Raw genomic sequence first — 53975 nt, forward strand, 5'->3', positions numbered from 1 at the left:
CCGGGTGTCGCTTCGCTCACCCGGGCGACAAGCTACAAGCGCGGCGAAGGCGGCGCTACTCCGCCGGCATTCGCGTTTCGATCAGGCGCACCCAGTACGACGCGCCGTGGCCCAAAATGTTGTCGTTGAAGACATAGGCCGGGTGATGGCATTCGTTGCCATCGCCCATGCCGACCAGGATCATCGCGCCGGGGCGCGCTTCCAGCATGAACGAAAAATCCTCGGCGCCCATCATCGGGACGAACTTGTCGTTGACGCGATCGGTGCCGACGATGTCGCGGGCGACGTCGGCGGCGATGCCGGCCTCGCGGGCATGATTCATCGTCACCGGATACATCCGCGTGTACTTCGTCTCGGCCGAGCCGCCATAGGCGCGGGCGACGCTGTCGGCGACTTCGCCGATGCGACGCTCGACGAGATCGCGCACCTCGGGATCGAGCGTGCGCACGGTGCCAGCCAGTTCTGCGGTTTCGGGGATGATGTTGAAGGCCGTGCCGGCGTGGAATTGCGTGACCGAGATCACCGCCGACTTCAGCGGATCGACGTTGCGCGCGACGATCGATTGCAGCGCATTCACGATCTGCGAGCCGATCAGCACGCTGTCGACCGACTTGTGCGGACCGGCGCCGGCGTGGCCGCCCTTGCCGCGGACGGTGATCTGGATGTTGTCGGAGGAGGCGAGCATCGCGCCGGGGGTGGTTGCGAAATGCCCTTCGGGCAGGCCCGGCATGTTGTGCATGCCGTAGACCTCCTGGATGTTCCAGCGTGTCATCAGGCCGTCCTCGACCATGGCCTTGCCGCCGCCGCCACCTTCTTCGGCGGGCTGGAAGATCATGATCGCGGTCCCGTCGAAATTGCGCGTCTCCGCGAGATATTTGGCGGCTCCCAGCAGCATGGCGGTGTGGCCGTCATGCCCGCATGCATGCATCTTGCCGGGGACCTTGGAGGCATAAGGCACGCCCGACGTCTCCACGATAGGCAGCGCGTCCATGTCGGCGCGCAGGCCGATGGTCTTGCCGGCGGCGGACTTGCGGCCGCGGATCACGCCGACCACGCCGGTACGGCCGATGCCCGTCACCACCTCGTCGCAGCCGAACTCGCGAAGCTTGTCCGCGACGATGCCGGCGGTGCGGTGGACTTCGTAGAGTAACTCGGGGTTCTCGTGGAAGTCATGGCGCCAGGCGGCCATTTCGTCGGAGAGGGCGGCGATGCGGTTGACGATGGGCATGGGGGATCCGTTTCTTGTCTTGCTGTAGCCCGGATGAGCGAAGCGATATCCGGGGTCTTTGTGAGCGAAATCCCGGGTGTCGCTGCGCTCACCCGGGCTACGGAAGAGGCGTTCAGCGCTCCCCGAACACGCGCTTGAAGATCGTGTCGACGTGCTTGAGGTGATAGCCGAGGTCGAACTGCTCCTCGATCTCGGCGTCGGAGAGATATGTCTTCACTTCAGCGTCCTTCTTCAGGAGCTGGAGGAAGTCGCCTTCGCCGCGCCAGACCGGCATGGCGTTGCGCTGCACGAGCTTGTAGGCATCCTCGCGGCTGGCGCCCTTTTGAGTTAGCGCCAGCAGCACGCGCTGCGAATGCACGAGGCCGCCGAGGCGGTCGAGGTTCTTCTGCATGTTGGCGGGGTATACCAGCAGCTTGTCGATCAGCCCGGCGAGACGCACCAGCGCGAAGTCGAGCGTCACGGTGGCGTCGGGGCCCATCATGCGCTCGGCGGAGGAGTGCGAGATGTCGCGCTCGTGCCAGAGCACGACGTTCTCAAGCGCCGGCGTCACATAAGCCCGCACCATGCGCGACAGTCCGGTGAGGTTTTCCGAGAGCACCGGATTGCGCTTGTGCGGCATCGCGGACGACCCCTTCTGGCCCTCCGAGAAGAACTCTTCGGCCTCCAGCACCTCGGTGCGCTGCATGTGCCGGATCTCGACTGCGATACGCTCGACCGAGGAGGCGATCACGCCGAGGGTCGAGAAGTACATTGCATGGCGGTCGCGCGGGATCACCTGCGTCGAGATCGGCTCGGGCACGAGGCCCATGGCCTTGGCGACGCGCTCTTCGACGCGCGGATCGATCTGCGCGAACGTGCCCACGGCGCCGGAGATGGCGCAGGTTGCGACCTCCTTGCGCGCCGCGATCAGGCGCTCCTTGGCGCGCGTGAATTCGGCATAGGCGTAGGCGAGCTTGAGACCGAAGGTCACGGGCTCGGCATGGATGCCGTGGCTGCGCCCGATGGTCGGCGTCATCTTGTGCTCGAAGGCGCGCTTCTTCAGCGCGGCGAGCACCTTGTCGAGATCGGCGAGCAAGAGGTCGGCGGCGCGGGTGAGCTGCACGTTGAGGCAGGTGTCGAGCACGTCGGAGGAGGTCATGCCCTGGTGGACGAAGCGCGCTTCAGGGCCGACGATCTCGGCGAGGTGGGTGAGGAAGGCGATGACGTCGTGCTTGGTCTCGCGCTCGATCTCGTCGATGCGGGCAACGTCGAACGTGGCGTCCTTGGCCTTGGTCCAGACCGTCCTGGCGGCCTCCTTGGGGATGGTTCCGAGCTCGGCGAGCGCGTCCGCCGCATGCGCCTCGATCTCGAACCAGATCTTGAACCGGGTCTGCGGCTCCCAGATCGCGGCCATTTCCGGGCGGGTGTAGCGGGGGATCATCTGACGGCTCCAGCAAGGTAGGCGGGCGGCCCAAGGGGGCTGTGCCGGCCAAAATGTTTTTTACGCCGTGATTTAGCAGAGCGGGGAGGGCGAAACAAACAGCGCGGGCAAGGTAGCGGGGGATGAATTGGACCGAGCGGCGGCTATCGACCAGGCTGGGCCGGCAGGCCAGGGCAGGGCTAGGCCGGGTGGGGCGCAGAAATCAGCGGTCAATCACGGATCATTGACTGACAGATATTGAAATCTGTCAGCGAGACGGGTATATCCGTCTCCGGACGCTCCGATTGGGCGTCCCGCGACAAGCCCCGGGGAGCCCGACATCCGAAACAAGCTCGGATCGGAGGGTGATTGAAGAACGGGTACCGCGGACGAATGGAGACTTACGACAATGACGACCGAAATCCTCAATTTGACCGGCGTGATTGGGCATTGGCTCAATTTGCTGGTGGCGCGCCAGATCGCGGCGCAGGCTGCAAAACTGCCTCATTAAGGCATAGGCTTTCCGAACGACCGGCAAGGGCGCTTCGGAAGCAGCCCTACTGCCGGGTAACTGAGCCCCAGACGGGAACATGGTGCTGGCATGAATGAAGCAGTTGTCTTGACGCCGGAGCGGATCCTCGAAGTCACCGAGGACGTGCTCAGGCGTTACGGGCTCGCCAAGGCCACCGTGGTCGACGTTGCCCGTGCGCTCGATGTGAGCCACGGCAGCGTCTATCGCCATTTCCCGAGCAAGGCATCGCTGCGCGAGGCCGTTGCCAAACGCTGGCTGGACCGCATCGACGCGCCGTTGCTGGCGATCACAAAGGAGCAGGGGCCGGCGCCTGACAGGCTCGATCGCTGGCTGCGTACGTTGTTCGCCGCCAAGCGTTCGCGTGTGCTCGACGACCCCGAAATGTTCGACACTTATCTGACCCTGGCGCGCGAGGCGTGCGCGGCCGTCAAATGCCACAAGGACACCATGATCGATCAGATCGCGGCGATTCTGGCCGACGGCGTGAAGCAGGGCGTATTTGAAGTAAGCGACCCGAAGATCACCGCGCGCGCCATCTTCGATGCTACCGTCCGCTTCCACCATCCGGCCCATGCCGACGAATGGAAGGACGCCGATCTGCCTGCGCGCGTCGACGCAGCGCTAGTGCTGCTGCTTCGCGGGTTGAAGGCGGCATAAGGGGCGAGATCGCCGCACCTGTAGCAGCGTACCAGTCAGCCTCGCGCCTTCTGAAGATGGGCGCCGTTGTGAGCCGGTGGCGAGGACGTCGAGCGTCGCCGTGCGTGGATGTTCGGCTCGGATGATGGGACGACCGGCGGACTATCCGGATATGCATTGACCGCGATTTCGACCGCGTCCTTCGACCGCTTGCGCATGCGGTAGAACGTCAGCTCCTGATCGAGCATGGGGCAGCGGAAGTGGACGACGGCGGTGTCCGGCAGGCGGCAAAGCTCGTCGATGAGTTCGCCAACTGTAATGATCGGGGGATGGTCGACTGCTTTGTGGTGACCACTGCTCATGACCTCTACTCCTTCACTGCCGTACTAACCGGCGCCGGATCGGCTCCGTTCCAATCAGGTTCAGTAGGCTGAGGAGCAGGGACGAGGCAGTGCGGCAGCTTTGCTGCTAGATCCTCGTCAGCCCGCTCGTCGCGGCGAGCCGCACGAGTTGCGCATCGGTGCGCGCCCCGGTCTTCGATTTGATCAGATAGTGGTAGTTCTGAACCGTCTTCACACTGAGATTGAGATGCGCGGCGATCTGCTCGGTCGTGGCACCGCCGGCGAACTGGCGCAGGATCTCGATCTCGCGCTCGCCCAGTTGATCGAGCGCCGAGCCTGCCGGCGAGAGACTGTCCTCAGCCAGAATATGCGCGATGTCGTCGCTCATGGCGCGCTCGCCGCGCGCCACGCTGCGGATGGCGCGCACCACGGCGGACGGCTCGCTGCTCTTGGTGACGAAGCCGCTGGCGCCGGCGCCGAAGGCGGCCTTCACCAGCACGGCCTCGTTGTGCATGGTGAAGACGAGAATGCGCGCCCGCGGACTGCGCGCGCGGATGTTGCGGATCGCCTCCAGGCCGCTCGCGCCCGGCATCGAGATGTCGAGCACGACGACGTCGGGATCATGCGCCTTGAAGGCGCCGTAGGCGTCCGCCGCATTGTCGGCTTCCGCCACGACATGCAGATCGCCCTGGCTCTCGAGCACGCGCCGGTAGCCTTGCCGCACGATCGGGTGGTCGTCGACTAGTAGAACCGAAATCCCTGTTGCCGCAATCTCGCTCATCCCGGCCTCACGCGGCGAGCGGGATGGTGGCGGCGACGCTGAGGCCGCGGGTCGCAGGCAGGATCGACAGCGATCCACCGGCTGCCGTGACGCGTTCGCGGATGCCGGTGAGGCCGAAGCCGGCCGATTGCGCGACGCGTTCCGCGTCGCCGCCGCCGTCGTCCTCGACCCGGATCAGGAGCGTGTCATCATCGCCGGCCTGCCGTTCGACCCGCAACGAAATCTCGCGGGCCGCGCTGTGGCGGAGCGCGTTGGTCAGGCATTCCTGGGCCACGCGATAGGCGGTGGTGGCCGCCGGGCCGCTGATGTCGGTGAGGTCGCCTCTGAGGTCGAGCTGGATCGTCGGCCGCGCCGCGCTCTGCGAGCGCCAGCTGTCGACCAGATTGACGAGGCTCGCCTCGAGCCCAAGCTCCTCGGGCAGGGGATTGCGTAGCCGCTTCAGCGCATCGCGGAGCGAGGCCATCAGATGGTGGGTGGCCTGCGAGATCATTCGCGCATCCTGCGCGATGCCCCTATTCCTGTCGTCCTTCGCACTCGCGGTCTCGATGGTGTTGGCGAAGGCGAGGATGGCGGAGAGGTTCTGTCCGAACTCGTCGTGCAGCTCGCGGGCGAGCGCGCGCCGCTCGTCGTCGCGGATCTCGATCAGGCGCCGAGTCAATGCGGCGCGTTGCTCGGTCGCTTCCTCCAGCCGGCCGCCGAGCGCATCGACGGCATTGCCGATCATCGCAAGCTCCATCGAACGGAAACGTGGCAGCTTGGTACGGTACTGGCCGCGCGCCATGCGCTGCAGCGCGGTGACGATGGTGCGCGCCGGCGCCAAAGTGTGCGCGATCGCGAGCGACGCCAGCAGTGCGATCGCCGCCGCCATCAGCAGCGCCACGTCGACGACGTTGAGAATGTACTCCCAGGCGAGCGAGATTGCGGCGGCGGCGTCCGGTGTCGCGACCACCGTGCCGGCAGATGCAGCACGCGGGCTGACCGGCCGCACCACTTCGGCGTGCCTGCCGAGGAAGGTCGGCACGATCGCTGCAAACCAGCGCGGTGGTGTCTTGCCGAGCCCCTCGCTCTGGCCACAAAGGGGCTTTTCGAACGCCGTCGACGGCTGGAACTCGACGCAGACGCCGGGCGAGATCAGCTTCACCGTCTCCAGCGAACGCCAGTCTGGAACCGGCAAGAGATGCTCCCGCGCTCTGCTGCTCCGCAACAAGAGTTCACGCCAGTATAACGCCTGGAGCGCCTGCGCGACCCGCTGCGCCGAGGCAGCAGTCGCCCGATCGACGCTGCGATAGGCATCGAACGTGGCCCACACGGTTGCGGCTCCAAGGCAGAGCACGACGATGAGCAGCAGACGGGCGACGAGCTGAAGCACGAGGCGCATGCGACCACCCCCAACGTTTGGTAAGCTCAGCCTAACAACGTCGCTGCGCCTTGCCAATTGCAGGGTGCGCCAGGATTGCGGCTCGGGCAAATTTCCCAAGCCGGATTGGGCATGGCTCTTTGGACCAGGCGCGGCGGCTTTGATCTAATCGGTGGGGCGTTGCAGGCCTCTGCCTGCTATCCAGGAGCGGTGCAGCATGAGTTCGATCACGATTGGACCGACCGCGGGGACCGCGCCCGACCCCTCCGAGCGCAGTGCGCTCCTGTTCTGGATGATCTTCACCGGGCTCTCGATCTTCGCCGTCGTGCTGCTGTGGCGCTTCGGCCTCATCCATCTGATGCTGACCTCAGACCGGACCTACATTTCCAGCGTGATCGCGCTGCTTTATATCCTCACCTGCGGCCATTGCTTCCTGCGCACGCGGGCGATTGCGCGTGAAGGCGCAGCGGCGCGGCACTGCCGCGCGGTGCTGGCGGCGCCGGACGGCAGCAAGGCGCTGGATGCGAGTGCGGCGGTGCTGCCGCGCGGCCTCGTGCGCGACCACATCCAGAGCCTGGTGACGAAAGCCGCGGCGCAGGATTACCGCCCGGTCGACCAGACGCTGCTGTTGCGAAATCTCGCCGATCGCTTGCGCGGCTCCAACGGCTTCGGTGCTTTCGTCTCGGACACGCTGATGAAGCTCGGCCTGCTCGGCACCATCATCGGCTTCATCATCATGCTGGCGCCGATCGCGGGGCTGGATGCCGCCGACAAGGTCGCGATGCGCTCCTCGATGGGCTTGATGAGCGACGGCATGGCGGTCGCGATGTACACGACGCTCGCCGGCCTCGTCGGCTCGATCCTGGTCCGCATCCAGTACTACATGCTGGACGCCGCGACACAGCGGGTTTTCTCGGACGCGGTGGTGCTGACGGAGACCTATGTGACACCAGTGCTGGAGCGCAAGGGTTCCGGTGCGCCGCCATGATGGATGATCTCGGTCTTTATCCGCGCGAGGAGCCGTTCGATCCGCTCGGCGTGATGCTGTTCAAGGCGCTCCAGGTGATCGCGTTCCTGTTCTTTCTGGCGCTGCTCGCCGTCTCGCCGGACGCCAAGGAAGGCAAGATCGACTCCAAGGCGGAGTTCATCATCACGATGGACTGGCCGGACAAACATCCGGACGATCTCGACCTCTTCGTGCAGGATCCGGCCGGCAACATCGCCTGGTATCGCCACCGCGAGGCCGGCTTCCTCACGCTCGACCGCGACGACCGCGGCGGAGCGAATGATTTCATCATCGTCAACGGCAAGAAGATCGCCTCGCCCATCCGCGAGGAGATCGTCACCGTGCGCGGCATCGTAGCCGGCGAATACACCGTCAACGTCTCGCATTTCCAGGCCACCACGGGCGAGCCCGTGACGGCCAGTGTGAAGGTGCAGAAGCTCAATCCGACCGCGCAGGTGATCTTCGACAACAAGTTCGTGCTCGACCATACCGGCGACGAGAAGACCGCGGTGCGGTTCCGGCTCGATGCGGAGGGCAAGGTCATCAATGTCGACCAGCGGCCGAAATCGTTGATGGAGACGTTCCGCAACGTGCGCGCCAACGGAGCCGATATCGATCCCAAGACCGGCGTGAGGATGCGCCGTGAGTAGTCTGCAAACGGTCATCCTCAGCCTCTCGGTCGCCTACGCCGTGATCGGCGCGCTGCTGCTGGTGGTGCTGGTCTATGCCCGGCTGCACTGGTCTTTGAAGGCTGTCGCCGTGGTCGTAACCAGCGCCTTCTATGTCGTCAGCTTCACGGAGATGCGCGGGCTGCTGGGCTGGGCCAGCTCCGACCGGATGCCGACCGCCTTCAAGCTGCTCCAGGCCCGCATCGTCGAGCCGCATTCGCTGGAGGGCGATTCCGGCTCGATCTATCTGTGGGTCGAGGCGCTGGACGAGGACAATCGCCCAAGCGGCATCCCCCGGGCCTTCCGGGTGCCTTACGACGACAGGCTGGCCGACAAGACCCATGCGGCGCAGAACGAGATCGCGGCCGGCCATCCTCAAGGCGGGCGCGCCGCGGATTTCGGCGGCGGCGACGGCAGCCTGATCGACATGGTCCGGGAATATGTGACGCCAAAGACGATCCTCGAGACCAGCGGCGGCGATTCTTCGACCGGCGAATTCAATGCACCGCCGGCCGGTGCGCAGGGCGCCGTGTTCACCCCGCTGCCGCCGCCCCGGATGCCGCCCAAGGACGAGCAATAGGCTCTTCACCCTCGCGGCAGAGGCGCGCTGGAAAACGGCCTCGCGCTGGCGCATTGTCTTGACGTCCCTCAATTTGGCCTCATCGGCCTTCGATAGGATCGGAGGGTGGAGGGTGCGTGCTGCTAGCTGTCTTCTCGGATATCCATGGCAACCGGCAGGCGTTCGAGGCTTGCTTGAAGATCGCGCGTGCGAAGGGCGCCGAGCGCTTCGTCCTGCTCGGCGATTTCGTCGGCTATGGCGCCGATCCGGAGTGGGTTGTGGACACCGCAATGGAGCTCGTTGGGCAGGGCGCCATCGCCGTGCGCGGCAACCACGATCAGGCGGTCAATTCCTCGGCCGAGACCATGAATGCGGAGGCGCAGGTCGCGATCGAATGGACCCGCGGACGGCTGGACACCGCGCAGCGGCGCTTCCTTGCTGAATTGCCCATGATGGTGGAGGACGATGGCCGTCTGTTCGTGCATTCGGAGGCCTCCAGCCCGCAGCGCTGGCATTATGTCCGGTCGACGGCAGAGGCCGCCAAGAGCCTGATCGCGACACACGCCCATGTCACCTTTTGCGGCCACATTCACAGGCCTGCGCTCTATTCGATGTCGGTGACGGCGAAGATGACGAGCTTCGTGCCGAAGACCGACATTTCCGTGCAGCTCCTGCGCGGACGGCAATGGCTGGCCGTGCTCGGCTCGGTCGGCCAGCCCCGCGACGGTGATCCGTCCGCGTCCTTCGTGCTGTTCGACACGGTCTCCTGCCAGATCACCTATTGCCGCGCGCCCTATGACGTCGCGACCGCGGCAGGAAGGATCCGCGATAACGGCCTGCCCCATTGGCTTGCCGACCGTCTGTCGCAGGGGCGCTGAAGGTGATGCCAAAACCTCTGGTCAAATCGGGCGCGGAGATCGACGGCTTCACCATCGGCGAATGCGTCCATGCCGGCGGCATGGCGACGCTGTGGACCGTCACCCATCCCGGTGTCGACGTGCCGCTGCTGATGAAGATCCCGCGGGTGTCGGAGGGTGAGGATCCCGCCGCGATCGTCTCCTTCGAGATGGAGATGATGATCCTGCCGCGGCTTGCGGGGCCGCACGTGCCGGCTTGCTTCGGCACCGGCGATTTCGCCCATCAAGCCTATGTCGTGATCGAGCGCATCCCGGGCACGACGCTCTACAAGCGGCTGCCGGACCTGCCCCTGTCTTATGAGGAGGCGCGACTGCTCGTGGCGAAGATCGCGACAGGGCTGGCCGATTTGCACCGGCAGAACGTGATCCACCACGACATCAAGCCGAGCAGCATCATGTTTCGCGACAGTGGCGAGGCGGTCCTGATCGATTATGGCCTGTCGCACCACGACCACCTGCCTGATCTGCTGCAGGAGGAGTTTCGCCTGCCTTACGGGACCGCCCCTTACATGGCGCCGGAACGGCTGTTGGGCGTGCGCGACGATCAGCGCAGCGACTTGTTCTCGCTCGGCGTGCTGCTCTATTTCTTCACGACGGGCGAGCGTCCGTTCGGAGAGGGTGAGACGTTGCGCGCGATGCGGCGCCGGCTATGGCGCGATCCCTATCCGCCGCGCTCATTGCGCGCCGACTATCCGCCCTGGCTCCAAGAGGTGGTGCTGCGCTGCCTCGAGATCGAGCCGGTGTGGCGCTATCCGACGGCGTCCCAGCTTGCCTTCGATCTCACCCATCCGGACCAGGTCAAGCTCACCACGCGCTCTGAGCGCGTGAAGCGCGATTCCCTCGGCATCGCCTGGCGCCGCCGCTTCAACCAGGGTGTCATGGCGCCACGCGCGAAATCGGATGTCGCAGCCCAGATCGACTCCAGCCCGATCCTTGCCCTGGCGCTGGACACCGTGGAAGGCGCGCCGGAACTGAACGAGGCGCTGCGTGTCACGACCGAGCGCATTCTCGCCACGCTGCCGTCGGCGCGGCTCGCCTGTCTCAACGTCCTCAAGCTCAATCGCATCGCGATCGACCGGACGCTCGACGAGCAGGGCTCCAACAAACATATCGACCGCCTGGTCGCACTCCGGCATTGGGCGACGCCGCTCAAGCTGGACGAAAGCCGGCTGTCGGTGCATGTGCTGGAGGCCGTCGATCCCGCCGCCGCGATCCTCGAGTTCGCCGAGGTCAATCACGTCGACCACGTCATCATCGGAGCACGCCAGAGCTCATTCAGGCGCACGCTGCTCGGCAGTGTGTCGGCCAAGGTGGCCTCTGAGGCGAGTTGCACCGTCACCGTGGTGCGGCCGCCGCGGATGGCGGGGGACGTCGGCGCGTCAGATGCCGGCGAGATGGCCGGTTAGTCCGCCCTGGCGTCGTGGGGCGTCCTGGGCGGTGGATCAGGCTGCGTGGGCGGCGCGCTTGCGGCGGATGGGCCAGGAGAATTGCGGGCCGGGTTCGCCGTGATCGGCGCTGCCGCCGAAATACTGGATGATCTCGCGGCAGGGCTCACAATTGAACAGGTTACGCGACGCGGACGCCTTGGTCATTTCCTTCAGGCAGTTCGGGCAATGCGGTTTCATCAGTCTCAAGTCCAATCCAGAATCTTCAATGCGGGTTCGGCGGCCGGAGCGGGGAGTCCAGGTCCGCCGATCCACCTCCCGGATCGTCCCGCATCTCGCCTTCGGCAAGCTCGAGCCGACCGAAGAAATCCTCGAGGCTCGGATGTGGACGACGCGGGATACGGCACCTGCGCTTCGGCTGACGCTTCACTAGCGCGAATTGCACGGTGTCAGATCCGATTGCGACGGACGCTGCGCGACGAACGCGCCGGGACCTGCACCGGTCCGGCCGACGGGCCGAACAGAACAAACGCACTGAAACCAAGCCACAACGCCACGCCAGTCCAGACCAGGGTCGTCGTCATGATGTGCTCCCGTGAAAAACAGGCAGGAATCACTAGCAGTGATTTGCGCGAATCAGGGAAGTCCGGAGGAGTACGGAATGAGGTTGCAATTTTTCAGCGATTGCGCGCCGCGGCGCCCGGAGGCGCTCCCGTCTTTCGCGTGCGAGATCGCCGGACTTTTCCGGCGCGTGCGCCCTCGAGGATATCCCGGATGCGCGAAGGGTTTCGAACACAGCGAAACCCGTAGCGGCCGGTGTAGTCGGTATCGGGCGAACGGGTCGATCGTCCCGACGCGAAGTTGAGGTGACCGGCGCCGCCGCCGATGTCGAGGATTTCGAACGCTGTGTCCATCGCCCGGAACGGCGTCTGGCTGACTGTCCGTCTGCCCCAGGCCGTTCGCAGGATCAGCGCGCGGCGATCGGTGATCACATAGAGCGCCTGCAGGTCATGCAGCAGCATCATCAGTGGAGCCGCAACCATAGCGACCCCAAGCAGCATGAGAGGTTGGGCCGCCTGGTCGATCCAATCGTTCCTGACGGCGACGGCGGTCAGCAGCAGCCAGGGGAATCCGATCCACCACAGAAACCGCCACATGATCATCCGGGCGACGCCGTCGGGCTGGCCCTGCCAGACCACCTGCTCGCCGTCCTGCAAGGTCTCGGCGAGCAGGCGCCGCAAGCCTGCCAGGAAGGGAGTGGCACGGGTCTCATCCATTCCCATTGGTCGCCGCGGCCGCGAGGCCGGTTCGGCGCTCGAATAGGTCAGATGGCCTCGCCGCGCGCGCCTGCGGCGGCGTTGCGGATTGCTGCGATGTTGGTCTTGTAGGCCTCCTGCGTGCCGCCCCTGAACACCGACGTACCGGCGACGAAGGCGTTGGCACCGGCTGCCGCGAGGGCGCCGGCCACGTCGGGACCCACGCCGCCATCGACTTCGATGTCGATCGGGCGTCCGGCCGTCATCGCGCGGATGTCACGGATCTTGTTGATCGCGGACGGGATGAAAGCCTGGCCGCCGAAGCCGGGGTTGACCGACATCACCAGCACGAGGTCGACGAGGTCGAGCACATAATCGAGCGCGCTGATCGGGGTGCCCGGATTGAGCGAGACGCCCGCCTTCTTGCCGAGGCCGCGGATGGCCTGGAGCGAACGGTGCAGATGGGGGCCTGCCTCCGCGTGCACGGTGATGTGGTCGCAGCCGGCTTTCGCGAAGGCCTCGAGGTAGGGGTCGCAGGGCGAGATCATCAGATGCGCGTCGAAGATCTTCTTCGTGTGCGGGCGCATCGCCTTGATGACGTCGGGGCCGTAGGAGATGTTGGGAACGAAGTGGCCGTCCATCACGTCGAGATGGATCCAGTCGGCGCCGGCGGCGTCCACCGCGCGCACCTCCTCGCCGAGCCTAGAGAAATCCGAGGCCAGGATCGAGGGCGCGATGGCCAGGGGGCGAGGGGCGAAGGCTTGGGTCATGGCGCGTTTTCCCGGGGCGGACCGACGACGGATGGCCTCGCCTAACATGGGCCCCCGTGGCGGGCAATGCAGGAGGGACGGGCTTTCTGTGGGCGGAAATTTCTGCCGCCGGCGGCATGAATTGCCGATGTTCCGCCGGCCTGCAAAGTCTGGTGGATACGGATTTCATTGAGCTTTTCGCAATGGCACGTCGCTTGCTGATCTCACCTGACAGAACATTGGCCGCGGCGTGCCGCATCGGTTGGAGTTGTGCAATGTTGTTTGCCCTTGGCGCCGTCTCGAGTGCGCTCGGCGCGATCCAGTCGCTGACGAACTCGAAATCGTCGTCGGCGACGCAGAAGACGGGATCTTCCCAAGGCGCAACCAATCCGTTCGCAATCGACAGCAACAGCAACACGACCAGCGGCGCGACCTCGTCGGTCAATTCGGGCAGATATCCGCAGATTTCGCCGGAGACCATGAACGCGCTGTTCGCGGCGCAGAGCCGGTCGGCGGACACGAGCGGCGCGACCAGCTCATCCTCGACGGCGTCGGCGTCTTCGGCATCGAAGAGTCGCGAGGCTGCGTTGAAGGACCTGTTCTCGCAAATCGACGGAGACGGTGACGGGAAGATCACCAAGTCCGAATTCGAGGACGCGCTCGGGGCGGGCGGCACCAATCTTGCCAAGGCCGACGAGGTGTTCTCGAAAATGGACGCGAATGCGGACGGCGACATCAATCTCGGAGAGATGACGAAGGCGCTGAGGGGCGGTCACGGCCATCACGCGCAGGGTGCCGGCGGCTCGGGCGGCGGTTCGGAGTCCTCGTCGCAATCCAGCGGCGGCTCGACGTCGACCACGACGACCAATGCCGATGACTCGACCACCACCACCGTCACCTATGCCGACGGCTTCAAGATGTCGACCACGGTGCCTGGTGCCTCCAGCAGTTCGAACGCCAACGGCGGCGGCAATTCACCTTATGACTGGTTCGGGCAGATGATGCAGCGTCAGGCGCAGGCTTCCGCGGGCTCGGCGGCTTCATCGATGTCGATGAGCGTGTGAGCGCGCCCCGAGGCTAACCCGCACACTCGTGCGTGATGTCACGACAGACATAACGGTCGCGGATCTCGCGATTGAAGAACGTCCCCTTTGAGCGCGCTTGACTGAATGCAGCGGCGACCTCGGGCGGAACGTCCTCGTAGACGTAGAGCCGGCCGCTGACGAAAGTCACCTTCAGCTCTCGCGTGCCTGGTGCATATCGAACGAAGCGGATCACGGACGACGGCATGGCGGAACACCTCGGCCCGCCGGGACAACGCCGTGTCCGCCGTTTCGTTTCTCGCCTAGCCGAACTTGTCCTTCCATGCCGGCATTGCACCGGGGAACGGTAGCGCGGCCGCATTGTAGACGCCGCTTGCGATCGCGCGTGCGACCACGTTGGCGGCGACCATGCCGAGCTCGGTGAGCTCCACCAGCGGCTCGATCGGCTTCTCGCAGGTGGCCGCGGCAAACAGAACGTCGCCGTCGAGTGGAGCGTGCACCGGATAGATCGCGCGGGCGAAGCCGGTATGCGCAATCATCGCCAGCCGCTTGGCCTGTGGTTTGGTCAGCACCGCATCCGTCACGACGGCGCCGATCGTGGTATTCTCGCGCGAACTCGCCGCAGGACCGCCCTTGATGCGCATGAGCAGCATGTCCTCGGTGAACTTCTCAGGCAGGCCCCGTCCACCGAACTCGCCGTCCACCTCGAACGGCGCCGCCCAGAACCACGGACCGCTGCCGACGGTGACGCTGCCGACGGCGTTGACGGCGACGATCGCTGCGACCTTGATTCCGCTCGGCGTCACGGCCGCCGCCGAGCCGAGGCCGCCCTTGAACGTCGCTGTGGTGGCGCCATAGCCGGCGCCGGCGCTGCCGAGCGCGAAGTCCGCGCTGGTGGCAGCGGCCGCCGCGGCGTAGCCGAGGTCGCGATAGGGCGAGAAGCGTCCCCAGGCCTTGTTGCCTCCGTTGAGCAGGTCGAACAGAATCGCCCCCGGCACGATCGGGATCAGCGCTTCGCGAATCCGGTGGCCGCGGCCCTGCTCGGCGAGCCAGGCCTGCACGCCGCCGCCGGCATCGAGGCCGAAGGCGGAGCCGCCCGACAGCGCGATGGCGTCGATCCGCTCGACGGTGTTCGCAAGGTCGAGCAGTGCATCCTCGCGCGTGCCGGGGCCGCCGCCGCGAACGTCGATCGCGGCGACCGCGGGAGAATCGAAGACGACCACGGTCGCGCCGGAACCGACTTTCGCGTCTTCGGCATGGCCGACCCGGACGCCTGCGATATCGGTGAGAAGGTTTTTCAAGATGGCCTCGTCATTGAAGCAATTCGCGATCTGCGATAGCGCAACGATGCCGCGGGCTCAACTGGCCAGCGCGGTCCTCAGCATCTTGGCAAGCTCGGACTTGCGGTAGGGCTTGGCCAGCAGCAGCACGCCGGAATCAAGCCGGCCGTGATGGACGATGGCGTTCTCGGTGTAACCCGAGGTGAACAACGTCTTCAGGCCGGGGCGGCGCCGGGCCGCCTCGTCAGCCAGCTGGCGGCCGTTCATGTTGCCGGGCATGATGATGTCGGTGAAAAGCAGGTCGATCTCCTTGTCGCTGTCGACGATGGCGAGGGCTTCGGTCGCGTTGGCGGCTTCGAGCGCGGCATAGCCGAGGCTCTTGACCTGCGTCACCACATACTGCCGCACCAGTGCGTCGTCCTCGACGATCAGGATCCTCTCGTTGCCGCCGGCGATGGGCGCATTCTGCAGCGCCTCGAACTCGGTCTCCTGGACGCCGGTGGAGCGCGGCAGGTAGATCTTCACGCTCGTGCCGTGGCCTTCCTCGCTGTAGATCTTGATGTGGCCGCCGGACTGCTTGACGAAGCCGAACACCATGCTCAGGCCGAGGCCGGTGCCCTTGCCGACCTCCTTGGTGGTGAAGAAGGGATCGAACACGCGGTCGATCAGCTCCGCCGGGATCCCGCTGCCGGTGTCGCTGATTGCAATCATCACGTAATTGCCGGCGACGACGTCGGGATTCATGCTGGCATAGCCGTCGTCGAGGAAGACGTTGCGTGTCTCCAGCACCAGCGTGCCGCCGCCGGGCATGGCATCGCGCGCGTTCAATGCGAGATTGAGGATCGCAGTGGACAGCTGGCCGGGGTCGACCAGCGTCGGCCAGGCATCCTCGGTGAGCTGCGGCATGATGGTGATCTGCTCGCCCAGCGTCGGATGCAGCAGCTTGGCGGCTTCGAGCGCAAGGGCATTGACGTCGATCTCGCGCGGCTGGAGCGGCTGCTTGCGGGCGAAGGCCAGCAGATGCCTGGTCAGCTGCGCGCCGCGCTCGGCGGCGTCGTCGATCAGCTTGGTGATGGCGGCAAGCTCGGGTCGATCCGCGACCGCGTCGCTGAGAATGCCGATCGTGCCGGTGATGACCGTCAGCACGTTGTTGAAGTCGTGGGCGACGCCGCCGGTCAGCTGGCCGATGGAGTCCATCTTCTGGACGTGCCTGAGCTGGGCCTCGGCGGCCTGCTTCTCGGTGAGGTCGCGGCCGATGAAGAAATGCCGCTTCACCGGCTCGGACCATGTGCCCATCCAGTTCAGCGTGACCTCGTGACCGTCGTAGTGATAGTAGCGCGCCTCGAAGCTTCGCTTGAGCGCACCGCGGCGCGCCGCGCGCATCTCCTCCCGCGTCTTCTCGAGGTCGTCGGGATGAATGAACTCGGTCGCGCTGTGCCCGATCAGGTCTTCGGGGCTGAAGCCGAGGATGTCCTTCACGCTCGGGCTGACCTGGACGAAATTGCCGAAGCCGTCGGTGATCAGGATCAGGTCCTGCGAGGCTTCGAAGATGCGCCGGCGTTCCTCGGTCTCGCGGTGAAGCTTCTCCCGCGCCTGCTTCTCCTCGGTGATGTCATGCGCGATCTTGGACGCACCGATGATTTCTCCGTTGTCGGCTTTCAGCGGAGATACGTTCAGGACGACGTCGAGCGCGCGGCCGTCCTTTCGAATTCGAATGGTCTCGTGCTGGGCGATCGTCTCGTTGCCGGCAATCCGGTTGAGGATGCTCCGTACGTCGGCCTTGCGGTCCGGCGGCACGATGATGTCGATCGGCTTGCCGATCGCCTCGGCGGGGGAATAGCCGAACAGATGTTCGGCGGCCTTGTTCCAGCCGGTGATGATGCCGTCGAGCGTCTTGGTGATGATGGCATCGTTGGAGGACTCGACCACCGCGCTGTAGAGGGCGAGACGCTTGACGTAATAGTCGCGCTCCGAAGCCGATTGCTCGCGCAGCCTACCGACGAGGCCGACCGTGCGGGTCTGGAGGCGGACATTCTCCACCAGGAGCACCGCCAAAACGAATGTCGCTGCGCCGAGACCGTAGAGCCGACCGGCATAGAAGCCGAGATCGAAGCGGGCGACGTTGACGATTGCCGACAGGGCGATGTCGAACAGCCAGGCAAACATCACGACCATGAGCCAGACGTCGAGGACCGAGTGCGGCCTGCGAAACCAGAGCGAGACCAGCGCGGCGAAGCTCAGCGACCACACGAAGGATACGACGCCCATCATGGTCGGCGTGTAATGGCCGTCGCGCAGCAGCACCGGCAAAAGATCGTGCTGGGCGGTGACGATCCAGGTGAAGGCGGCAATGGCGGCGATCACGCCGAGCACGCTGGCGCAGATCGCGCCGCGCGTCGTGATCCGGATCCTGGCACCGCCGTCGGCATCCTTCAGCCAGGCATAGCCCAGCACGCAAAGCGGGAAGCCGGCGTGCCAGATCATGTAGAGCCAGACCGTGGTCTGCCGGCCCGCGCCGAACAGCCCGGTGGGTGCGAACAGCCCCGGAAAGGTGAGGGCATGGACCAGCGCTGCCGCGGCAGTGAACAGATAACCTGTGGCGAGCCACAGCAGCGCACGGGTTCGCAGCACCGCAAATTGCGTCATCAGCAGCACCGCCGTGACGATGTCGCTGACGGCGAGCGCCGACTGATAGCTCGCGACGAAGGCCGGGACGGGCGCGAGCGGGATACCTGCAAAAGGCACCGCGATGGCGAACAGGACCGAGGAGACGCCGACGATCGCTAGTGCCGCGGCGCGATCGGTCGAGGTGGCCGGCAAGGTGGAAAGAAAGGCGCTTCGGTCGATCAATGCAGGCACGTCCACCTCTCGGGGGTCGGTCTTGAGCAGGTCGGCTTTGAGCATCTCCGCTGGTCTCATTCTGCCGGCCGCCCGTTCATGGTAGCGGGTTCTCGGCGCACATCGCGAACGGAACCCGTTCGACTCAACCGAAGGTTACAGCTTACTTAATTTCTGCGGGAACACGGAATAGGGCTCGGGTAAGGTGCGCTTTACTAGGCGGTGTCATAATGCCCTCCGCTCCGGCGGGTTCCAGCTTTGAATTGGGCGATTTGACAGCGATATCGAAAGTTCTCCCCATGCCTCGCGTTCTCATCATCGACGATCAGAAGGACGTCCGCGCGATGGTCGCAATCGTGCTTCGGGTCAATCATTTCGATGTCGTCGAGGCCGAGAGCGGAGCAGCCGGGCTGAAAGCCTTCGCTGATGGCCATTTTGACGTGGCGATCGTCGACATCTTCCTCGGCGACACTAGTGGCGTCGACGTCATCTCGTCCTTGCGCGAGCGCGCGCCCGCGCTTCCGGTCATTGCCGTGTCCGGGATGACGACCTTCGATTTCATGGAACAATCGCCCCACCTCGCCAACGTGGTCTGCCTGCAAAAGCCGTTTCGGCCGAACGATCTCCTGCAAGCATTGCGGAAGGGCCAGTCGGCGGCTGGCGACGAACTGCCCGCTGCCGTCTGAGCCCGCCGCTAGAAAAAAACGCCCCGGCGTAAGCCGGGGCGTGGCGGTGGTCGGATGGTGATGGCCAAAGGCCCTGCCAAGCGGACTTAGGTGCCGTTGCCGGTGATCTCGGCGTAGCCGCCCTTGGCGTCCCATTTGTAGACGACGTAGTCGATCTGCTTGATGTCGCCCTTGGAGTCATATTCGATCGGGCCGATCACGGTGTCCCATTTGCCGGCCTTTATCGCCTCCATGACCTTCTTGGCGTCGGTGGTGCCGGCCTTCTTGGCCGCCTGCGACCAGACCTGCATCGCCGCATAGGTGTAGAGGGTGTAGCCCTCCGGGTCGATGTTCTTGGCCTTGAATGCCTCGACGATCTTCTTCGCCGTCGGCTTGTTGCGCGGGTCGGGGCCGAAGGTGAACAGTGTGCCTTCGCCGGCAGGGCCGGTGATGGAGGCGTACTCCTTGTCGGCGAGCGCGTCGCCGGCCATCAACACGGTCTTGAGGCCCTGGTCCCGCATCTGGCGCAGGATCAGGCCGCTCTCCTGATGATAGCCGCCGACGTAGACAAGGTCGATGTTGTCGCGCTTCAGGCGCGAGACGATCGCGTTGAAGTCCTTGTCGCCCTTGTTGTAGGACTCGTACATCTTCTCGGTGACGCCGGCCTTGTTGAGCGCCTTCTTGGTCTCGTCGGCAAGACCCTTGCCGTAGGTGGTCTTGTCGTTGAGAATGGCGATGTTCTTGCCCTTGTAGTTCTTGGCGATGTACTGCGCCGCAATCAGGCCCTGCTGATCGTCACGGCCGCAGACGCGAGCCACGTTCCAGAGCTTGCGCTCGGTGAACAGCGGGTTGGTCGAGGCCGGCGTGATCTGGAGCACGTTGCCGTCGGCATAGGCTTCCGAAGCCGGGATCGACGATGACGAGCAATAGTGCCCGGCCACGAACGGGATTTTCGCGCCGGCGATCTTCTCGGCGATCGAGCGCGCCTGCTTCGGGTCGCAAGCGTCGTCCTCGACGGAGAGCGCGAGCTTCTTGCCGTTGACGCCGCCGGCGGCATTGATATCGGTCACGGCCATCTCGGCGCCGTTCTTCATCTGGCGGCCGAAGGCGGACTCGCCGCCGGTCATCGGGCCAGCGACTGCGACGGTGACATCCTGCGCGAATGCCGCGCCCGACAGCGCGAGCGATGCGCCGAATGCCAGACCGATGAGCTTCAGTGATTTCATGAGATACCTCGCGGGTGGTCGCCTGTGGAAGTTGCCGGGAATGCCCGGTTCAAACCGGCGCCATTCTTGAATGAATTCGTGGAGAAGTCACCGGCAAAATACGGGCATATGCGGAGATATCTCGCCGCATTCGGCCGCACTTGCCGGCACAGGCTGGGTCAGCCGTGGCGGCCGCCTTCCAGATAGGCGGCGCGAATCTCGGGGCGCTGCAACAATTCGGTGCCGGTCCCGGCCAACGTGATCAGGCCATTGACCATGACATAACCGCGATGAGCGAGCTTGAGCGCATGGTTGGCGTTCTGCTCGACGATCAGAACGGTCAGGCCGTCCTGGCGGTTGAGGGTGCGGATAGCGTCGAAAATCTGGCGTGCGATCAGCGGCGCCAGCCCGAGCGAGGGCTCGTCGAGCAGGAGCAGGCGGGGCCGGCTCATCAGCGCGCGGCCGATTGCCAGCATCTGCTGCTCGCCGCCGGACAGGGTTCCGCCGCGCTGGGCATAGCGTTCCTTCAGGCGCGGAAACAGCGTGAACACGCGTTGCAGCGTCGCCTCGCGTTCGGCGTCGGTGCATTCGGTGGCGTCCGCCCCCATCTGCAGGTTCTCCGCCACGCTCATACGCGGGAAGATGCGGCGACCCTCCGGCGATTGCGCGATGCGCAAATGCGCGATCTCGTGGGTAGGCACGCCGGTGATGTCGCGGCCTTCGTACAGGATCTGGCCGGCGCGGGCGCGCGGCTTGCCGAAGATCGTCATCATCAGCGTTGATTTGCCGGCGCCGTTGGCTCCGATCAGGGCCACGATCTCGCCGGCATTGATCTCGACGTCGACGCCCTTCAGCGCCTCGATCTTGCCATAGGCGGCGCGAAGACCGCGGATCGCAAGCAGGGGTGATGTCACGACCCGCTCTCCATCACGGCCACAGCCTCGTCCTCGTCGGCGCCGAGATAGGCGGCGATCACCTTGGGATCGTCGCGGACCTCGCGCGGCGTGCCTTCGGCGATCTTGACGCCATGGTCCATCACCACGATGTGGTCGGAGATCTCCATCACCACCGACATGTCGTGCTCGATCAGCAGGATCGAGGTGCCGAGCTCGTCGCGGATCGAGAGCAGGAGTTCGCTCAAGGCCGCGCTCTCGCGCGCATTGAGGCCGGCAGCCGGTTCGTCCAGGCACAACAGGGCGGGCTCGGTGCACATTGCGCGGGCGATTTCCAGCCGGCGCTGATCGCCATAGGCGAAATTGCCGGCGGCGTCATCGGCGCGGTCGAGCAGATTGACCCGTTTGAGCCAGTCGGTGGCGAGATCGATCGCACGCTTTTCGGCGTCGCGGTAGGCAGGAACGCCAAGGAGACCGAGAAGGGTGAATCCGGAAGCGCGCATCAGCGCGTTGTGCTGCGCCACCATCAGGTTTTCCAGCGCGGTCATGCCGGGAAACAGGCGGATGTTCTGGAACGTGCGCGCGACCTTGGCCTGCTTGGCGATGCGGAAATCGTTGAGCCGCTCCAGTGCGAATGCCCCGCCGTCGTCGTGCACGAGACGGATGCTGCCGCCGCTCGGCTTGTAGAAGCCGGTGATGCAGTTGAACACCGTGGTCTTGCCGGCGCCGTTGGGCCCGATCAGCGCAGTGATCTTCTTCCGCTCCGCCGAAAATGACAGGTCCTGCACGGCGACGATGCCGCCGAAGCGCATGGTGAGCCGATCTACGCTCAGAATCTTGTCGGCGCTCATCCGTGCCCTTCCTTGACGAGATCGGAGGAGATCGCCTTCGCCTTGGTAAGATACACGGTGGGTGCGCGATGGCCGATCAGGCCGCGCGGCCGCCAGATCATGATCAGCACCATCGACATGCCGAACACGAGCATGCGGTAGGTCTCGAGGCCGCGGAACAGCTCGAAGCCGCCGATCATGGCGAGCGCTGCGAGCGCGACGCCGAGCTGGGAGCCCATGCCGCCGAGCACGACGATGGCGAGCACCAGCGCCGATTCCTGGAAGGTGAAGGATTCCGGGCTGATGAAGCCCTGGCGCGTGGCGAAGAACGCGCCGGCGAAGCCACCGAACATGGCGCCCGTCGCGAACGCCGTGAGCTTGGTGGTCGTGGTGTTGATGCCGAGCGCGCGGCAGGCAACCTCGTCCTCGCGCAAGGCTTCCCAGGCCCGGCCGATCGGCAGGCGGCGCAGCCGGATCGTCACCCAGTTGGTGAGGAGCGCCAGCGCCAGGATCAGGTAGAACAGGAAGATGATGCGGTGGGTCGCCGAATACTCGATGCCGAGCCTGGCGGCGAGCCCTTCGTCGCTGTTGTCGAGCGGGATGCCGAAGAAGGAGGGGCGCGGAATGCCGGAGACGCCGTTGGGGCCGCCGGTGAGCTCCTGCCAGTTGATGATGACGAGGCGGATGATCTCGCCGAAGGCGAGTGTAACGATGGCGAGGTAATCGCCGCGCAGACGCAGCACGGGAAAGCCGAGAAGGACGCCCCAGAACGCGGCGAGGATGCCGGCGAGCGGCAGGCAGATCCAGAACGACCAGCCGAAATTGGTCGCGAGCAGCCCGTAGGAATAGGCGCCGACCGCATAAAAGGCGACGTAGCCGAGATCGAGCAGTCCGGCGAGGCCGACCACGACGTTCAGGCCCCAGCCCAGCATGACATAGGTGAGCACGAGGATCGCGAGGTCGAGGATGTAGCGTTGGTTATAGAAGATGACAGGCACCAGCAGCGTGAAGATCAGGAGCGCCGGCGCGAGGTAGCGGCCGATGAAGGAGATGCTGCTCTGCACCGCGGGCGGCACCAGCTTCTCGGAGCCGGTCGGACCGATCCACTGCCGCAGCAGCTCGATCACGATCGAGCCGCCGAACACCACGGCGACGAGGGAGGCGAGCTCCCCGAAGCGCGTCCAGTAGGTGAGCTGGCCGTCGGAGCCCGCCTCGGTGCGGACGCCGACCATCAGCGAGAACAGCACCAACGCGATCAGCGCGTTGATCACGGCCGTTTTCAGGAGGGCTGGGATGCCCGTTGCGAATTTAGCGGTCTCGGTCGGGGGAGCTGTCACGCGCCGGTCCGTCAGACTTTTTCGACTTCGGGGCGACCGAGCAGGCCGGTCGGCATGAAGATCAGCACGACGATCAGGATCGAGAACGCAGCTACGTCCTTGTACTCGACCGAGAAATAGGCCGACCAGAACGTCTCGATCAGGCCGATCGCGAGCCCGCCGAGCATGGCGCCGGGCAACGATCCGATGCCGCCGAGCACGGCCGCGGTGAAGGCCTTGATGCCGGCGACGAAACCCATGAAGAAATCGACCAGGCCGTAATAGAGCAGGTACATCAGGCCCGCGACAGCGGCGAGCGCGGCGCCGATCACGAAGGTCATGGAGATGGTGCGGTCGACGTCGACGCCGAGCAGCGCCGCCATGGTCTGGTCTTGCTCGCAGGCGCGCATGTCGCGTCCGAGCCGCGTGCGCGACACCAGCCAGGTGAAGATCGCGAGCAGCACGATGGTGGTGACGACCACCATGATCTGGATGTTGGAGAGCTGGATGACGAAGCCGTCCTGGCTCTCATGCAGCGTGTAGCCGCCGGTGATGAAGGGCGGGATCGGCTTGACGCGGGCGCCTTGCGCCACCTGCGAGTAATTGGTCAGCACAAAGGACATGCCGATGGCCGACAGCATCGGGGCGAGGCGGAAGGAATGGCGCAGCGGCCGGTAGGCGATGCGTTCGATGGTCCAGCCGTAGAGCGCGGTGATCGCCATCGAGACCAGGAGCACGACGAGCAGGATCACGGGGATTGCGGTCAGGCCGGTCGAGATCAGGATCAGGAAGGTGATCAGCGCGATGAAGCCGCCAATCATGAAGACGTCGCCGTGGGCGAAGTTGATCATGCCGACGATGCCGTAGACCATCGTATAGCCAATCGCGATCAGGCCGTAGATCGAGCCCAGGACGAGACCGTTGATGAGTTGCTGGGCGAAATAATCCATGGCTGCCGTTACCAAACCTGACGCGGCTCAAAGGGAGCTCTTCGAGAGAGTTCTCAAGTTTCTTCTCGGGCCCCGGCAGCCCTTGAGCATTCTTGGTTTTGTAACAGGAGGGAACTGGCGGCCGCAACTGGCCAAGCCTCGACACAAAGGCTTGTACAGAGATCATTTCTGCTCGGGTTCCCCGCTGTGGAAGGAACCGGGTTCCCGGCAACCAAGGTGGATGCTGGGCGTTGTTTCTTTTCTGTCGTTCAACAAGGGAGTTTCCCGAATGACGAAGCAGCAGAACCAGAATCCGGGTCAGCAGAATCAGAACCCCGGGCAGCAGCAGGACGGCGGCCAGAAACCCGGCCAGCAGCAGCAGAACGACCCGATGCGCCAGGGCGAACGTCCCGGCCGGCAACAGGGCGGCCAGCACGGTCAGGAGTAGCGAGTTTCGGTATCCGTGAGTGAGGAAAAGCCCCGCCGACAGGCGGGGCTTTTCCCTTGGGGCGCCCCGCCGGGCAGTTAAGGTAAACAAAGGGTTTAAATTGCCGCCACCGTCGGATGCGAGTTAGCTCCGCGAAGTCGCCGTCTTCGTCGAAGGCGTCGGCAAACCAAGCGGGAAGCGGCATGTTCAGGAATTGGCGGATTGGTTCGGTCAACGGCGCGCTGCTGGCGGCCTATTTCATTCCGGCCTGGGCACTTGTCGCCTTCAACATCGTGGTCTCGCCGGTGCGCGGTCTCTATGAGCGACCGAGCGTGGCAGTGGCGCTGTTTCTCAGCGACCATCTCGAGATGGCGGGGATGAGCACGGTGCGGGCTGCCTGGTTGCTGGCCCTGGGCCGCATGACCGTGGTGGCGTTCTTTGCGATCTACCTTGTGCTTCTGTGCATCCCCCGCGTCCGCAGGAGCAGCGGCAGCGACGAAGCGCTCGGCATTGCGCTGGCGATCGGCAGCCTGATCTCGTTTGCCAGCATGGTGATGGCCTCGAAGGTCGGCGAGTTGGCCGCGCTCCGGCTGCATGCCACCGAGCTCCTGCTCTTGCTCGGCGCCGCCATCGTGCTGGTGATCGAGAAGCCGGCGGCAGCGCCGAAGACCGTCGGGGCCGCGGCGCCGCCAAGCCTTCAGCCGCCAAGCCTTGAGCCGCTAGGACTTGAGCAGGCCGAGCTCCTGCACAATCGCTGAGGCTTCCTTCACGGCGTGGTTCGCGGCAGGCACGCCGCAATAGATCGCCTGCTGAAGCAGGATTTCCTTGATGTCGTCGGGCGTGAAGCCACCCTCGGCGAGCGCCGCTCGGACGTGCAGGCGGAATTCGTCCCACTGCCCGAGGGCGACCATGGTGCCGATGACGAGCACCCGCCGCGTGCGCTCGTCGAAATGCGGCCGCGTCCAGATCTCGCCCCAGGCGTAGCGCGTGATCATGTCCTGGAAGTCGGTGTTGAAGGCGTTGCGGTTCGCGATCGACTTGTCGACCCAGGCATTGCCCAGCACCTTGCGGCGCACGTTCATGCCGGCATCGCGGCGCTTCTGGTCGTCCATGTGTTTTCCTCCGAATGAGTCATTCCGGGGCGCCTCGAAGAGGCGAACCCGGAATCTCGAGGTTGCGAACGCCGATCGAGATTCCGGGTTCGATGCTGCGCATCGCCCCGGAATGACGAAGGTCGTTGCTAACGCTGCGTCAAAAAGCCGACCACCGCGTCGGTGAATGCGTGCGGCTGCTCGACATTGGAAATGTGCGCGGCGTCGATGATGGTCATGCTCGCGCCGGGAATGTTCGAGCGGATCAAGTCGGCCGCCGAGATCGGCGTCGCCATGTCGTGACGGCCGGCGATCACCAGCGTCGGGCTCTTGATTTTGGGAAGTAGCTCGCGCTGGTCGAGGGTCGACAGCGCCTCGCAGCAGGCAAGATAACCCTCGACCGGCGAGGCGAGCAGCATCGATTTCATCTTCGCGGTGATCGCGGGCTCCCGCTCGCGGAAATCCTGGGTGAGCCAGCCCGCGATCACGGCATCGGCGACGGCGGCGATGCCGCCATCCTTCACCGCCTTGATGCGGTTATGCCAGTTTGTTGGATCGGGATAATAGCAGGACGTATTAGCAAGGATGAGCTTGCCGAACCTCTCAGGCGCGTTGGCGCCCAGCCATTGTCCGACCATGCCGCCCATCGACAGACCGCACCAATGCACCTTCTCGATGTTGAGATCGTCGAGGATCGCCAGCACGTCGCGGCCAAACCGCTCCATCGAGTAAGGACCCGGGGGAACGTTGGACTTGCCGTGGCCGCGGCGGTCGTAGCGGATGACGCGGAACACCTGCGTCAGCGCCTTCATCTGCGGCTCCCACATCTGAAGCGTGCAGCCGAGCGAGTTGGACAGCATCAAGGTGGGCCCGCCGTCGCGACCCTCGACGGAGACGTTGAGCAGGCAACCGTCGGCATCGATCATGGGCATGCGGCGTCTCCGTATCTATTCGCGCTCAAGGCTGTCGAGCAGGCGGTCGATCAAGGCCTGCGAGGCCCCTTGATAAGCCATCGGCTCGAACAATGCCGCAATTTTCTCCGGCGTAAGGTGCGCGGTCACCTGCGAATCGGCCGACAGTACCTCTCGCAGATGCGTCTTCTCGGCGACCGCGCGCTTGCTCGCAGCTTCGATGAGATGATGCGCATGGCTCTTGCCGATCTTTTCGGCCAGCGCGAATGTGACCGCTTCGGCCATGATCAGCCCCTGCGTGGCATCGAGATTGCTGCGCATGCGCGCGGCATCGACGTCGAGGCCTTCGGCGATGTCGACGATGGCGGCCAGCGCCCCCGAGGTGACCAGCATCAGTTGCGGCAGCGTCGGCCATTCCGCGTGCCAGGGTCCGGCGCTGCGTTCGTGGTCCTGCACCTGCGCGGCGAAAATCGTGGCGGCGAGCTGCGGGGTCATGGTGGCGGCGCCCAGCGCGCTCGCGGCGGCGACCGGATTGCGCTTGTGCGGCATGGTCGAGGAGCCGCCGCGGCCTTCGCCGGCGGGCTCGAACGCTTCGGCAACGTCGGTCTGCATCATCAGCGAGACATCCCGCGCGATCTTGCCGCAGCTGCCGGCGAGAATTGCGAAGCAGGATGCAGCCTCGGCGATGCGGTCGCGATGGGTATGCCACGGCGCCTCGGGCAGCGGCAGATCGAGCTCCTGCGCCAGCCGCTCGGCTACCGCGAGCCCCTTGTCGCCGAGCGCTGCGAGCGTGCCGGCGGCACCTCCGAATTGCAGGGCAAGGCCCTCGCGGGACAGCCGCCGCAGGCGGCCGCGGGAGCGGGCAAGGCTTGCGGCATATTCGGCGGCCTTCAGCCCGAACGGCATCGGCAGCGCATGCTGGAGCCAGGTCCGCGCCACCATCGCGGTGTTGCGATGGTTGCGCGCCAGTGCGGCAAAGCCCTTGATGGCGCGACTGAGGTCGACGTCCAATGCATCGATGGCGGCGCGCAGCGTCAGCATCGTCGCGGTGTCGATGACGTCCTGGCTGGTCGCGCCCCAATGCACGTAGCGCGCGGCCTCCGCGTCCGCCTTGCCGACATGGGCGGTCAGCGCCTTGACCAGGGGAATCGCGAGATTGCCCGATCGCGTCGCGGCCTCGGCCAGTGCGGCGATGTCGAAGGAATCGGCCCTGCACGCGGCCTCGATTGGGCCGACGGCGGATGCCGGAATCACAGCCGTGGCGGCCTCGGCGCGTGCCAAGGCTGCCTCGAAATCGAGCATGTTCTGCAGGGTAGACCGATCGTCGCAGACCGCGCGCATGGCAGCGCTCGACATCATCGGCGCGAGCAGGGGGGAGAGGGAGGTGCTCATGTTGCGCGCGACCTAATCATCACGGCCCGGCTGTGCCAATCCCCAACCGCCCGCACAGGTCTTTTTGCAGTTGCGAATATGCATTGCACGTGACCGGACCACGCCCTTTCCTTTGCCGCGTGCCTGCGTTACTTGATCGGCACTATAGTTAGGCGATCCGGGAGGCACCTCATGGCCATGACGATGAACGGCGAAGTCCAGCTCGCGGCGCCGCGCGAGGCCGTGTGGGCCAAGCTCAACGACCCCGAGGTGCTGAAGGCCTGCATCCCCGGCTGCGAGGAGCTGGAGAAGACCGACGATGGCGGCTTTCGCGCAACCGCTAAAATGAAGGTCGGCCCTGTCTCGGCGCGCTTCAAGGGTAAAGTCACGCTGTCCGATCTCGACCCGCCGAACGGCTACAAGATTTCAGGCGAAGGCGAGGGCGGGGTGGCTGGCTTCGCCAAGGGCGGCGCGGTGGTCAAGCTTGCGGAGAAGGACGGCGGCACGCTGCTCTCCTATGACGTCGAGGCGCAGATCGGCGGCAAGTTGGCGCAGCTCGGCCAGCGCCTCATCAATGGCGCCGCCAAGAAACTGGCCGACGAATTTTTCGCGAACTTCGCCAAGGCGGTACAAGGCTGACACCTATCGCTTTCGGCATGGCGCCTTGCGTCCCGGGCGATGTTGCCCCCGGGCATATTGGCCCATATGATGGGTTGGAATAATTATAAGAACCGCTTCGACGGGACCCGTCGGGGTGCTGATAGAGAGTGCTTATGGCAAAAATCTCCCTCATCGTGAACGGCAATCCAGTCACGGCCAACGTCGATCCCCGCACGCTTCTGGTGCAGTTCCTGCGCGAGAATCAGAAGCTGACGGGCACCCATGTCGGCTGCGACACCTCACAGTGCGGCGCCTGCGTCGTGCATTTAGACGGCAAGGCCGTGAAGTCCTGTACCACGCTCGCGGTGATGGCCGACGGCCATGAGGTCAAGACGATCGAGGGGCTCGCTGCCGATGGCGCGCCGCTGCACCCGATGCAGGAGGCCTTCCGCGAGCACCATGGCCTGCAATGCGGCTTCTGCACGCCCGGCATGATCATGACCGCGATCGACATCGTGCACCGCAGGGGGCACGAACTCGACGATCACACGATTCGCGAGGAGCTCGAAGGCAATCTCTGCCGCTGCACGGGCTACCAGAACATCGTCGCCTCGATCTCCGCCGGCGCGAAGGCGATGGCTAAATCCGACCTCGCGTAACGCGCATCCCGCGATCAGGACATTCAGATGTACGAATTCAAATATCATCGCCCTGGGACCGTTCGCCAGGCGGCCAACCTCCTGGTGAAGAACGAAGACGCCAAGGTGATCGCCGGCGGTCACACGCTGATTCCCGTCATGAAGCAGCGCCTCGCAAGCCCTCCGCATCTGGTCGACCTCTCCCATATCGAGGGGCTCAACGCGATCGAGATGAAGGGCCGCGCGCTGGTGATCGGCGCCACCGCCAAGCACGCCGAGGTCGCGACTTCCGCCATCGTCGGTGAGGCGATCCCGGCGCTCGCGGATCTCGCCAGCCAGATCGGCGATCCGGCCGTGCGTCACAAGGGCACGATCGGCGGCTCGCTCGCCAACAACGATCCGACCGCCGACTATCCCGCCGCGGTGCTTGCGCTCGGGGCCACCATCGTCACCAACAAGCGCCGCCTCAAGGCGGAAGAATTCTTCCAGGGCCTGTTCACGACGGCGCTCGAAGCCGACGAGATCATTACCAAGGTGATGTTTCCGTTGCCGAAAAAGGCAGCCTACATCAAGTTCCGCAACCAGGCTTCTCGCTACGCGCTGGTCGGCGTGTTCGTGGCGCGGCGGCCTTCGGACGTGCGCGTGGCCGTCACCGGCGCCGGCTCCGAAGGCGTCTTCCGCGTCACCGCATTCGAGGAGGCCCTGAAGAAGCGCTTCGCCGCGAAGGCGCTGGAAGGCATCGCGGTGCCTGCCGAAGGTCTCAACAGCGATATCCACGGCAGCGCCGAATACCGCGCGCACCTCATCGGGGTGCTGACGCGGCGTGCCGTCGATGCCGCCAACGCCAAGGCGTGAGGTGACCTCACGCGTCGGCCCCGAACTTGTCCCGATGAGGGCGTAGTAAGACTGGTTTTTTCATGACTTCAACGCCCAACTCGTCCGGTGCTTTGCCGGCATCGGTCGATGCGATGCTCGAACTTCTGACGTCGCGGGGCTATCTCGCCGAGCGGTCGCTGGCGACGGTGACCTACCTCTCCTTGCGCATGGGAAGGCCGCTGTTTCTGGAGGGCGAGGCCGGCGTCGGCAAGACCGAGATCGCAAAAGTGCTCTCGGCGGCGCTGGGGCGGAAGCTGATCCGACTCCAGTGCTATGAAGGCCTCGACGTCTCCTCCGCGGTCTACGAGTGGAACAGCGCCGCGCAGATGATCGCGATCCGGATGGCGGAAGCCGCCGGCGACACCGATCGTGATCAGCTCGCGAGCGACATCTTCGCCGACCGCTACATGATCAAGCGGCCGTTGCTTCAAGCGCTGGAGCCCGACGTCGCCGGCCCGCCGGTCCTCCTCATCGACGAGCTCGACCGCGCCGACGAGGCGTTCGAGGCCTATCTGCTCGAAATCCTCAGCGACTTTCAGGTGACGATCCCCGAATTCGGCACGGTGAAGGCACCGCATCCGCCGATCGTCATCATCACCTCGAACCGCACCCGCGAGATCCATGACGCGCTGAAGCGGCGCTGTCTCTATCACTGGGTCGATTATCCTGCCGCCGAGCGCGAGCTCGCGATCGTCAAGTCGCGCGTGCCCGGTATCTCCGCCAAGCTGTCGCAGCAGGTCGTGCGCTTCGTGCAGGCGCTGCGCAACCAGGACTTCTACAAGTCGCCGGGCGTCGCCGAGACCATCGACTGGGCCACCGCGCTGTCCGAGCTCGACGCCCGGTCGCTGACCCCACAAGTGGTCGGCGACACGCTCGGCGCGCTGCTCAAGTACCAGGACGACATCACCCGGATGCAGGGCGATACCTTGCAGAAGGTGCTGAAGGAAGCGACGAGCGAGAATTAGTTGGGTCGTTCCGAGGCGATGCGTAGCATCGAACCCGGAACCTCGAGATTCCGGGTTCACGCTACGCGTGCCCCGGAATGACGGCAGGGGGCGATACATCATGGCGATCAACCACCTGGCGCCGGAGCAGACCGAGCAATTCGCGGACAACATCGTCGGCTTCGCCCGCGCATTGCGCGCCGCCGGCATGCCGGTCGGGCCGGGCGCCGTCATCGACGCCATGAGCGCGCTGCAAGTGATCGACATCGGCAACCGGTCCGACGTCTTCACCACGCTGGAGGCGATCTTCGTCAAGCGCCACGAGCATGCGCTGATCTTCAAGCAGGCCTTCAACCTGTTCTTCCGCGCCTCGGAAGAATGGAAGCACATGCTGGATTCGGTGCCGCTGCCGGAGCAGGCCAAGAAGAAGCCGCAGGCGGGCGCGCGCCGCGTGCAGGAGGCGATGTCGCAACCGCGCATGACGGAGACGCCGCAGCACCAGGAGCAGGATCTGCGCCTGTCCGTCTCCGACAAGGAGATCCTTCAGAAGAAGGATTTCGCGCAGATGAGCGCGGCCGAGATCAGCGAGGCGCTCCGCGCCGTCGAGCGGATGCACCTGCCGCAGGCCGAGCTTCTGACGCGCCGGCGGCGGCCCGATCCCCGGGGCCTGCGGCTCGACCTGCGCCGCACGCTACGGGCATCGTTACGCACCGGCGGCGACATCATCGACATCCGTCGCCTCGGCCGGATCGAGAAGCCGGCGCCGATCGTCGCGCTGCTCGACATCTCGGGCTCGATGAGTGAGTACACCCGCCTGTTCCTGCATTTCCTGCACGCGATCACGGATGCGCGAAAACGCGTCTCGGTGTTCCTGTTCGGCACGCGCCTCACCAATGTCAGCCGCGCGCTGCGGCAGCGCGATCCCGACGAGGCGCTGGCGAGCTGTTCGGCCTCGGTCGAGGACTGGGCCGGCGGGACCCGGATCTCGGCCTCGCTTCACAACTTCAACAAATTGTGGGCGCGCCGCGTGCTGAGCCAGGGCGCCATCGTGCTCCTGATCTCCGACGGGCTGGAACGGGAGGCCGATTCCAAGCTGGCCTTCGAGATGGACCGGCTGCACCGGTCCTGCCGGCGGCTGATCTGGCTCAACCCGCTCTTGCGGTTCGGCGGCTTCGAGGCCAAGGCGCAGGGCATCAAAATGATGCTGCCGCACGTTGACGAATTCCGCCCGGTACATAATTTGAGTTCGATCCAGGAGCTGATCAACACGCTCTCCGGGCCGCTGCCGCCGCATCACCGCAGCCTGATCCGCTCCGCAGCTTGAGAGGCCAGCCATGCTCGATCGCGACGAGGATATCCTGAAGGCGGCGGAGGATTGGCAGAAGGCCGGCCGTGGCGTCGCGCTCGCCACCGTCGTGGAGACCTGGGGTTCGGCGCCGCGCCCGGCGGGCTCGAGCCTCGTCATCAACGACGAGGGGACCTTTCTGGGCTCGGTGTCCGGCGGCTGCGTCGAGGGTGCCGTGGTGACCGAGGCCATGGATGTGATCCAGAGCGGCAAGCCGCGAATGCTGGAGTTCGGCGTCGCCGACGAGACCGCCTGGAATGTCGGGCTGTCCTGTGGCGGCACCATCCGCGTCTTCGTCGAGAAGGTCGGTTAGCCGTGAAGCTCGAGATCCTACACGAACTCAATGCCGAGCGCGCCGCGCGCCGGCCTGTGATCCTGGTGACCGACACCGAGAGCGGCGAGCAGCGGCTGGTGAAGGCCGGGGATTTCGCCAAGGATCCCTTGCGCACTGAGCTGGAAAAGCAGCTTCGCATGGGCAAGAGCGCCAGTGTCGAGGCCGGCGGCAAGAAGCTGTTTCTCAACGTCTACGCGCCGACGGCAAAGCTCGTCATCGTCGGCGCGGTCCATATCAGCCAGGCGCTGGCGCCGCTGGCGCGCTCGCTCGGCTACGACGTCACAGTGGTCGATCCCCGCACGGCCTTTGCAAGCCCGGAGCGCTTTCCCGACATTCCGCTGATCGCCGAATGGCCGGACACCGCGCTGCCACCGCTCGACGTCGATGCCTATACGGCGTTCGTCGCGGTGACGCACGATCCCAAGATCGACGACCCCGCGCTGCTGCACGCCTTCGAGCGCAACTGTTTCTATATCGGCGCGCTCGGCTCGCGGAAGACGCATGCCAAGCGGGCCGACCGGTTGCGGGCGCAGGGCGCCAAGGAAAGCGACATCGGACGCATCCACGCGCCTATTGGCCTTCCGATCGGCGCGGTCTCGCCGTCCGAGATCGCGGTGGCGATCATGGCCGAGATCACGGCCGTGCTTCGGCTGCCTCCAAAAGAAAAAGAAGAAGCGGCATGAAGTTCGGCCCGGCGAGCCCCAGGGATGCGATCGGTGGAGTAACGGTCCACACCCTGCGGCAGGGCCCGCTGGTGCTGAAGAAAGGCACGACGATCGGCCCCGCCGAGGTCGAGGCGCTGGAGCGTGCCGGCATCGAGGACATCGTGGTGGTGCGCATGGAGGCGGGCGATGTCTCCGAGGATGTCGCCGCCGCCAGCATCGCGCTCACCGTCGGCGGTGAGGGCATTCATGTCGAGCGCGCCTTCACCGGCCGCGCCAATCTGTTTGCGGCCCGCCCAGGCGTTCTGGTGATCGACCGTGCCGCCGTTGACCGCATCAACAATGTCGACGAAGCCATCACCTTCGCGACGCTCACCGCCTACAAGCCGGTGGTCGAGGGCGAGATGGTCGGCACCGTCAAGATCATCCCGTTCGGCGTCGAAGGACGTTTGCGGGATGCCGCCGTTCAGGCCGCCGGCAAGGACGTCCTGAAGGTCGCGCCTTACGTCATCAAGCGCGTCGGCGTGGTCTCGACGCTGCTGCCGGGTCTGTCTTCCAAGGTGATCGACAAGACGCTGCGCGTCACCGCCGAGCGGCTCGCGCCGGCCGGCGCCAGCATCGTCGCCGAGCGGCGTGTCCCACACGAGGAGCAGGCGCTGTCGGCTGCGATCAGGGAAGTGCTGGGCCTCGGTGCCGAACTCGTCATCGTGTTCGGCGCTTCCGCCATCGCCGACCGCCGCGACGTCATCCCGGCGGCCGTCACCGGCATCGGCGGCGACATCGAGCATTTCGGCATGCCGGTCGATCCCGGCAATCTGCTTCTGATCGCCCGTGCCGGCAACGTGCCGGTGCTGGGCGCGCCGGGTTGTGCACGCTCCCCGGTCGAGAACGGATTTGACTGGGTCCTGATGCGGCTGCTTGCCGGCATCAAGGTGACGCGGTCCGAGCTGATGGGCATGGGCGTCGGCGGCCTCCTGATGGAGATCGTGACGCGGCCGCAGCCGCGCGCCACGCCGGAAACCGAGGGCAACCGCCAGGTCGCGGCCATCGTGCTGGCGGCGGGCCGCTCCACCCGCATGGGCGGCCCGAACAAGCTGCTCGCGGAGCTCGACGGCAAGAAGCTGGTGCGGATCGCGACCGAGCAGGCGCTGGCCTCCAAAGCGTCCGAGGTGATCGTCGTCACCGGCCATCAGGCCGAGCTGGTCGAACAGGCCCTGCAAGGCCTGAAGGTGAAGTTCGTCCGCAATCCGGATTTCACAGGCGGCATCGCCAGCTCGGTCAAGGCCGGCATCGCGGCCGTGCCAGAGACGTGCGACGGGGCCGTGGTGTGCCTCGGCGACATGCCGCTGATCGATGCCGGCCTGATCGACCGCCTCATTGACGGCTTTGCGCCGGACCGCGGCAATCTCATCGTCGTACCCGTGAGCGAAGGCCGTCGCGGCAATCCCGTGCTGTGGTCGCGCCGCTTCTTCAAGGAATTGATGACGCTCGACGGCGATGTCGGCGCGCGCCACCTGATTGCCAAGCATACTGAAGCGGTGGCCGAAGTGCCCGTCGACGGCGAGAGCGCCTTCCTCGACATCGACACGCCGCAGGCGCTGGAAGCGGCAAGGGGCGGGTGAAGATTCCCTGGCTTCGTAAGGTGGGCGAAGGCGCGTAGCGTCGTACCCACCATCTTGCCGGATCGTGAGGAAGGTGGGCACGCTTCGCTCTGCCCATCCTACGGCACCTCCCAATCTCCCAGCTTCAACCACCCGTTCACCATCTGGAAACGACCGCCGCTTAGAGTCGCCTTCACCTGCCTTGGGGGGAGGGGCTTTTCCATGACTTCGAACGTCGTCGCGCGCCGTTGCGCGATGTTTTTCTTTGCGCTGTCTGTCTGTGTCGCCGGTGCCCGTTACATCACTGAAGCCCATGCTGCCGGCGCCTTCGCGGTCGGCAGGTGCGGCGCCTATGGTCAGGCCTATGATTACGTCGCCGAACACGAGGCGCGTGCCGCGGCGCAGAAACAGTGCAAGGGCGATTGCACGACCGTCACGATGAAGCGCGCCTGCGCCGCGATGTCGGTCGATCTCTCAAACCCTTGCGGCGCCTATGGCTATGCCGTCAAGCCGAAGATCTCGGCCACGCTCAATGCCGCCACGCGCGAATGCTACAAATATGGCGGCAAGGAATGCGTGATCCGCGCCTGGGCCTGCGACGCCAAGGGTTGATCCTTAGAGCGCTGATTCCTCTTGCTGTCATTCCGGGGCGATGCGTAGCATCGAGCCCGGAATCCATTCGTCCACCTACTCTGTGGGGCGATGGATTCCGGGTTCGCGCCGAAACGGCGCGCCCCGGAATGACAGAGGAAATACATGCAGTTCGACACCAAGATCGCCGTGGTGATCCGTACCGATCTTCAGGCTTGGCAGAAGCTCAACGTTGCGGCCTTTCTCACCAGCGGTATCGCCGCTGCGTTTCCGGAATGCATCGGCAAGCCCTATGAGGACGCCTCGGACACCCAGTATCTCTCGCTGATCGGCCAACCGATCCTGATCTACGGCGCCGATGGACCCGCACTGTCGCGCGCGCTCGACCGTGCCCTGACGCGCAACGTGAAACCGGCGGTCTACACCGAGGACATGTTCAAGACGACGCATGATGCCGCCAATCGCGAGGCGGTGAAGGTGGTGGCGCGCGCGGACCTCAATCTCGTGGGCATCGCCATGCGCGCCGAGCGCAAGGTGATCGACAAGATCGTCGACGGGCTGAAGTTCCATAGCTGACGCTGTTCGCACGTCGCGCCGCGTCGTCATCGCGCCGTCACGATGGCGCGATGGGCTTGCGCAAACTTTGGGCGGTTTGACTCCAATCAAGGGTGAGCGGTCAGGCCTCGCTAGTCTGCTCCGCATATCAATGGAGCAGACACATGCCCACCATGAAAGCCGCAATCGTCAGACAATTCGGCAAGCCGCTGGTGATCGAGGACGTGCCGGTTCCGCAGCCCGGACCCGGCGAGGTCTTGGTCAAGGTCAAGGCCTGCGGCGTCTGCCATACCGACCTGCATGCGGCGTCGGGCGACTGGCCGGTGAGGCCAGTGCCGCCCTTCATCCCGGGCCATGAGGTCGCCGGCATCGTCGCCGCGCTCGGATCCGGCGTGAAAAATCTGAAGGTGGGCGATGCCGTCGGAGTCGCCTGGCTGCATGACGCCTGCATGGCTTGCGAATATTGCGAAACCGGCTGGGAGACGCTCTGCGAGCACCAGCACAACACCGGCTACAGCGTGAACGGTGGCTTCGCAGAATATGTCATCGCCTCGGCCGCCTTTGCGGCCAAGCTGCCGGCGACAATCGACTTCGCTGCGATCGCGCCGATCCTGTGCGCCGGCGTCACCACCTATAAGGGTTTGAAGGAGACCGAGGCCAAGCCCGGCGAGTGGGTCGTGATCTCGGGCGTCGGCGGGCTCGGTCACGTCGCAATCCAGTACGCCAAGGCGATGGGGCTCAAGGTCGCGGCCATCGATATCGCCGAGGACAAGCTCGAGCTCGCACGCGAGACCGGCGCCGACCTCGCCGTCAACGCGCTCGCGGCCGATGCCGTGGACAAGGTCGTGGCGGCAACCGGGGGAGGGGCGCACGGCGTGCTGGTGACGGCGGTGTCGACCGCCGCATTCGCGCAGGCGCTGAAGATGGTGCGCCGCAAGGGCACCGTCAGCCTCGTCGGCCTGCCGCCGGGTGAATTCCCGACACCGATCTTCGACGTCGTGCTCAAGCGCATCACCGTGCGCGGCTCCATCGTCGGCACGAGGCGCGACCTCGACGAAGCCATCGCGTTTGCCACCGACGGCAAGGTCAAGGCCGAGGTGACGAAGGTGCCGCTTGCGCAGATCAACGACGTCTTCGACCGGATGAAGGCCGGCAAGATCGACGGCCGCATGGTGCTGGAGTTTGGCTAGCGCCTCATCCCGGCGGCATGCCTTCGAATGTCGTGAGGCTGGGGTCGAGATGATCCCAGCCGTGCCCGCGTGCGGCGTAAGTGACCACCTGCGGCTTGTAGCGGGCGGGCTCGTCGAGGCTCGCCGCGCGGATTGTGAAAATGTCGGGCATTGCGGAGAAGGTCAGGTAGACCGGTACGCCACATTGCGCGCAGAAACCGCGCGTCTTCACGTTGCCGCTGTCGGCGGTCATGTCCCAATGCTTCGCTTCTCCGGTCAGCGAGACGCTGGCGCGCGCGAAAGTCGCGTACGAGCCGTGGCCGCTGCCGCTCTCCCGCTGGCAATCCCGGCACTGGCAGTGATTGCTGAACAGCGGCTCGCCGGAAATCGAATAGCGGATCGCGCCGCAGGCGCAGCCGCCGGTATAGGGCTTGTCCATCACGCGGCCTCCTTACTTGTCTTCGCCGGCGACGGCGTCGAGCCGCTGCACAACCTTGACCCAGCCGTCACTCATGTTGCGATACGCGGTGTCGTTCTTCGGCGTCACGAAGCCCGAATGCACCACACGCACCCGGGTGCCTGCTTCAACAGGCGTGAGCGACCAGGTGACGATAGTGTCGAGCGCCGAGCCGTAGCCGGTATTGCTCTCGTCGCCCCCTTTCCAGGCATAGACAAAACGCTGGTTCGGCACGACCTCCAGAACGCGGCAATGGATCGTGCCGTCCCAGGCGCCCGCCGGGTTGGTCTTGAACGTGAAGGTGTTGCCTTCGACGGGCTCGAAGCCGGTCGGCGGCATAAGCCAGCGCGCAATCAGCTGGGCGCTGGTCAACGCCTTCCAGATCGTCGCGGTCGCGTGAGGGAAGACTTCGTCGATGACGATGTCTTTGGTTTGGTCTTGGGCTCGAACGTTGGAAGCAGCAGCACTCACGGATCAATCTCCTTCAAGAGGTCACGCAGGTTCTGGAAGCGCTCGCGCCAGAACACGCCGTAATGGTCCATCCAGGTGACCAGGGGCTCGAGCCCTTGCGGCGCGGCGCGGTAGTAGACGTTGCGGCCCTCGGCGCGCTCGGCCACGAGACCGGCCTGCTTGAGGGACTTCAGGTGCTGCGAGATCGCGCCCTGAGTGACGCCGCTGCCGCGCGTGAGCTCGGCGACGCTGATCTCCGTGCTCTCGAAGACACGCTCGAACACCGCGCGGCGGGTCGGGTCGGCGAGGGCGCGCATCACGGCGGTGACGGGGTTTGGGGCGGCTTCAGTCATAAAATCAAATTAGTAGATGCTAATGCATTAGTCAATGCTAATTTATTCCTGCGAGTGCGACTCCTGTCTGCCTTGACAATGACTGACTGGTCAGTCATATATGTTGAATGACCAGGAAGCCGACGAAAGGCGCCTTGCCGCCAGCAACTCACGCCAGTGCGAGGGGCCCTGTGCATGATCGCAACGAAGAGGCGCCTGCCTCGAGCCGTGCCGCGCGTGCGGCGGAGCGGCGCGCCGCGATCGTGGAAGCGGCGATGGAGGAATTCATCGCGCGCGGGTTTGCAGCGACGCGGCTCGACGACATCGCCAAGCGCGCCGGGGTGGCAAAGGGCACGATCTACCTGCACTTCAAGGACAAGGAATCGATGTTCGAGGAGCTGGTGCGCATCGTCATCGTTCCTGTGGTCGCACGGCTGGCTACGCTGCCGCCGCCGGCAGGTTCGGTTCGCGACCTGATCGAGGCTTTCGCAGGCAACTTCCTGAAGGAGGTGATCGGCACGAGGCGCGGCGATCTGGTGCGCCTGATCGTGGCGGAGGGCCCGCGCTTTCCGTCCGTCGCCGACTTCTACTACCGGGAGGTTGTCTCGCGCGGCATCGCCGCCATGCGCACGCTGATCGAACTCGGCATCGCCCACGGCGAGATCCGGCAGAAGGACCTCGCGCGCTATCCGCAGATCCTGGTTGCACCCGCGATGATCGCGGTGATCTGGCAGAGCCTGTTTGCGCGGCACGCGCCGCTGGATGCGCAAGAGATGTTGCGCGTCCATCTCGATTTGATTTTTGGCGAACGGAGGACGACATGACGTCGTCGCAAGCGATTTCTGTATTGGCATTGGTCGCCGTGCTCGCAACCGGGCTTGCCGGATGCAAGGAAAGACGCGATCCCGGCTTCCAGGGCTGGGTCGAGGCCGACATGATCTTCGTCAGCCCCGACGAAGCCGGCCGGGTGACGAAGCTCAACGTCCGCGAAGGCGACGAGGTCAAGGTCGGCGAGCACCTCTATTCCGTCGACGACGATCTTCAGCTTGCCGATCTCAACCAGAACAAGGCGACACTCGCGAACGCGCAGCAGACCTATGACCGCGCGGCCTCGCTGAGCAAGACCGGCTCGGGCACACAGGCCAATCTCGATTCCGCCGTGTCCGCCTTGCGCGTCGCGGAAGCGCGGGTGGCGACGTCGGAGACGCGGATGGCGCGGCGCAAGGGCTTTGCGCCCGTCGCCGGCACCATCCAGCAGATCTATTTCCGCGAGGGCGAGATGGTCGGGGCGCAGCGGCCGGTGCTCTCGATCATGCCGCCCGGCAACATGAAGCTGCGTTTCTTCGTGCCGGAGACGCAATTGCCGAAGCTCTCGATCGGCGACACGGTGCGCGTCGCCTGCGACAATTGCGCGGCCGATCTCACCGCGAGAATCTATTTCATCGCGACCTCGGCCGAATACACCCCGCCCGTCATCTACAGCCTCGATGAGCGCAGCAAACTGGTCTATCTGATCCAGGCGCGGCCCTCGCGGCCTGACGCCCTGCGGGTCGGACAGCCGATCGACGTCCATCTCAATCCGAAGACACCGGTGGCGGACAAGCGATGAGCAATGGCAACGGCATCGCGATCGACGTCAAGGGCCTGACGAAGTCATTCGGCGGCCGCGAGGTGGTGCACGATCTCTCGATGCAGGTGAGGCGCGGCTCGATCTACGGCTTCCTAGGACCCAACGGGTCGGGCAAGACCACCACGATCCGCATCCTCTGCGGCCTGCTCACGCCTGACAGCGGCGAGGGCACCTGTCTCGGCTACGATATCCGCCGCGATGCCGAGAAGATCAAGCGCCAGGTCGGCTACATGACCCAACGCTTCAGCCTGTACCAGGATCTCTCGGTGCGCGAGAACCTCGAATTCGTCGCGCGGCTCTATGGCCTCACTGACGCGCGCGGCGCCGCACGCGACATGATCAAGCGGCTCGGACTCTCCGGCCGCGAGGAGCAGCTTGCGGGCGAGCTTTCCGGCGGCTGGAAGCAGCGGCTGGCGCTCGGGGCCTGCACGCTGCCCAATCCACAATTGTTGTTGCTCGACGAACCCACTGCCGGCGTCGATCCCAAGGCACGGCGCGACTTCTGGAACGAGATCCACGCACTCGCCGCCGAGGGCCTCACCGTGCTGGTCTCGACCCATTACATGGACGAGGCCGAGCGCTGCCACGAGATCGCATACATCGCCTACGGCCATCTGCTGGCGCGCGGCACGGTGGAGGAGGTGATCGCGACATCCGCGCTGACGACCTACACTGTCACGGGCGAAGAACTGAACGAGCTTGGGGCCGCGCTCACGGGCAAGCCCGGCATCGACATGGTGGCGCCGTTCGGCACCTCGCTGCATGTTTCCGGCCGCGACGTCGCGGCGCTCGAAGCCAGCATCGCGCCCTGGCGCGAGAAGAGCGGCCTGCACTGGCAGAAGTCGCAACCGTCCCTCGAAGACGTGTTCATCGAGCTGATGGGGCGCTCCAAGGACAATTTCCAATGAGTGCCGTCGATCGACCGGCTCCTGCCCGCGAAACCCGCGAGCGCTTCGGCTTCCTGCGGCGTTCCTATGCGATGCTGATCAAGGAATTCATCCAGCTCAAGCGCGACCGCGTTTCGTTCGCGATGATCGTGATGCTGCCGGTGATGCAGCTCATGCTGTTCGGCTATGCCATCAACACCACGCCGCGGCATTTGCCGAGCGCGGTGCTGCTCCAGGAGGACTCCGATCTCGCGCGCTCGATCCTGAAGGCGCTTGAGAATACCGCCTATTTCCGGTTCCTGTATGAGGTCCACGACGTCGATGATTTCGATAATCTGCTGAAGTCGGGCAAAGTGCTGTTCGGCGTCGAGATCCCGCGCGGCTTCGAGCGGGCGGTGCGGCGCGGGGACAAGTCGGCGCTGCTGGTCGCGGCCGACGCCACCGATCCGGTCGCTGCGAGCGCGGCGATCGGCTCGCTCGGCATGGTCGTGCAGACCGCGCTCAAGCATGATCTCTACATCGGCGATCCCCCGGAGATGCCATTCGAGATCCGCGCGCATGCCCGCTACAATCCGGCCGCGGCCTCCAGCCTCAACATCGTGCCCGGGCTGGTCGGCACCATCCTCACCATGACCATGCTGATCTTCACCGCGCTGTCGGTCACGCGCGAGGTCGAGCGGGGTACCATGGAGAGCCTGCTCTCGATGCCGATCAGGCCGGTCGAGGTGATGCTCGGCAAGATCGTGCCCTACGTGCTGGTCGGCTTCGTCCAGGCCTTCCTCATCATCAGCATCGGCGTCGGCCTGTTCGGCGTGCCCGTGCTCGGCAATCTCGTCCTGCTGGCGCTGCTCTCGACACTGTTCATCACCACCAATCTGTCGATCGGCTACACCATTTCGACCTTGGTGCAGAATCAGCTCCAGGCCATGCAGATGTCGATGATGTTCTTCCTGCCGAGCATCTTGCTGTCCGGCTTCATGTTCCCATTCGCAGGCATGCCGTCCTGGGCGCAATATCTCGGTGAGGGCCTGCCGCTCACCCATTATTTGCGAATCGTCCGCGCCATCATGCTGAAGGGCGCGACCATGGAGAATTTGCGCTTCGACACGCTGGCGCTGGCCGCCCTGATGCTCCTCGCCATGACCGTCGCCGTGACGCGCTTCCGCCGCACGCTGGATTGAGGCAGACTATCCATAATGTCATTCCGGGACGACGCGGGGCCTCGCCCCGGAATTTCGAGATTTCGGGCTCGCGTGGTCGCTGCGTTCCGGAATGCCAAGGGGGGGTGATGGTTCGTTTCGCAAGCAGGAAAGCGCGGCAGCACGCCGTTCTGTCGAAGGATTTCGAGCGCGAGCTGACGCGGGAGGTGCTGCGGACCGAGCTGTTGCGGGTACGGGCGCTGATCATGACCGGGTGCGTCATGATGCTGTTCCTCACAGCGATCTATCTGATCGACCCCGCTGTGGTGAATCGGGTCTGGCGTGGGACGGAAGGGCTCATCGAGGTTTACGGCCTTCTCCTTGGATTCATCCTGTTCGAGGTCTGGGTCCACACCCAAATCAGGAAAAATCTTCGCCTCGATCGCGATCTGCCGGTGATCCGGCGCTACATCGGCACGCTGATCGAAACATCGCTGCCGACGGTGATTCTCATCCTGCAAATCCGGACGATGGGCGCGAGCCAGGCGCTCGGCTTCGCCGTGCCGATGATGTACTTCATTTTCGTGATCCTCTCGACGCTGCGGCTCGATTTCTGGCTCTCCACATTCACAGGCTTCGTGGCTGCAGCCGGACTGCTGATCGTCGGGCTCTACTACAACGCGGCTAGCGAGGCCGGCGAACCCCTGACCTACTTCCATGCGGTCCGCAGCGTCGTCATCCTGATCTGCGGCGTGCTGGCCGGCGCCGTCGGCGCGCAGCTGCGGCGGCAATTTGCCGCGAGCATCGCGGCGGCCACCGCGCGCGACCGGGTGACCAATCTGTTCGGCCAACACGTCTCTCCTCAGGTGGTCGAGCGGCTGATGGCGGCGGGAACGAGCGCAAGCGGTGATCTCCGCCGCGTCGCGGTGATGTTCGTCGATTTTCGCGGCTTCACCGCCGGCGCGCAGTCGCGCACGCCGCAGGAGGTGGTCGACCGGCTCGACGGTGCCTTCGCCGTGCTGGTCGACATTCTCGACCGCCAGGGCGGCATCGTGAACAAGTTTCTCGGCGACGGCTTCCTCGCGCTGTTCGGCGCGCCGCTGGAAGCCTCCGACGCTGCGCAACGCGCGGTCGCCGCTGGCCGCGAGATGCTGAGGGCAATGGATCGCATCAACGCAGAGACAAGCTGGCCGCTGCGGATCGGCATCGGCATCCATTTCGGCGAGGTCGTCGCCGGCAATATCGGCTCGCCTCGGCGCAAGGAATACACCGTCATCGGCGACACGGTGAACTTCGCCTCGCGCCTGGAGGCGCTGAACAAGGAGTTCGGCTCGCAACTCCTGATCTCCGCGTCCGTGCGCGAGACGCTGGGCGACGACGGCAGCGACGCCGTCGCGCTCGGCGAGGTCGAGGTGCGCGGCTACGAGCGTCCGGTGCCGGTGTTTCAGCTTGGGTAGGATGCATCATGCATTGCTGGGCGCGCGTATTTCCATCATCGCGATTGCTCCGAATGCTCCGAATTTTGGGGCATGACGAGCGATGTCGCCGGCTTGTAGACTGCCGCGCGATGCGGCCGGTCGCGGCCGTTACTTGCATAAGGAAGAAACGATGCAGCGCCGTTACGTCACCGTGGACGTGTTCACCGACCGCGCTTTCGGCGGCAACCAGCTCGCCGTGGTGCTCGATGCCGGCGGTCTGTCGACGGCGCAGATGCAGGCGATCGCCACCGAGTTCAACTATTCCGAGACGACCTTCGTGCTGCCGCCGCGCGACAAGGCCAACGACGCTGAGGTGCGCATTTTCACCCCCGCAAGAGAGCTTCCTTTCGCAGGCCACCCCAATGTCGGCACCGCCTTCGTCCTGGCGGCGATCGCGAAGGAGCCGAAGCCGCATCTGCTGTTCGAGGAGAAGGCCGGTCTGGTCCCGGTCGACATCGTGCGGGAGCAGGGCAGGGTGATCAGCGCCGAGCTCACCGCGCCGCAGCCCCTGGCGAAGCTTGCGCATCTTTCCCCGGCCGACGTCGCCGCCTGCATTTCACTGGCGGCGGATGACATCAGGACCGATCATCATGCGCCGCAAGTGGTCGGCGTCGGAACGCCGTTCGTGGTCGCCGAAGTGCGATCGCGCGAAGCCGTGCGCCAGGCGAAACCCGATGCGGCAGCCTTTGGCCGGATGCTGCCGCGCGACGGCGCCTTCTCGGTCTACTTCTACACGCGCGACGTGCCGGCAGCGGAGGCGCCCTGCGAGCGTCAGGCGCGGATGTTCTTTCCCGGCGCGAGCGGCCTGATCGAAGATCCCGCTACTGGCAGCGCGACGGTGGCCGCCGCCGCGCTGTTCGCCGATCTCGAGCCCATGCGTGACGGCGAATTGAAGCTCACCATTGGCCAGGGGTTTGACATGGGCCGTCCGAGCATTCTCCTGACCCGCGTGCGCAAGCAGGACGGCAAGATCGTCTCCGCCCATGTCGGCGGGAGCTGCGTGCAGATGATGGAGGGGACGTTCAAGCTGGCGGGGGAGGGGTAAATTTCTCCATGCGTCGTTCCGGAGCGCGCCGCGCGCGCCACGGAATGACAGAACACTACACCTGCCGTCCCGCCAAATTCTTCACCGCCACTCCGTCGCGCTCCTCGATGATCTCCGCGATCATCTGGCGGTGGCAGTGGGTGTGGTCGCGCTCGTAGCAGAGCAGGCACACGGGGCCGGCCTTTTTCACCAGCGCCGAGAGCTCGTCCATCTCTTCCCGCGCCTGCGGCGTTTTCAGGTGCTTTGCGTAGACTTTCTCCAGCACATCGTACTGCCCACTGCGGGCGGCGAGTCGGCCCTCTTTCGGCGTGCCGAGCGCGGCGAGATGGACATAGGCGATGCCGCGCTCGTCGAGGCCTGCGGAGAGCTGCTTCTTGGAAAAGCCCGGCCGGCGCGATGACGTCACCGCGCGCACGTCGACCACGAGCTTGACGCCGGCTTCTTGCAGCTCGTCCAGCACGGCCTTGGGCGGCGTCTGCTCATAGCCGATGGTGAAGAGCTTCCTCGCCTTTGCCATGGAGCCCTCAGCTCACCCGCGCGATCAGTTCCATGGCACCGTGCGGCGCACGCACCTTGCCCTCGTGAATGACGTAGGCGAACACGTCGCGCGGCTCCTTCTTCGGCTTGGTCTGGTCAACCTTCGGCAGGTCGTCCGGTTCACTGCCCGAAGCCCAGTCCTGGAAGCGCTTGGCCCAGGCATCGAGCTGCTTCGGCGGATAGCAGGTCTTGATCTCGTCATTGCCTTTCTGCAGCCTTGCATAGACGAAATCGCCGGCAACATCGGCGATGGCCGGATATTTGCCGTGCTCGGCGAACACCACGGGCGTCTCGAACTCGCGGATCAGCGCGACGAAGTCAGGCGTGCAGAAGCTGTCATGGCGGACCTCCACGACATGCCGCAGCGCGCGCCCTTCGAGCTTACGCGGCAACAGCTCCAAATATTTGCCGAAATCGGCGCCGTCGAACTTCTTTGTGGGCGCGAACTGCCACAATACCGGTCCGAGATGATCGCCGAGTTCCAACACACCGGAATCATAGAATCGCTTGATGGAATCGCCGGCCTCCGCGAGCACGCGCCGATTGGTGGCGAAGCGCGGTCCTTTCACCGAGAACACGAAGCCTTCGGGAACGTCGCTCGCCCATTTGCGGAAGCTCTCCGGCTTTTGCGAGCCGTAATAGGTGCCGTTGATCTCGATCGAGGTCAGCTTCGAGGCTGCATAGGACAGCTCCTTCGCCTGCGCGAGTTTCTCCGGATAAAACACGCCGCGCCAGGGCTCGAAGGTCCAGCCGCCAATGCCGATGAAGATGTTGCCGGATTTTCTTGACGCGGTTTTTGCTTTGGCCACGGGATGATCTCGCATCGACAGGAGGAGCCTCATCCTAGTCAAACCAGTTGTGATTGGCCAGTTGGGCCGTCCCCTCTAAGCTCGCGAGGGGACCCGCGAAGAAGGAGACCAAGATGCGGATGCTGATGGTGGGAGCGGCGCTCGTTATGATGACATCTGCTGCCATGACATGTTCAACTTTGGCGGATGACGACGACGCGAGAAGCGCACAGAAGCTCGCCCAGCAGGGCCGCGACGATTACTGGCATTGCCTCGCGCGGGAATATTCGCGCGACACCAATCAAGGCCTGTCGGAGCAGGATTTCGGCCGCTCGGTTGCGGGCGCCTGTCCATCGGAGCGGCAGTATTACCGGGTCGCGCTGCTCGACTATCTCACCACGCAATATCCGAACATCGATGCCGGCGCCCATCTCGCCACCGCGAACAGGGCGGTGGAGGCGGCGCAGAAGGACATCGTGACGGCCTTTCTCAAGCGCCGGCCGCCCACCAACAGGGAATAGGGAGTGGCGAGCAGCGAACAGGGGCAGGGAGGCCGGTTTCCGCATTTGCTACTCCCCATTCGCTACTCGCCCTTCCGCAGCTCTTCCGGCCACGCGCGCATCCGTGGTATCAGGGGCGCATCTGGAACAGGGATGGGTCCATGTCGTCTGAGTCGGTGGGGGGCATTCTGGGCGCGATCGTCGCGGCGATCGTGCTTGCGGTCGCCGTCATGTTCGGACCGATTGGACAGTACGGCAAGCCGCCCAAGCCGGCGAAAGTTGAGCCGGTCCCGCAGGTGGCACCCGCTGCTCCGGCCGCTCCGGCGCCGCGAGGACCGGTGATCCGGGAAGTCCCCAACCAATAGGTACCAAAAAGCGGGTTTGGGCCCCTTGCGAAGCGGGTTCGTCGTTCCTATCTCTCTTTCAACGGCGACGTTGAGCGAAAACTCCGGCGCTGGGACGACCTTGGAATAGCTTGGGCTTGCGCCGGATGTACGCGCGGTCCGCCGTTCCGGGGTCGTTGGCATTTTAGGCCCTGCTGTGGCCGTTCCCCCACAACCCCGGCTTGGCAGCGCAGGACGCCGCGGATATACGCTGCCGTCATGAACGAAGCGATCAGACCGGGCATCGACAATCAGGCTCAAGAGGGGCCCGAACTGTCGGTCATCGTCCCGACCTTCAACGAGCGCGACAACGTCACGGTGCTGTACCGGCGGCTGGAGGCGGTGCTCGCCAACGTCGCCTGGGAAGTCGTGTTCGTCGACGACAACTCGCCCGACGGTACCTGGGACGTCCTGCGCGCGCTGGCGCAGCGCGACAGCCGCGTGCGCTGCATCCGCCGCATCGGTCGCCGTGGCCTGTCGGGGGCCTGCATCGAGGGCATCCTCTCCTCGAGCGCTCCCTATGTGGCCGTGATCGATGCCGACCTCCAGCACGACGAGACGCAGTTGCCGAAGATGCTGCTGCTCCTCGCCAGCGATCAGGCCGATCTCGTGGTCGGCAGCCGCTATATCGAGGGTTACAAGAGCGAAGGCTTCAATAAGCAGCGCGCCGGAGCCAGTGCGCTGGCGACCGAGTTTGCCAGGAAGATGCTGCAGGTCGAGATCGCCGACCCCATGAGCGGCTTCTTCATGATCCGCCGCGACCGTTTCGAGCAGCTCGCGCCGAAGCTCTCCGTGCACGGCTTCAAGATCCTGCTCGATGTCGTCGCGACAGGGCACGGCAGCTTGCGGGCGATCGAGGTTCCCTACACCTTCGGCGCCCGCCAGCACGGCGAGAGCAAGCTCGATTCCATGGTCGCACTCGACTTTCTCGGTCTGGTGCTGGCCAAGCTGACCAACGACATCGTCTCGCTGCGCTTCATCCTGTTCGCCATGGTCGGCGGCATTGGCCTCGTGGTGCACTTGGCCACGCTGTTCATCGCGCTTCAGCTGTTCAACGCGCCGTTCGCGGAGGCGCAGGCCGCTGGCGCCATCGTCGCCATGACCAGCAATTTCATCCTCAACAATTTCCTCACCTATCGCGACCAGCGGCTGAAGGGCTTTGCGCTGCTGCGCGGCCTGATCGCCTTCTACATCGTGTGCAGCGTCGGCCTGCTCGCAAATGTCGGTGTCGCCTTCTCCGTGTACGACCAGGAGCCGATCTGGTGGCTTGCCGGCATGGCCGGTGCGCTGATGGGCGTGGTGTGGAACTACGCGATGTCCGGACTTTTCGTCTGGCGCAAGAAATAGCGCGTGATGGGCGGAGCCGACGGGCGGATCGTCCGCAACACCGCGCTGCTGATTCTCGCGCTGGTCGGATTGCGGCTCGTCGCAGCCGCCTTCACGCCGATCACGTTCGACGAAGCCTATTACTGGATGTGGTCGAAGAGCCTCGCCGGGGGCTACTACGACCATCCGCCAATGGTCGCCTATGTGATCCGCGCCGGCACGATGATCGCGGGCGACACCGAACTCGGAGTCCGCCTCGTCTCGATCCTGCTGGCGCTGCCGATGAGCTACGCCGTCTATCGCTCTGCCGCGATCCTGTTCGGCGGCGTGCGTGTGGCCGCCACCAGCGCCATCCTGCTCAACGTCACGATGATGGCCTCGGTCGGCACGCTGATCGTCACGCCCGATGCGCCGCTGTTGGTCGCCTCCAGCTTCGTGCTGTTCTTCCTCGCCAAGGTGCTGGAAACCGGTCGCGGGGCCTGGTGGCTCGCCGTCGGCGCGGCGGTCGGCGCCGCGCTGCTGTCGAAATACACCGCGATGTTCTTTGGGCTCGCGATCCTGATCTGGCTCGCTTCCGTGCCGAAGCTCAGGCGCTGGTTTCTCTCGCCCTGGCCCTATCTCGGCGGTCTCGTTGCCCTGGCGCTGTTCTCTCCGGTGATCGTCTGGAATGCGGACCATCAATGGGTCTCGTTCGCAAAGCAGCTCGGCCGCGCCAAGATCGAGGACTTTCGCCCCGTCTTCATCGCGGAACTGATCCCCACCCAGATCGCGTTCGCAACGCCGCTGGTCTTCATCCTCGGCGCAATGGGCCTGCACACCTTGACCTGGCAGCGTGCCGGCGCACTGGCCTCGCGCGTGCTGATCGAGACGATGTTCTGGACCATCGTCGCCTATTTCGTCTGGCATTCGCTGCATGCCCGCGTAGAAGCCAACTGGTTCGCGCCGGTCTATCCGCCCTTCGTCGTCGCTGCGGCCGCGGCTGCCAATCTCGCGCAGTGGAAGCCGCGCCAGCGGCGTCTCGTCGACTTCTGCCTGCGCTGGGCTGCGCCCGTCGGCATCGTGATGTTTGCAGCGTTGATCGTTCAGGCCAATACCGGCTGGCTCTCGGGCTATCGCCGCGATGCAACGGTGCGCAGCGTCGGCGTCGGCTGGCGCGAGCTTGCCGCGGAGATCGAAGCGCTGCGCGTGCGCAGCGGCGCGACCTGCGTGCTCGCGCAGGACTACGGCACGACGGGCTGGCTCGCCTTCTATCTGCCGCGCGGCACCTGCGTCGCGCAGCAAACCCAGCGCATCCGCTGGGTCAACATGCCCGAGCCCGCCCCCGGGCTGCTCGCCGGCAAGCTGCTCTATGTCGACGAGTTGCGCAGCGAAGGCCATCCCGCGCTCAGTGCTCTCTTTGCGCAGGTGACGCAGATTGCGCAGTTGCAGCGCAAGCGCGGACCGCTCGTGGTCGAGACCTACGGCATCGATCTTCTGGAAGGCGCCAAGGGCGACGTGCTGGATCGCTCGCCGCCGCCGGAAGCGCGGTAGGTCCCATGACGGTGTTCCCGGCGAAGGACCGGCTTGCGCTTGGGGGCGACGGGCGGAGTGGTGGGACGAAGCGGCGGCTGTTCAGTCGACCGTCTCGGCCTTCGTCGTGTCCTGCCGCGGCCCGTCCCGGTCGTGCCAGAACCAGACGGTCACGACGCCCGAGCGGCCACGGACCTGGGCGAGCAGGGGCCCTGTCAGAACGCCGGCGGGCGTGCCATGGAAGTCGGCCGCGTCGAGCAGCGTATCGCTAAGCGCGAGCTGCGCGCCGTTCTGGGCGGCGACCTCCATCAGCCGGCTCGCGACGTTGACGGTGTCGCCCGTCGCCGTGATGTGCTGATGGCTCTCGCCGAGGCGGGAGGCGACGATCTCGCCGAAATGCGCGCCGATCTTGAAGCCGAGCTGTTTGCCGATCGCGATCGGCAGCGAGGCGATCCAGCGCTCGACGCTGCGATGCAGGTGGATCGCACATTTCAGCGCGCGCGCCGCGTCGTCGGGCATCGCGCGCGGCAGCCCGAATAGAATCATGGCCCCGTCACCAAGAAAGCCGGTGATCATGCCGCCGCAATCCACCGCGGTCTTCTCGATCAGCGCGTGGAATGCCTTCAGGAAGTCCCGAAGCACGTCCGGATCGGTGCGTTCGCTCAGCCCCGTGAAGCCGGAGAGATCGATGAAGACCACGGCTGCGTGTTGGCGGACGGGCTTTGACAGGAAATCGGGATCGCGCGCCAGCCACTCCTGCACGGCGGGTGCCTGGAATTGCGCGAGCGATCGGCTCTTGGCCGCGAAATATTGCGTGCGGCGGCTTCCCGCCCACAGCTGTACGCCGGCAAAGATCGTAACCGGCGGAACGGCAGCCACGAGCGTCGTCGCGGCGTTCAGCCAGACGCCGTGCGTGAACGCGAGCACATTGAGCCCGGCCCAGGCGATCATCACCACCGCCGTCGCCACGATGCCGAGTGCACTGCGTCGCCAGGCGAGCAGCGCCACCAGCAGCATCGGCAAGAGGATCGCAGCGAGCGCATCGGCGATGCGGACCCTGCCGTCGCGCACGATGCCGTCGCCGGCGACGAGATGGGTGATTGCGGTCGAGATCACCTCGACGCCGGGCATCAGTGAATCGAACGGCGTCGGGTAGACGTCGCCGCCGCCGGCGACCGAAGCGCCGATCACGACGATCCGGTTCTCGATGGCGGCTCGGCTGAGCGTGCCGTCGAAGATGCTCTGCGCGCTGACGGTGCGAATGGTGCGGCGCGGGCCGTAATAGGTGATCGGCAGCGCGAAATCGGTGTCGGTCGGCACGGCGCGGTCGCCGAGCATTAGATGATCGGGTGCGATCGTCAGCGGTTTGTCGAGCGCGCGCGCCGCCACGCGCAACGGGAATGACAGCTCGACCTTGTCTCGGGTGCGGAACAGCATCGGCACCGAGAGCGGCGAGCCCGATTGTCCCGTCGCGACGTTGACGACGCCGACCTCGGCGTGATCGGAGAATGCGGGCAGTGGCTGCAGGAAGCGCTCGGCCTCCGGGAGAACGGCGAGGGGACCTTCGCTGCTCGGATCCACGGTTTCGCTGGCGGAGGGGAAGATCGCCGCGGCCGCGAGCACCATCGGACCGGTAGCGAGCGTGTTGGCGAGCGTGGCATCGCCGATCGCAGCGCTGCGGTCGACGAGCAGGAGATCAATCCCGACGACCTTCGGTTTGAACTGCACGATGGCGTCGACGACGCGCGCAAGATCCGCGCGCGGCAGTGGATAGCTGCCGCCGCGCTTCACAACGGTATCGTCGATCGCAACGATGGTGACGAGATCGGGTGGCTGCCGCACGCCGCGAATCTGGGTCCGCCAGTCCGTCAGTGTCGCCTCGAGCCGGTCGAGAAAGCGCAGGTGGCCATTGGCGTGCGCGGCAAATATGCCCGCGCCCCACAGCGCGGTGAGAACGAGAGCCACCAGGATCTGGACGCGTCGGCTACGCATGCGGTCGGTTTTGCAATCTCTTGATGGTCAAAATACTATCGTTCTGGTCCAATCGACCCAGTCTATTGTCCAAGCCTTGCCATCAGCGCATCGACGCGGGGCTGGCCCCACGTCTTGACGGTCAATGGGCCGGTTGCCTCGACATCGACGCCTTCGCCCGGTCCAAGCACGACGCCGCGTCCACGGGCCCTGCGGCTCACGCCGACGCGGCCGTCGGCGACGAACACGGAGGTCTTGGCGTCAGCGACATCGACCGCCCATTTCGTGCCACGCACCGCGGCGATCGCCTGCGGGGTGAGCACCTTGAAGGGATTGCCGCCGGGCTTCTTCGGCACTTCGATCAGCAGCGCTTTGCTGCTCAACTCCACGGAGTCTATATGTCCGTCGCGGTTGGCGTCTTTTAGTTCAAATCGGGCGCCATTTTCCGCAACGATCGTGATGCCGTTGCCGCATCGCCAAACCTGGGTGCCGGCGGCCGACGCGGACGCCGTGCAGCCCGCAGTCGCGGCAGGCTGTGCGGCGGCAAAGCCGGTCAATAGCGATGATAGCCCCAGGGCATAGAACCCGGCGCGCGAAAAGCCTCTCATGCCAGCCTCCGTTTGCGTGCTCGGCACAGTTCAAGGCGATGTTGATACGGCACCGTATCACACGCAGAGGCTGCTGAAAAGTGCACGTATGGCAGCTATCTTCTCGTGGGGGCGATTTCCAGCCTGCCACGATCAACTTTCGTTCACGGCGCCGTGCCACGCGGGGAGTGTGGCGCGTGATGCGCGTGTTACCGCATCGGCCGGCGGGCGCGGAGTCACCAGCCTCGCGCAACGCTCCCGCGCTACCGTCAGGGCCAGTTGAAGACGACGACAATTGACGTTGTCGAGTGCGTCATGGATGCGGTCGCAAACGTCGAAGAAGTCCACGCAAATCGGGCGAGAAACATGGTTAACAGATGTCGCTAAGTCCGTAGTTCTGCGGGCTTTTTCTCGAAACGGGACAGCATTGACGCCTCGCCCCACATCCGCCCGAACTTAATCCGCATTTAACTAAAAGTCGCCTTAATGACGCTCCGACCCTCTGCGAGATGCTGTTCCCGGATCGTGACCAGCGGCACTTCGAAGGGGGACTGAGTGACACCGTCCTGGACGCAAGGCGAATGAGTACGAGTATCGCTGCGCAGAGCAACGCGGCACGGAAGTCCAATCTTCGGAAGCCCTCCCGGAAAATGACCGCGACCAATTGGCTTGGCGCTGCAGCGATCGGCTGCGTCGTGATGGGTGCGGGCTGGATCGTCTACAGCAACGTCTTCGGTGCGAGCGTCTATCCGACCGTCGGCAGCAACGGCTACGACGAGCCGGTGGTCAGGCGTGCGCCCAGGGTCGTGCTGCGAGAGGCCGGCGAGGCCATCAAGGAAACCTTCGCGCTGCTGCCCGACCGCTTGCAGGTGGCCGCTCCCATCTCGCGCGAGATGTTCAACGAGCGCTTTGCCGCGGCTGCGACCCAGGGCGTGGCATCGAACGCGACGAGCGTCGAACCTGCCGCCTCCGCGACCAAGGTTGCCGACGCCAGGGAGACCGCGAAGACGGGCGTGATCGCGAAGGTCGCCGACGTCCTGAAACCGCAGGGGCCGGCAAGGACCGGTGATGCTGCCAGGGGCAAGCGCACTGACACAATGCAGCTGGCCTCGGCCGATCCGGCCCAGATCGTGCCGGCGCCGGAAGCGAAGCCGAAATCATTCGCCGATCGCGCCAAGGCCGCAGTGATGTCGATCACCGGTCCGCGCCAGTCGATGGTGGAAAAGCTCTGGGGCAAGCGCGAGCCGTCCGGCGGGCTGCTCGCCTACGCCTCGGCCGACGCCAGCGTGACCGCGGCCATCGCGCCGAAGGAGCAGAACCCGATGTTCGGCGGCGCGCCGCCCTACGAGCGCGACACCGCGGTCTACGACATCACCGCCAAGACGGTGTATCTGCCCGACGGCACCAAGCTCGAGGCGCATTCGGGCCTCGGCTCCAATCTCGACGATCCGCGTTCTCAGCGCCAGCGCATGCGCGGCGTGACGCCGCCGCACATCTACACGCTGAAGCCGCGCGAGGCGTTGTTCCACGGCGTGCCGGCGCTGCGCCTGACCCCGATCGGCGGCGAGAGCGCGATCTACGGCCGCGACGGCCTGCTCGCGCATACCTTCATGCTCGGGCCGAACGGCGACTCCAACGGCTGCGTGTCGTTCAAGGACTACTACGCATTCCTCGACGCCTACCGCAACAAGGGCATCCGCAAGCTCGCGGTGCTGGCGCGGGTGGAGTAAGGCGCGCTCACGCTGCCATCGCCTTGAACAGCTCGATCTCGGTCGCGATCGCGCCCCCCACGGCCGGCCGCGCCTGCATCCGCCCGAGATAGGCAGACAAGGGCGGCCATTGCGCGATGTCGATTCCTGCGGGACCCATCGGGAAGAAATGGAGCTGCAGCATCGCATGCTCCATCAAGTCAATGCTGCGACTTGCGCGATGATCGCGAAGCGGTCCGCGAGTTCGGCCAGCGCGACCTGGTGGATCGTCCGGGCGTCCAGCGTGCCGCCGCGTCCGTCGGGCAGGTCGCGCGTGGCG

General features: G+C 65.2%; 60 protein-coding genes and 1 pseudogene (1 of these 61 only partly in view). 32 read left to right on the forward strand and 29 right to left on the reverse strand.

From position 1 onward, the window contains the following. Positions 1–55: 55 nt before the first annotated feature. Both ACYCVF_RS05840 and purB read right to left on the reverse strand, forming a co-directional pair. On the reverse strand, positions 56–1228 hold the full coding sequence (locus tag ACYCVF_RS05840) for a M20 aminoacylase family protein (RefSeq protein WP_459597786.1): 1173 nt from the start codon (positions 1226–1228) through the stop codon (positions 56–58). A gap of 112 nt (positions 1229–1340) precedes the next feature. Next, positions 1341–2648 (reverse strand): adenylosuccinate lyase, encoded by a 1308-nt coding sequence (gene purB / locus ACYCVF_RS05845; RefSeq protein ID WP_459597788.1) that lies wholly within the window; start codon positions 2646–2648, stop codon positions 1341–1343. A 580-nt stretch (positions 2649–3228) separates the two neighbouring features. Here purB and ACYCVF_RS05850 point away from each other — a divergent pair. Beyond that, positions 3229–3816 carry a TetR family transcriptional regulator gene (locus ACYCVF_RS05850; RefSeq protein ID WP_459597789.1) on the forward strand — a complete coding sequence of 196 codons (588 nt, stop codon included), beginning with the start codon at positions 3229–3231 and terminating at the stop codon, positions 3814–3816. Between the two features lie 35 nt (positions 3817–3851). Here ACYCVF_RS05850 and ACYCVF_RS05855 read toward each other — a convergent pair whose 3' ends face one another. From ACYCVF_RS05855 to ACYCVF_RS05865, 3 genes are all read right to left on the reverse strand, one after another. Next, positions 3852–4157, reverse strand: coding sequence for a hypothetical protein (locus ACYCVF_RS05855; RefSeq protein ID WP_459597790.1), 306 nt, complete (start codon positions 4155–4157; stop codon positions 3852–3854). Between the two features lie 106 nt (positions 4158–4263). Next, positions 4264–4917, reverse strand: a complete 654-nt coding sequence (locus ACYCVF_RS05860; protein ID WP_459597792.1) for a response regulator — start codon at positions 4915–4917, stop codon at positions 4264–4266. Positions 4918–4924: 7 nt separating this feature from the next. Further along, the gene (locus ACYCVF_RS05865) at positions 4925–6295 is read right to left on the reverse strand and encodes a sensor histidine kinase (RefSeq protein ID WP_459597794.1); all 1371 of its coding nucleotides are present in this window, start codon (positions 6293–6295) and stop codon (positions 4925–4927) included. 196 nt (positions 6296–6491) lie between these two features. Here ACYCVF_RS05865 and ACYCVF_RS05870 point away from each other — a divergent pair, with 196 nt between their 5' ends. The 5 genes from ACYCVF_RS05870 to ACYCVF_RS05890 all read left to right on the forward strand — a co-directional run bounded on the left by ACYCVF_RS05870 (position 6492) and on the right by ACYCVF_RS05890 (position 10830). Then, positions 6492–7262, forward strand: coding sequence for a MotA/TolQ/ExbB proton channel family protein (locus ACYCVF_RS05870; protein WP_459597796.1), 771 nt, complete (start codon positions 6492–6494; stop codon positions 7260–7262). After that, the gene (locus ACYCVF_RS05875; protein ID WP_459597798.1) at positions 7259–7930 is read left to right on the forward strand and encodes a hypothetical protein; all 672 of its coding nucleotides are present in this window, start codon (positions 7259–7261) and stop codon (positions 7928–7930) included. Before ACYCVF_RS05870 ends, ACYCVF_RS05875 begins: the two co-directional genes overlap by 4 nt. Then, positions 7923–8528 (forward strand): hypothetical protein, encoded by a 606-nt coding sequence (locus ACYCVF_RS05880; RefSeq protein WP_459597800.1) that lies wholly within the window; start codon positions 7923–7925, stop codon positions 8526–8528. The genes ACYCVF_RS05875 and ACYCVF_RS05880 overlap by 8 nt, the downstream gene beginning before the upstream one ends. Positions 8529–8644: 116 nt before the next feature. Next, entirely contained in the window at positions 8645–9385 is a 741-nt protein-coding gene (locus tag ACYCVF_RS05885) for a metallophosphoesterase family protein (RefSeq protein ID WP_459597802.1), read from the forward strand. Positions 9386–9390: 5 nt separating this feature from the next. After that, a complete protein-coding gene (locus tag ACYCVF_RS05890; RefSeq protein WP_459597804.1) occupies positions 9391–10830 on the forward strand; it encodes a serine/threonine protein kinase in 1440 nt (479 codons plus the stop codon). 36 nt (positions 10831–10866) lie between these two features. Here ACYCVF_RS05890 and ACYCVF_RS05895 read toward each other — a convergent pair whose 3' ends face one another. The 4 genes from ACYCVF_RS05895 to rpe all read right to left on the reverse strand — a co-directional run bounded on the left by ACYCVF_RS05895 (position 10867) and on the right by rpe (position 12835). After that, entirely contained in the window at positions 10867–11049 is a 183-nt protein-coding gene (locus ACYCVF_RS05895; protein WP_459598020.1) for a hypothetical protein, read from the reverse strand. Positions 11050–11258: 209 nt separating this feature from the next. Continuing rightward, positions 11259–11393, reverse strand: a complete 135-nt coding sequence (locus ACYCVF_RS05900; RefSeq protein WP_459597806.1) for a hypothetical protein — start codon at positions 11391–11393, stop codon at positions 11259–11261. Positions 11394–11486: 93 nt separating this feature from the next. Beyond that, the gene (locus ACYCVF_RS05905) at positions 11487–12086 is read right to left on the reverse strand and encodes a hypothetical protein (protein ID WP_459597808.1); all 600 of its coding nucleotides are present in this window, start codon (positions 12084–12086) and stop codon (positions 11487–11489) included. Between the two features lie 47 nt (positions 12087–12133). Further along, positions 12134–12835 carry a ribulose-phosphate 3-epimerase gene (rpe, locus tag ACYCVF_RS05910; RefSeq protein ID WP_459597810.1) on the reverse strand — a complete coding sequence of 234 codons (702 nt, stop codon included), beginning with the start codon at positions 12833–12835 and terminating at the stop codon, positions 12134–12136. A gap of 254 nt (positions 12836–13089) precedes the next feature. Between rpe and ACYCVF_RS05915 the strand changes: the two genes are divergently transcribed. Then, positions 13090–13878: an EF-hand domain-containing protein gene (locus ACYCVF_RS05915; RefSeq protein WP_459597812.1), complete on the forward strand. Its 789-nt coding sequence runs from the start codon at positions 13090–13092 to the stop codon at positions 13876–13878. 13 nt (positions 13879–13891) lie between these two features. Here the strand turns inward: ACYCVF_RS05915 and ACYCVF_RS05920 are convergent, their stop codons facing one another. Genes ACYCVF_RS05920 through ACYCVF_RS05930 form a run of 3 tightly spaced genes read right to left on the reverse strand, consistent with a single transcriptional unit; the run spans position 13892 to position 18041 of the window. Beyond that, the gene (locus tag ACYCVF_RS05920) at positions 13892–14104 is read right to left on the reverse strand and encodes a KTSC domain-containing protein (protein ID WP_459597814.1); all 213 of its coding nucleotides are present in this window, start codon (positions 14102–14104) and stop codon (positions 13892–13894) included. 55 nt (positions 14105–14159) lie between these two features. Continuing rightward, complete coding sequence (locus ACYCVF_RS05925; protein ID WP_459597816.1) at positions 14160–15158, reverse strand: P1 family peptidase; 999 nt, start codon at positions 15156–15158, stop codon at positions 14160–14162. Between the two features lie 57 nt (positions 15159–15215). Further along, positions 15216–18041, reverse strand: coding sequence for a PAS domain S-box protein (locus ACYCVF_RS05930; protein WP_459597818.1), 2826 nt, complete (start codon positions 18039–18041; stop codon positions 15216–15218). 233 nt (positions 18042–18274) lie between these two features. Here ACYCVF_RS05930 and ACYCVF_RS05935 point away from each other — a divergent pair, with 233 nt between their 5' ends. Then, on the forward strand, positions 18275–18661 hold the full coding sequence (locus ACYCVF_RS05935; protein WP_459597820.1) for a response regulator: 387 nt from the start codon (positions 18275–18277) through the stop codon (positions 18659–18661). Between the two features lie 86 nt (positions 18662–18747). Here ACYCVF_RS05935 and ACYCVF_RS05940 read toward each other — a convergent pair whose 3' ends face one another. The 5 genes from ACYCVF_RS05940 to ACYCVF_RS05960 all read right to left on the reverse strand — a co-directional run bounded on the left by ACYCVF_RS05940 (position 18748) and on the right by ACYCVF_RS05960 (position 23834). Next, complete coding sequence (locus ACYCVF_RS05940) at positions 18748–19866, reverse strand: branched-chain amino acid ABC transporter substrate-binding protein (protein WP_459597822.1); 1119 nt, start codon at positions 19864–19866, stop codon at positions 18748–18750. A gap of 158 nt (positions 19867–20024) precedes the next feature. Continuing rightward, entirely contained in the window at positions 20025–20759 is a 735-nt protein-coding gene (locus tag ACYCVF_RS05945; protein WP_459597824.1) for an ABC transporter ATP-binding protein, read from the reverse strand. Then, complete coding sequence (locus tag ACYCVF_RS05950; RefSeq protein ID WP_459597826.1) at positions 20756–21589, reverse strand: ABC transporter ATP-binding protein; 834 nt, start codon at positions 21587–21589, stop codon at positions 20756–20758. Before ACYCVF_RS05950 ends, ACYCVF_RS05945 begins: the two co-directional genes overlap by 4 nt. Then, a complete protein-coding gene (livM, locus tag ACYCVF_RS05955) occupies positions 21586–22905 on the reverse strand; it encodes a high-affinity branched-chain amino acid ABC transporter permease LivM (RefSeq protein ID WP_459597828.1) in 1320 nt (439 codons plus the stop codon). The genes ACYCVF_RS05950 and livM overlap by 4 nt, the downstream gene beginning before the upstream one ends. 11 nt (positions 22906–22916) lie before the next feature. After that, entirely contained in the window at positions 22917–23834 is a 918-nt protein-coding gene (locus ACYCVF_RS05960) for an ABC transporter permease subunit (RefSeq protein ID WP_459597830.1), read from the reverse strand. A gap of 268 nt (positions 23835–24102) precedes the next feature. Here ACYCVF_RS05960 and ACYCVF_RS05965 point away from each other — a divergent pair, with 268 nt between their 5' ends. After that, a complete protein-coding gene (locus ACYCVF_RS05965; protein ID WP_459597832.1) occupies positions 24103–24261 on the forward strand; it encodes a hypothetical protein in 159 nt (52 codons plus the stop codon). A gap of 182 nt (positions 24262–24443) precedes the next feature. Further along, positions 24444–24998 (forward strand): hypothetical protein, encoded by a 555-nt coding sequence (locus tag ACYCVF_RS05970; RefSeq protein WP_459597834.1) that lies wholly within the window; start codon positions 24444–24446, stop codon positions 24996–24998. Here ACYCVF_RS05970 and ACYCVF_RS05975 read toward each other — a convergent pair. From ACYCVF_RS05975 to ACYCVF_RS05985, 3 genes are all read right to left on the reverse strand, one after another. After that, on the reverse strand, positions 24960–25352 hold the full coding sequence (locus ACYCVF_RS05975) for a carboxymuconolactone decarboxylase family protein (RefSeq protein ID WP_014494190.1): 393 nt from the start codon (positions 25350–25352) through the stop codon (positions 24960–24962). The two genes, ACYCVF_RS05970 and ACYCVF_RS05975, sit on opposite strands and share 39 nt — an antisense overlap. Positions 25353–25480: 128 nt before the next feature. Then, a complete protein-coding gene (gene pcaD, locus ACYCVF_RS05980) occupies positions 25481–26263 on the reverse strand; it encodes a 3-oxoadipate enol-lactonase (RefSeq protein ID WP_459597837.1) in 783 nt (260 codons plus the stop codon). 15 nt (positions 26264–26278) lie between these two features. Beyond that, positions 26279–27634 carry a 3-carboxy-cis,cis-muconate cycloisomerase gene (locus tag ACYCVF_RS05985; protein WP_459597839.1) on the reverse strand — a complete coding sequence of 452 codons (1356 nt, stop codon included), beginning with the start codon at positions 27632–27634 and terminating at the stop codon, positions 26279–26281. Between the two features lie 171 nt (positions 27635–27805). Between ACYCVF_RS05985 and ACYCVF_RS05990 the strand changes: the two genes are divergently transcribed. From ACYCVF_RS05990 to adhP, 11 genes are all read left to right on the forward strand, one after another. Then, entirely contained in the window at positions 27806–28252 is a 447-nt protein-coding gene (locus ACYCVF_RS05990) for an SRPBCC family protein (protein ID WP_011088412.1), read from the forward strand. 134 nt (positions 28253–28386) lie between these two features. After that, positions 28387–28872, forward strand: a complete 486-nt coding sequence (locus tag ACYCVF_RS05995) for a (2Fe-2S)-binding protein (protein WP_459597841.1) — start codon at positions 28387–28389, stop codon at positions 28870–28872. A gap of 27 nt (positions 28873–28899) precedes the next feature. Continuing rightward, positions 28900–29706 (forward strand): FAD binding domain-containing protein, encoded by an 807-nt coding sequence (locus ACYCVF_RS06000; RefSeq protein WP_459597843.1) that lies wholly within the window; start codon positions 28900–28902, stop codon positions 29704–29706. 62 nt (positions 29707–29768) lie between these two features. Next, positions 29769–30692 (forward strand): AAA family ATPase, encoded by a 924-nt coding sequence (locus ACYCVF_RS06005; RefSeq protein ID WP_459597845.1) that lies wholly within the window; start codon positions 29769–29771, stop codon positions 30690–30692. 100 nt (positions 30693–30792) lie between these two features. Continuing rightward, positions 30793–31995 carry a vWA domain-containing protein gene (locus tag ACYCVF_RS06010; protein ID WP_459597847.1) on the forward strand — a complete coding sequence of 401 codons (1203 nt, stop codon included), beginning with the start codon at positions 30793–30795 and terminating at the stop codon, positions 31993–31995. A 10-nt stretch (positions 31996–32005) separates the two neighbouring features. Continuing rightward, positions 32006–32329, forward strand: a complete 324-nt coding sequence (locus tag ACYCVF_RS06015) for an XdhC family protein (RefSeq protein ID WP_007602422.1) — start codon at positions 32006–32008, stop codon at positions 32327–32329. 2 nt (positions 32330–32331) lie between these two features. Next, on the forward strand, positions 32332–33033 hold the full coding sequence (locus ACYCVF_RS06020; protein ID WP_459597850.1) for an XdhC family protein: 702 nt from the start codon (positions 32332–32334) through the stop codon (positions 33031–33033). Beyond that, positions 33030–34634 (forward strand): NTP transferase domain-containing protein, encoded by a 1605-nt coding sequence (locus ACYCVF_RS06025; protein WP_459597852.1) that lies wholly within the window; start codon positions 33030–33032, stop codon positions 34632–34634. Before ACYCVF_RS06020 ends, ACYCVF_RS06025 begins: the two co-directional genes overlap by 4 nt. A 201-nt stretch (positions 34635–34835) precedes the next feature. Further along, positions 34836–35225 (forward strand): DUF4189 domain-containing protein, encoded by a 390-nt coding sequence (locus tag ACYCVF_RS06030; protein WP_459597854.1) that lies wholly within the window; start codon positions 34836–34838, stop codon positions 35223–35225. A gap of 144 nt (positions 35226–35369) precedes the next feature. Then, entirely contained in the window at positions 35370–35780 is a 411-nt protein-coding gene (locus ACYCVF_RS06035; RefSeq protein ID WP_459597856.1) for a DUF2000 family protein, read from the forward strand. A gap of 143 nt (positions 35781–35923) precedes the next feature. Further along, the gene (adhP, locus tag ACYCVF_RS06040) at positions 35924–36949 is read left to right on the forward strand and encodes an alcohol dehydrogenase AdhP (protein WP_459597858.1); all 1026 of its coding nucleotides are present in this window, start codon (positions 35924–35926) and stop codon (positions 36947–36949) included. Positions 36950–36953: 4 nt separating this feature from the next. On the opposite strand, the gene ACYCVF_RS06045 is transcribed toward adhP, so the two are convergent. Genes ACYCVF_RS06045 through ACYCVF_RS06055 form a run of 3 tightly spaced genes read right to left on the reverse strand, consistent with a single transcriptional unit; the run spans position 36954 to position 38188 of the window. Then, positions 36954–37367, reverse strand: coding sequence for a GFA family protein (locus ACYCVF_RS06045; protein WP_459597860.1), 414 nt, complete (start codon positions 37365–37367; stop codon positions 36954–36956). Between the two features lie 12 nt (positions 37368–37379). After that, a complete protein-coding gene (locus tag ACYCVF_RS06050; RefSeq protein ID WP_459597862.1) occupies positions 37380–37856 on the reverse strand; it encodes an SRPBCC family protein in 477 nt (158 codons plus the stop codon). Then, positions 37853–38188 carry an ArsR/SmtB family transcription factor gene (locus tag ACYCVF_RS06055; RefSeq protein WP_459597864.1) on the reverse strand — a complete coding sequence of 112 codons (336 nt, stop codon included), beginning with the start codon at positions 38186–38188 and terminating at the stop codon, positions 37853–37855. Before ACYCVF_RS06055 ends, ACYCVF_RS06050 begins: the two co-directional genes overlap by 4 nt. A 107-nt stretch (positions 38189–38295) precedes the next feature. On the opposite strand from ACYCVF_RS06055, the gene ACYCVF_RS06060 reads away from it, so the two are divergent. The 6 genes from ACYCVF_RS06060 (at position 38296) to ACYCVF_RS06085 (ending at position 44346) form a co-directional block, all read left to right on the forward strand. Then, positions 38296–38991, forward strand: coding sequence for a TetR/AcrR family transcriptional regulator (locus ACYCVF_RS06060; RefSeq protein WP_459597866.1), 696 nt, complete (start codon positions 38296–38298; stop codon positions 38989–38991). Next, complete coding sequence (locus ACYCVF_RS06065; RefSeq protein ID WP_459597868.1) at positions 38988–39776, forward strand: HlyD family secretion protein; 789 nt, start codon at positions 38988–38990, stop codon at positions 39774–39776. Before ACYCVF_RS06060 ends, ACYCVF_RS06065 begins: the two co-directional genes overlap by 4 nt. Next, on the forward strand, positions 39773–40705 hold the full coding sequence (locus tag ACYCVF_RS06070; protein WP_459597870.1) for an ABC transporter ATP-binding protein: 933 nt from the start codon (positions 39773–39775) through the stop codon (positions 40703–40705). The genes ACYCVF_RS06065 and ACYCVF_RS06070 overlap by 4 nt, the downstream gene beginning before the upstream one ends. Next, complete coding sequence (locus tag ACYCVF_RS06075; protein WP_459606463.1) at positions 40702–41865, forward strand: ABC transporter permease; 1164 nt, start codon at positions 40702–40704, stop codon at positions 41863–41865. Before ACYCVF_RS06070 ends, ACYCVF_RS06075 begins: the two co-directional genes overlap by 4 nt. A 107-nt stretch (positions 41866–41972) precedes the next feature. After that, on the forward strand, positions 41973–43280 hold the full coding sequence (locus tag ACYCVF_RS06080; RefSeq protein ID WP_459597874.1) for an adenylate/guanylate cyclase domain-containing protein: 1308 nt from the start codon (positions 41973–41975) through the stop codon (positions 43278–43280). A 151-nt stretch (positions 43281–43431) separates the two neighbouring features. Then, on the forward strand, positions 43432–44346 hold the full coding sequence (locus ACYCVF_RS06085) for a PhzF family phenazine biosynthesis protein (RefSeq protein WP_459597876.1): 915 nt from the start codon (positions 43432–43434) through the stop codon (positions 44344–44346). 55 nt (positions 44347–44401) lie between these two features. Here the strand turns inward: ACYCVF_RS06085 and ACYCVF_RS06090 are convergent, their stop codons facing one another. Together ACYCVF_RS06090 and ACYCVF_RS06095 are read right to left on the reverse strand one after the other, a co-directional pair. Continuing rightward, positions 44402–44863 (reverse strand): DUF488 domain-containing protein, encoded by a 462-nt coding sequence (locus ACYCVF_RS06090; RefSeq protein ID WP_459597878.1) that lies wholly within the window; start codon positions 44861–44863, stop codon positions 44402–44404. A gap of 7 nt (positions 44864–44870) precedes the next feature. Next, positions 44871–45707: a DUF72 domain-containing protein gene (locus ACYCVF_RS06095; RefSeq protein WP_459598022.1), complete on the reverse strand. Its 837-nt coding sequence runs from the start codon at positions 45705–45707 to the stop codon at positions 44871–44873. Between the two features lie 98 nt (positions 45708–45805). Here ACYCVF_RS06095 and ACYCVF_RS06100 point away from each other — a divergent pair, with 98 nt between their 5' ends. The 4 genes from ACYCVF_RS06100 (at position 45806) to ACYCVF_RS06115 (ending at position 49410) form a co-directional block, all read left to right on the forward strand. Next, entirely contained in the window at positions 45806–46192 is a 387-nt protein-coding gene (locus ACYCVF_RS06100; protein WP_459597880.1) for a hypothetical protein, read from the forward strand. A 140-nt stretch (positions 46193–46332) separates the two neighbouring features. After that, on the forward strand, positions 46333–46536 hold the full coding sequence (locus ACYCVF_RS06105) for a hypothetical protein (protein ID WP_459597882.1): 204 nt from the start codon (positions 46333–46335) through the stop codon (positions 46534–46536). Positions 46537–46773: 237 nt separating this feature from the next. Then, entirely contained in the window at positions 46774–47901 is a 1128-nt protein-coding gene (locus tag ACYCVF_RS06110) for a glycosyltransferase family 2 protein (RefSeq protein ID WP_459597884.1), read from the forward strand. Positions 47902–47907: 6 nt separating this feature from the next. After that, positions 47908–49410: a glycosyltransferase family 39 protein gene (locus ACYCVF_RS06115; protein ID WP_459598024.1), complete on the forward strand. Its 1503-nt coding sequence runs from the start codon at positions 47908–47910 to the stop codon at positions 49408–49410. Between the two features lie 81 nt (positions 49411–49491). On the opposite strand, the gene ACYCVF_RS06120 is transcribed toward ACYCVF_RS06115, so the two are convergent. Beyond that, entirely contained in the window at positions 49492–51381 is a 1890-nt protein-coding gene (locus tag ACYCVF_RS06120; RefSeq protein WP_459597886.1) for a CHASE2 domain-containing protein, read from the reverse strand. A 62-nt stretch (positions 51382–51443) separates the two neighbouring features. Beyond that, a complete protein-coding gene (locus tag ACYCVF_RS06125; RefSeq protein ID WP_459597888.1) occupies positions 51444–51968 on the reverse strand; it encodes a FecR domain-containing protein in 525 nt (174 codons plus the stop codon). 629 nt (positions 51969–52597) lie between these two features. On the opposite strand from ACYCVF_RS06125, the gene ACYCVF_RS06130 reads away from it, so the two are divergent. Next, complete coding sequence (locus ACYCVF_RS06130; protein ID WP_459606462.1) at positions 52598–53677, forward strand: DUF2778 domain-containing protein; 1080 nt, start codon at positions 52598–52600, stop codon at positions 53675–53677. Positions 53678–53684: 7 nt separating this feature from the next. Here ACYCVF_RS06130 and ACYCVF_RS06135 read toward each other — a convergent pair. Next, positions 53685–53810: pseudogene (locus tag ACYCVF_RS06135) on the reverse strand (glutathione S-transferase); the annotation flags it as partial. Between the two features lie 41 nt (positions 53811–53851). Further along, positions 53852–53975: the end of a cysteine hydrolase family protein gene (locus tag ACYCVF_RS06140; protein WP_459597892.1), read on the reverse strand. Its footprint extends 470 nt past the window's final position; only the last 124 of its 594 coding nucleotides appear in the window; the start codon falls outside the window, past its right edge — the gene reads right to left on this strand; it ends in the stop codon at positions 53852–53854.

The sequence above is a fragment of the Bradyrhizobium cedriense genome (assembly GCF_054602315.1).

Bases quoted from the DNA above. Each gene is read 5' to 3' on its own strand.
- ACYCVF_RS05875 (WP_459597798.1), top strand. From the start codon at position 7,259: ATGATGGATGATCTCGGTCTTTATCCGCGCGAGGAGCCGTTCGATCCG.
- ACYCVF_RS05895 (WP_459598020.1), bottom strand. From the start codon at position 11,049: ATGAAACCGCATTGCCCGAACTGCCTGAAGGAAATGACCAAGGCGTCC.
- ACYCVF_RS06110 (WP_459597884.1), top strand. From the start codon at position 46,774: ATGAACGAAGCGATCAGACCGGGCATCGACAATCAGGCTCAAGAGGGG.
- ACYCVF_RS05905 (WP_459597808.1), bottom strand. From the start codon at position 12,086: ATGGATGAGACCCGTGCCACTCCCTTCCTGGCAGGCTTGCGGCGCCTG.
- rpe (WP_459597810.1), bottom strand. From the start codon at position 12,835: ATGACCCAAGCCTTCGCCCCTCGCCCCCTGGCCATCGCGCCCTCGATC.
- ACYCVF_RS06030 (WP_459597854.1), top strand. From the start codon at position 34,836: ATGACTTCGAACGTCGTCGCGCGCCGTTGCGCGATGTTTTTCTTTGCG.
- ACYCVF_RS06005 (WP_459597845.1), top strand. From the start codon at position 29,769: ATGACTTCAACGCCCAACTCGTCCGGTGCTTTGCCGGCATCGGTCGAT.
- ACYCVF_RS05965 (WP_459597832.1), top strand. From the start codon at position 24,103: ATGACGAAGCAGCAGAACCAGAATCCGGGTCAGCAGAATCAGAACCCC.
- ACYCVF_RS06120 (WP_459597886.1), bottom strand. From the start codon at position 51,381: ATGCGTAGCCGACGCGTCCAGATCCTGGTGGCTCTCGTTCTCACCGCG.
- ACYCVF_RS06045 (WP_459597860.1), bottom strand. From the start codon at position 37,367: ATGGACAAGCCCTATACCGGCGGCTGCGCCTGCGGCGCGATCCGCTAT.
- ACYCVF_RS06015 (WP_007602422.1), top strand. From the start codon at position 32,006: ATGCTCGATCGCGACGAGGATATCCTGAAGGCGGCGGAGGATTGGCAG.
- ACYCVF_RS06130 (WP_459606462.1), top strand. From the start codon at position 52,598: ATGACCGCGACCAATTGGCTTGGCGCTGCAGCGATCGGCTGCGTCGTG.
- purB (WP_459597788.1), bottom strand. From the start codon at position 2,648: ATGATCCCCCGCTACACCCGCCCGGAAATGGCCGCGATCTGGGAGCCG.
- ACYCVF_RS05870 (WP_459597796.1), top strand. From the start codon at position 6,492: ATGAGTTCGATCACGATTGGACCGACCGCGGGGACCGCGCCCGACCCC.
- ACYCVF_RS05995 (WP_459597841.1), top strand. From the start codon at position 28,387: ATGGCAAAAATCTCCCTCATCGTGAACGGCAATCCAGTCACGGCCAAC.
- ACYCVF_RS05975 (WP_014494190.1), bottom strand. From the start codon at position 25,352: ATGGACGACCAGAAGCGCCGCGATGCCGGCATGAACGTGCGCCGCAAG.
- adhP (WP_459597858.1), top strand. From the start codon at position 35,924: ATGCCCACCATGAAAGCCGCAATCGTCAGACAATTCGGCAAGCCGCTG.
- ACYCVF_RS05840 (WP_459597786.1), bottom strand. From the start codon at position 1,228: ATGCCCATCGTCAACCGCATCGCCGCCCTCTCCGACGAAATGGCCGCC.
- ACYCVF_RS06025 (WP_459597852.1), top strand. From the start codon at position 33,030: ATGAAGTTCGGCCCGGCGAGCCCCAGGGATGCGATCGGTGGAGTAACG.
- ACYCVF_RS05930 (WP_459597818.1), bottom strand. From the start codon at position 18,041: ATGCTCAAAGCCGACCTGCTCAAGACCGACCCCCGAGAGGTGGACGTG.
- ACYCVF_RS05935 (WP_459597820.1), top strand. From the start codon at position 18,275: ATGCCTCGCGTTCTCATCATCGACGATCAGAAGGACGTCCGCGCGATG.
- ACYCVF_RS06035 (WP_459597856.1), top strand. From the start codon at position 35,370: ATGCAGTTCGACACCAAGATCGCCGTGGTGATCCGTACCGATCTTCAG.
- ACYCVF_RS05920 (WP_459597814.1), bottom strand. From the start codon at position 14,104: ATGCCGTCGTCCGTGATCCGCTTCGTTCGATATGCACCAGGCACGCGA.
- ACYCVF_RS05900 (WP_459597806.1), bottom strand. From the start codon at position 11,393: ATGACGACGACCCTGGTCTGGACTGGCGTGGCGTTGTGGCTTGGTTTC.
- ACYCVF_RS06090 (WP_459597878.1), bottom strand. From the start codon at position 44,863: ATGGCAAAGGCGAGGAAGCTCTTCACCATCGGCTATGAGCAGACGCCG.
- ACYCVF_RS05865 (WP_459597794.1), bottom strand. From the start codon at position 6,295: ATGCGCCTCGTGCTTCAGCTCGTCGCCCGTCTGCTGCTCATCGTCGTG.
- ACYCVF_RS05970 (WP_459597834.1), top strand. From the start codon at position 24,444: ATGTTCAGGAATTGGCGGATTGGTTCGGTCAACGGCGCGCTGCTGGCG.
- ACYCVF_RS06105 (WP_459597882.1), top strand. From the start codon at position 46,333: ATGTCGTCTGAGTCGGTGGGGGGCATTCTGGGCGCGATCGTCGCGGCG.
- ACYCVF_RS05990 (WP_011088412.1), top strand. From the start codon at position 27,806: ATGGCCATGACGATGAACGGCGAAGTCCAGCTCGCGGCGCCGCGCGAG.
- ACYCVF_RS06075 (WP_459606463.1), top strand. From the start codon at position 40,702: ATGAGTGCCGTCGATCGACCGGCTCCTGCCCGCGAAACCCGCGAGCGC.
- ACYCVF_RS06010 (WP_459597847.1), top strand. From the start codon at position 30,793: ATGGCGATCAACCACCTGGCGCCGGAGCAGACCGAGCAATTCGCGGAC.
- ACYCVF_RS05890 (WP_459597804.1), top strand. From the start codon at position 9,391: ATGCCAAAACCTCTGGTCAAATCGGGCGCGGAGATCGACGGCTTCACC.
- ACYCVF_RS06125 (WP_459597888.1), bottom strand. From the start codon at position 51,968: ATGAGAGGCTTTTCGCGCGCCGGGTTCTATGCCCTGGGGCTATCATCG.
- ACYCVF_RS06070 (WP_459597870.1), top strand. From the start codon at position 39,773: ATGAGCAATGGCAACGGCATCGCGATCGACGTCAAGGGCCTGACGAAG.
- ACYCVF_RS06000 (WP_459597843.1), top strand. From the start codon at position 28,900: ATGTACGAATTCAAATATCATCGCCCTGGGACCGTTCGCCAGGCGGCC.
- ACYCVF_RS06115 (WP_459598024.1), top strand. From the start codon at position 47,908: ATGGGCGGAGCCGACGGGCGGATCGTCCGCAACACCGCGCTGCTGATT.
- ACYCVF_RS06055 (WP_459597864.1), bottom strand. From the start codon at position 38,188: ATGACTGAAGCCGCCCCAAACCCCGTCACCGCCGTGATGCGCGCCCTC.
- ACYCVF_RS06060 (WP_459597866.1), top strand. From the start codon at position 38,296: ATGACCAGGAAGCCGACGAAAGGCGCCTTGCCGCCAGCAACTCACGCC.
- pcaD (WP_459597837.1), bottom strand. From the start codon at position 26,263: ATGCCCATGATCGATGCCGACGGTTGCCTGCTCAACGTCTCCGTCGAG.
- ACYCVF_RS05960 (WP_459597830.1), bottom strand. From the start codon at position 23,834: ATGGATTATTTCGCCCAGCAACTCATCAACGGTCTCGTCCTGGGCTCG.
- ACYCVF_RS05860 (WP_459597792.1), bottom strand. From the start codon at position 4,917: ATGAGCGAGATTGCGGCAACAGGGATTTCGGTTCTACTAGTCGACGAC.
- ACYCVF_RS05855 (WP_459597790.1), bottom strand. From the start codon at position 4,157: ATGAGCAGTGGTCACCACAAAGCAGTCGACCATCCCCCGATCATTACA.
- ACYCVF_RS05915 (WP_459597812.1), top strand. From the start codon at position 13,090: ATGTTGTTTGCCCTTGGCGCCGTCTCGAGTGCGCTCGGCGCGATCCAG.
- ACYCVF_RS06080 (WP_459597874.1), top strand. From the start codon at position 41,973: ATGGTTCGTTTCGCAAGCAGGAAAGCGCGGCAGCACGCCGTTCTGTCG.
- ACYCVF_RS05850 (WP_459597789.1), top strand. From the start codon at position 3,229: ATGAATGAAGCAGTTGTCTTGACGCCGGAGCGGATCCTCGAAGTCACC.
- ACYCVF_RS06100 (WP_459597880.1), top strand. From the start codon at position 45,806: ATGCGGATGCTGATGGTGGGAGCGGCGCTCGTTATGATGACATCTGCT.
- ACYCVF_RS06095 (WP_459598022.1), bottom strand. From the start codon at position 45,707: ATGCGAGATCATCCCGTGGCCAAAGCAAAAACCGCGTCAAGAAAATCC.
- ACYCVF_RS05985 (WP_459597839.1), bottom strand. From the start codon at position 27,634: ATGAGCACCTCCCTCTCCCCCCTGCTCGCGCCGATGATGTCGAGCGCT.
- ACYCVF_RS05950 (WP_459597826.1), bottom strand. From the start codon at position 21,589: ATGAGCGCCGACAAGATTCTGAGCGTAGATCGGCTCACCATGCGCTTC.
- ACYCVF_RS06065 (WP_459597868.1), top strand. From the start codon at position 38,988: ATGACGTCGTCGCAAGCGATTTCTGTATTGGCATTGGTCGCCGTGCTC.
- ACYCVF_RS05940 (WP_459597822.1), bottom strand. From the start codon at position 19,866: ATGAAATCACTGAAGCTCATCGGTCTGGCATTCGGCGCATCGCTCGCG.
- ACYCVF_RS06085 (WP_459597876.1), top strand. From the start codon at position 43,432: ATGCAGCGCCGTTACGTCACCGTGGACGTGTTCACCGACCGCGCTTTC.